This window comes from Abiotrophia defectiva ATCC 49176 (genome assembly GCF_000160075.2).
GTDB classification, from domain to species: Bacteria; Bacillota; Bacilli; order Lactobacillales; family Aerococcaceae; genus Abiotrophia; species Abiotrophia defectiva.
Genome location: NZ_KI535340.1, coordinates 1,195,449 through 1,253,119 on the forward strand (window position 1 = coordinate 1,195,449; position 57,671 = coordinate 1,253,119).

General features: G+C 49.9%; 53 protein-coding genes, 1 tRNA gene and 1 pseudogene (1 of these 55 only partly in view). 44 read left to right on the forward strand and 11 right to left on the reverse strand.

Annotated elements, in window-relative coordinates; genetic code table 11:
* The 8 genes and pseudogenes from GCWU000182_RS10460 to GCWU000182_RS05610 all read right to left on the reverse strand — a co-directional run.
* Window positions 1–158: pseudogene (locus tag GCWU000182_RS10460) on the reverse strand (IS256 family transposase); the annotation flags it as partial.
* Between the two features lie 249 nt (window positions 159–407).
* Window positions 408–1,094: a YjjG family noncanonical pyrimidine nucleotidase gene (locus tag GCWU000182_RS05580; protein ID WP_023391826.1), complete on the reverse strand. Its 687-nt coding sequence runs from the start codon at window positions 1,092–1,094 to the stop codon at window positions 408–410.
* A gap of 16 nt (window positions 1,095–1,110) precedes the next feature.
* A complete protein-coding gene (locus GCWU000182_RS05585; protein ID WP_023391827.1) occupies window positions 1,111–1,917 on the reverse strand; it encodes a GmrSD restriction endonuclease domain-containing protein in 807 nt (268 codons plus the stop codon).
* Window positions 1,918–1,947: 30 nt separating this feature from the next.
* Window positions 1,948–2,433, reverse strand: coding sequence for a glutathione peroxidase (locus GCWU000182_RS05590; protein ID WP_023391828.1), 486 nt, complete (start codon window positions 2,431–2,433; stop codon window positions 1,948–1,950).
* A 73-nt stretch (window positions 2,434–2,506) separates the two neighbouring features.
* Window positions 2,507–4,045: a DUF438 domain-containing protein gene (locus GCWU000182_RS05595; protein ID WP_051372930.1), complete on the reverse strand. Its 1,539-nt coding sequence runs from the start codon at window positions 4,043–4,045 to the stop codon at window positions 2,507–2,509.
* Entirely contained in the window at window positions 4,035–4,280 is a 246-nt protein-coding gene (locus GCWU000182_RS05600) for a DUF1858 domain-containing protein (protein ID WP_023391830.1), read from the reverse strand. Before GCWU000182_RS05600 ends, GCWU000182_RS05595 begins: the two co-directional genes overlap by 11 nt.
* Window positions 4,273–4,755 carry a threonine/serine exporter family protein gene (locus GCWU000182_RS05605; protein WP_023391831.1) on the reverse strand — a complete coding sequence of 161 codons (483 nt, stop codon included), beginning with the start codon at window positions 4,753–4,755 and terminating at the stop codon, window positions 4,273–4,275. The genes GCWU000182_RS05600 and GCWU000182_RS05605 overlap by 8 nt, the downstream gene beginning before the upstream one ends.
* Complete coding sequence (locus GCWU000182_RS05610) at window positions 4,752–5,522, reverse strand: threonine/serine exporter family protein (protein ID WP_023391832.1); 771 nt, start codon at window positions 5,520–5,522, stop codon at window positions 4,752–4,754. Before GCWU000182_RS05610 ends, GCWU000182_RS05605 begins: the two co-directional genes overlap by 4 nt.
* Before the next feature lie 205 nt (window positions 5,523–5,727).
* Here GCWU000182_RS05610 and GCWU000182_RS05615 point away from each other — a divergent pair, with 205 nt between their 5' ends.
* The 22 genes from GCWU000182_RS05615 (at window position 5,728) to GCWU000182_RS05725 (ending at window position 39,631) form a co-directional block, all read left to right on the forward strand.
* The gene (locus tag GCWU000182_RS05615) at window positions 5,728–6,420 is read left to right on the forward strand and encodes a serine dehydratase beta chain (protein WP_035364170.1); all 693 of its coding nucleotides are present in this window, start codon (window positions 5,728–5,730) and stop codon (window positions 6,418–6,420) included.
* Between the two features lie 41 nt (window positions 6,421–6,461).
* The gene (gene sdaAA, locus GCWU000182_RS05620; RefSeq protein ID WP_035364621.1) at window positions 6,462–7,346 is read left to right on the forward strand and encodes an L-serine ammonia-lyase, iron-sulfur-dependent, subunit alpha; all 885 of its coding nucleotides are present in this window, start codon (window positions 6,462–6,464) and stop codon (window positions 7,344–7,346) included.
* 138 nt (window positions 7,347–7,484) lie between these two features.
* On the forward strand, window positions 7,485–7,748 hold the full coding sequence (locus tag GCWU000182_RS05625) for a hypothetical protein (RefSeq protein ID WP_023391835.1): 264 nt from the start codon (window positions 7,485–7,487) through the stop codon (window positions 7,746–7,748).
* Between the two features lie 56 nt (window positions 7,749–7,804).
* On the forward strand, window positions 7,805–8,662 hold the full coding sequence (locus GCWU000182_RS05630; protein WP_023391836.1) for a RecX family transcriptional regulator: 858 nt from the start codon (window positions 7,805–7,807) through the stop codon (window positions 8,660–8,662).
* 84 nt (window positions 8,663–8,746) lie between these two features.
* A complete protein-coding gene (locus GCWU000182_RS05635; protein WP_023391837.1) occupies window positions 8,747–9,100 on the forward strand; it encodes a YlbF family regulator in 354 nt (117 codons plus the stop codon).
* A gap of 138 nt (window positions 9,101–9,238) precedes the next feature.
* Complete coding sequence (locus GCWU000182_RS05640; protein WP_023391838.1) at window positions 9,239–10,519, forward strand: metallophosphoesterase family protein; 1,281 nt, start codon at window positions 9,239–9,241, stop codon at window positions 10,517–10,519.
* Window positions 10,509–13,328: an ATP-binding protein gene (locus tag GCWU000182_RS05645; protein ID WP_023391839.1), complete on the forward strand. Its 2,820-nt coding sequence runs from the start codon at window positions 10,509–10,511 to the stop codon at window positions 13,326–13,328. Before GCWU000182_RS05640 ends, GCWU000182_RS05645 begins: the two co-directional genes overlap by 11 nt.
* Window positions 13,325–14,269, forward strand: coding sequence for a 3'-5' exoribonuclease YhaM family protein (locus GCWU000182_RS05650; protein WP_023391840.1), 945 nt, complete (start codon window positions 13,325–13,327; stop codon window positions 14,267–14,269). The genes GCWU000182_RS05645 and GCWU000182_RS05650 overlap by 4 nt, the downstream gene beginning before the upstream one ends.
* Before the next feature lie 15 nt (window positions 14,270–14,284).
* The gene (locus tag GCWU000182_RS09615) at window positions 14,285–14,941 is read left to right on the forward strand and encodes an SRPBCC domain-containing protein (protein ID WP_051372931.1); all 657 of its coding nucleotides are present in this window, start codon (window positions 14,285–14,287) and stop codon (window positions 14,939–14,941) included.
* Between the two features lie 411 nt (window positions 14,942–15,352).
* The gene (locus GCWU000182_RS10195) at window positions 15,353–28,048 is read left to right on the forward strand and encodes a YSIRK signal domain/LPXTG anchor domain surface protein (RefSeq protein WP_023391844.1); all 12,696 of its coding nucleotides are present in this window, start codon (window positions 15,353–15,355) and stop codon (window positions 28,046–28,048) included.
* Between the two features lie 194 nt (window positions 28,049–28,242).
* Window positions 28,243–28,878: a hypothetical protein gene (locus GCWU000182_RS09625; RefSeq protein WP_023391845.1), complete on the forward strand. Its 636-nt coding sequence runs from the start codon at window positions 28,243–28,245 to the stop codon at window positions 28,876–28,878.
* A 75-nt stretch (window positions 28,879–28,953) separates the two neighbouring features.
* Window positions 28,954–29,619, forward strand: coding sequence for a CpXC domain-containing protein (locus tag GCWU000182_RS09630; protein ID WP_051372932.1), 666 nt, complete (start codon window positions 28,954–28,956; stop codon window positions 29,617–29,619).
* Between the two features lie 74 nt (window positions 29,620–29,693).
* A complete protein-coding gene (locus GCWU000182_RS05680; protein ID WP_023391847.1) occupies window positions 29,694–30,329 on the forward strand; it encodes a PepSY domain-containing protein in 636 nt (211 codons plus the stop codon).
* Window positions 30,330–30,446: 117 nt separating this feature from the next.
* Window positions 30,447–30,710: a type II toxin-antitoxin system Phd/YefM family antitoxin gene (locus tag GCWU000182_RS05685; protein WP_023391848.1), complete on the forward strand. Its 264-nt coding sequence runs from the start codon at window positions 30,447–30,449 to the stop codon at window positions 30,708–30,710.
* Window positions 30,700–31,014, forward strand: coding sequence for a type II toxin-antitoxin system RelE/ParE family toxin (locus GCWU000182_RS05690; protein WP_023391849.1), 315 nt, complete (start codon window positions 30,700–30,702; stop codon window positions 31,012–31,014). Before GCWU000182_RS05685 ends, GCWU000182_RS05690 begins: the two co-directional genes overlap by 11 nt.
* Before the next feature lie 209 nt (window positions 31,015–31,223).
* On the forward strand, window positions 31,224–32,960 hold the full coding sequence (locus GCWU000182_RS05695) for a glycoside hydrolase family 13 protein (RefSeq protein ID WP_035364175.1): 1,737 nt from the start codon (window positions 31,224–31,226) through the stop codon (window positions 32,958–32,960).
* Window positions 32,960–34,255 (forward strand): alpha-amylase family glycosyl hydrolase, encoded by a 1,296-nt coding sequence (locus GCWU000182_RS05700; protein ID WP_023391851.1) that lies wholly within the window; start codon window positions 32,960–32,962, stop codon window positions 34,253–34,255. The genes GCWU000182_RS05695 and GCWU000182_RS05700 overlap by 1 nt, the downstream gene beginning before the upstream one ends.
* Before the next feature lie 379 nt (window positions 34,256–34,634).
* Window positions 34,635–35,885 carry an extracellular solute-binding protein gene (locus tag GCWU000182_RS05705; protein ID WP_023391852.1) on the forward strand — a complete coding sequence of 417 codons (1,251 nt, stop codon included), beginning with the start codon at window positions 34,635–34,637 and terminating at the stop codon, window positions 35,883–35,885.
* A 100-nt stretch (window positions 35,886–35,985) separates the two neighbouring features.
* Entirely contained in the window at window positions 35,986–37,293 is a 1,308-nt protein-coding gene (locus GCWU000182_RS05710) for a sugar ABC transporter permease (RefSeq protein WP_023391853.1), read from the forward strand.
* Window positions 37,294–37,295: 2 nt separating this feature from the next.
* Window positions 37,296–38,147 (forward strand): sugar ABC transporter permease, encoded by an 852-nt coding sequence (locus GCWU000182_RS05715; RefSeq protein WP_023391854.1) that lies wholly within the window; start codon window positions 37,296–37,298, stop codon window positions 38,145–38,147.
* A gap of 146 nt (window positions 38,148–38,293) precedes the next feature.
* Complete coding sequence (locus GCWU000182_RS05720) at window positions 38,294–39,157, forward strand: hypothetical protein (RefSeq protein WP_035364177.1); 864 nt, start codon at window positions 38,294–38,296, stop codon at window positions 39,155–39,157.
* Window positions 39,158–39,631 carry a YaiI/YqxD family protein gene (locus GCWU000182_RS05725; protein WP_023391856.1) on the forward strand — a complete coding sequence of 158 codons (474 nt, stop codon included), beginning with the start codon at window positions 39,158–39,160 and terminating at the stop codon, window positions 39,629–39,631.
* 69 nt (window positions 39,632–39,700) lie between these two features.
* On the opposite strand, the gene GCWU000182_RS05730 is transcribed toward GCWU000182_RS05725, so the two are convergent.
* Window positions 39,701–40,486: a DeoR/GlpR family DNA-binding transcription regulator gene (locus GCWU000182_RS05730; RefSeq protein WP_023391857.1), complete on the reverse strand. Its 786-nt coding sequence runs from the start codon at window positions 40,484–40,486 to the stop codon at window positions 39,701–39,703.
* A gap of 187 nt (window positions 40,487–40,673) precedes the next feature.
* Between GCWU000182_RS05730 and ulaG the strand changes: the two genes are divergently transcribed.
* The 21 genes from ulaG (at window position 40,674) to GCWU000182_RS05835 (ending at window position 55,389) form a co-directional block, all read left to right on the forward strand.
* On the forward strand, window positions 40,674–41,741 hold the full coding sequence (ulaG, locus tag GCWU000182_RS05735) for an L-ascorbate 6-phosphate lactonase (protein ID WP_303887228.1): 1,068 nt from the start codon (window positions 40,674–40,676) through the stop codon (window positions 41,739–41,741).
* Window positions 41,742–41,765: 24 nt separating this feature from the next.
* A complete protein-coding gene (locus GCWU000182_RS05740) occupies window positions 41,766–42,215 on the forward strand; it encodes a PTS sugar transporter subunit IIA (RefSeq protein WP_023391859.1) in 450 nt (149 codons plus the stop codon).
* A gap of 1 nt (window position 42,216) precedes the next feature.
* On the forward strand, window positions 42,217–43,701 hold the full coding sequence (locus GCWU000182_RS05745) for a PTS ascorbate transporter subunit IIC (RefSeq protein WP_023391860.1): 1,485 nt from the start codon (window positions 42,217–42,219) through the stop codon (window positions 43,699–43,701).
* An 89-nt stretch (window positions 43,702–43,790) separates the two neighbouring features.
* On the forward strand, window positions 43,791–44,078 hold the full coding sequence (locus tag GCWU000182_RS05750) for a PTS sugar transporter subunit IIB (RefSeq protein WP_023391861.1): 288 nt from the start codon (window positions 43,791–43,793) through the stop codon (window positions 44,076–44,078).
* An 11-nt stretch (window positions 44,079–44,089) separates the two neighbouring features.
* A complete protein-coding gene (locus GCWU000182_RS05755; RefSeq protein ID WP_023391862.1) occupies window positions 44,090–44,728 on the forward strand; it encodes a 3-keto-L-gulonate-6-phosphate decarboxylase UlaD in 639 nt (212 codons plus the stop codon).
* Between the two features lie 3 nt (window positions 44,729–44,731).
* A complete protein-coding gene (locus GCWU000182_RS05760; RefSeq protein ID WP_023391863.1) occupies window positions 44,732–45,583 on the forward strand; it encodes an L-ribulose-5-phosphate 3-epimerase in 852 nt (283 codons plus the stop codon).
* On the forward strand, window positions 45,583–46,296 hold the full coding sequence (araD, locus tag GCWU000182_RS05765) for an L-ribulose-5-phosphate 4-epimerase AraD (protein ID WP_023391864.1): 714 nt from the start codon (window positions 45,583–45,585) through the stop codon (window positions 46,294–46,296). The genes GCWU000182_RS05760 and araD overlap by 1 nt, the downstream gene beginning before the upstream one ends.
* 109 nt (window positions 46,297–46,405) lie before the next feature.
* A complete protein-coding gene (locus tag GCWU000182_RS05770; RefSeq protein ID WP_023391865.1) occupies window positions 46,406–47,062 on the forward strand; it encodes a hypothetical protein in 657 nt (218 codons plus the stop codon).
* A 128-nt stretch (window positions 47,063–47,190) separates the two neighbouring features.
* Window positions 47,191–47,853, forward strand: coding sequence for a hypothetical protein (locus GCWU000182_RS05775; protein ID WP_023391866.1), 663 nt, complete (start codon window positions 47,191–47,193; stop codon window positions 47,851–47,853).
* A 109-nt stretch (window positions 47,854–47,962) separates the two neighbouring features.
* Window positions 47,963–48,034: transfer RNA gene (locus GCWU000182_RS05780), tRNA-Arg, on the forward strand.
* Between the two features lie 264 nt (window positions 48,035–48,298).
* The gene (locus GCWU000182_RS05785) at window positions 48,299–48,742 is read left to right on the forward strand and encodes an HIT family protein (protein WP_023391867.1); all 444 of its coding nucleotides are present in this window, start codon (window positions 48,299–48,301) and stop codon (window positions 48,740–48,742) included.
* On the forward strand, window positions 48,742–49,092 hold the full coding sequence (locus GCWU000182_RS05790) for a YtxH domain-containing protein (RefSeq protein WP_023391868.1): 351 nt from the start codon (window positions 48,742–48,744) through the stop codon (window positions 49,090–49,092). The genes GCWU000182_RS05785 and GCWU000182_RS05790 overlap by 1 nt, the downstream gene beginning before the upstream one ends.
* A gap of 100 nt (window positions 49,093–49,192) precedes the next feature.
* Window positions 49,193–50,170 (forward strand): peptidylprolyl isomerase, encoded by a 978-nt coding sequence (locus GCWU000182_RS05795; protein ID WP_023391869.1) that lies wholly within the window; start codon window positions 49,193–49,195, stop codon window positions 50,168–50,170.
* A gap of 84 nt (window positions 50,171–50,254) precedes the next feature.
* Window positions 50,255–50,800, forward strand: a complete 546-nt coding sequence (locus GCWU000182_RS05800) for a Gx transporter family protein (protein WP_035364182.1) — start codon at window positions 50,255–50,257, stop codon at window positions 50,798–50,800.
* Between the two features lie 218 nt (window positions 50,801–51,018).
* Window positions 51,019–52,077 carry a competence type IV pilus ATPase ComGA gene (comGA, locus tag GCWU000182_RS05805; RefSeq protein ID WP_023391871.1) on the forward strand — a complete coding sequence of 353 codons (1,059 nt, stop codon included), beginning with the start codon at window positions 51,019–51,021 and terminating at the stop codon, window positions 52,075–52,077.
* The gene (comGB, locus tag GCWU000182_RS05810) at window positions 52,064–53,110 is read left to right on the forward strand and encodes a competence type IV pilus assembly protein ComGB (protein WP_023391872.1); all 1,047 of its coding nucleotides are present in this window, start codon (window positions 52,064–52,066) and stop codon (window positions 53,108–53,110) included. The genes comGA and comGB overlap by 14 nt, the downstream gene beginning before the upstream one ends.
* 30 nt (window positions 53,111–53,140) lie before the next feature.
* A complete protein-coding gene (gene comGC, locus GCWU000182_RS05815) occupies window positions 53,141–53,479 on the forward strand; it encodes a competence type IV pilus major pilin ComGC (protein ID WP_023391873.1) in 339 nt (112 codons plus the stop codon).
* Window positions 53,476–53,922 carry a competence type IV pilus minor pilin ComGD gene (gene comGD / locus GCWU000182_RS05820; RefSeq protein WP_023391874.1) on the forward strand — a complete coding sequence of 149 codons (447 nt, stop codon included), beginning with the start codon at window positions 53,476–53,478 and terminating at the stop codon, window positions 53,920–53,922. Before comGC ends, comGD begins: the two co-directional genes overlap by 4 nt.
* A complete protein-coding gene (locus GCWU000182_RS05825) occupies window positions 53,909–54,241 on the forward strand; it encodes a hypothetical protein (RefSeq protein ID WP_035364187.1) in 333 nt (110 codons plus the stop codon). The genes comGD and GCWU000182_RS05825 overlap by 14 nt, the downstream gene beginning before the upstream one ends.
* Window positions 54,222–54,668, forward strand: a complete 447-nt coding sequence (gene comGF / locus GCWU000182_RS05830; RefSeq protein WP_023391876.1) for a competence type IV pilus minor pilin ComGF — start codon at window positions 54,222–54,224, stop codon at window positions 54,666–54,668. Before GCWU000182_RS05825 ends, comGF begins: the two co-directional genes overlap by 20 nt.
* Window positions 54,607–55,389, forward strand: a complete 783-nt coding sequence (locus GCWU000182_RS05835; RefSeq protein ID WP_156905293.1) for a hypothetical protein — start codon at window positions 54,607–54,609, stop codon at window positions 55,387–55,389. The genes comGF and GCWU000182_RS05835 overlap by 62 nt, the downstream gene beginning before the upstream one ends.
* A 269-nt stretch (window positions 55,390–55,658) precedes the next feature.
* On the opposite strand, the gene gloA is transcribed toward GCWU000182_RS05835, so the two are convergent.
* Together gloA and GCWU000182_RS05845 are read right to left on the reverse strand one after the other, a co-directional pair.
* A complete protein-coding gene (gloA, locus tag GCWU000182_RS05840) occupies window positions 55,659–56,039 on the reverse strand; it encodes a lactoylglutathione lyase (protein WP_023391878.1) in 381 nt (126 codons plus the stop codon).
* Between the two features lie 31 nt (window positions 56,040–56,070).
* The gene (locus GCWU000182_RS05845) at window positions 56,071–56,478 is read right to left on the reverse strand and encodes a cytidine deaminase (protein ID WP_023391879.1); all 408 of its coding nucleotides are present in this window, start codon (window positions 56,476–56,478) and stop codon (window positions 56,071–56,073) included.
* A 263-nt stretch (window positions 56,479–56,741) separates the two neighbouring features.
* Here GCWU000182_RS05845 and GCWU000182_RS05850 point away from each other — a divergent pair, with 263 nt between their 5' ends.
* Window positions 56,742–57,671, forward strand: the 5' portion of a protein-coding gene (locus GCWU000182_RS05850; protein WP_023391880.1) for an alkaline phosphatase family protein. 360 nt of this gene lie beyond the right edge of the window; only the first 930 of its 1,290 coding nucleotides appear in the window; its start codon is at window positions 56,742–56,744; its stop codon lies beyond the right edge, outside the window.

Here is a 57,671-nt window from a genome sequence, read left to right on the forward strand (position 1 = left end):
CGTTCATGGGGTGCGGCTTGGATGAACTGGTGGCGTTCTTCTTCCATGTAGGCATTAAAGACGGTAATGGCCAGCGACTTCATGAGCGTGTTCATGTCACTGTTTAAAACTGCCTCTGTTAATTCTTCAAGTTTTAGGTTAATATTAAGGTAAGTCATGGTAATCTCCTCTTTCAATGTTTTCCGACAACTACATTGTACCAGAGATTACCTGGCTTTTTCTTTTTACACAATTATAGGGACTTAATCAGGAAAAGGCCCAAAACAGGGCAAAAGCTGGGAGCCAGTGGACCACTTTGTCGAGTGGACCACTGGCTAGGCCGAAAACCTGTGAAAAGGCGCAAAACGGGGCAAAAGCTAAGAGCCAGTGGACCACTCCGCCGAGTGGACCACTGGCTCCCCATCTTTTTAAAGTAAAATATCTCTAATTCTGGCATAATCCTGGACTTGATAGGTCAGGGGCAGGTCGGCCGGCGCGGCGGCTTGATGCGGGTTGTACCAGAGGCTGTCGATGCCGGCCTGGTGGGCGCCCAGCATGTCGCTTTGCAGGCGGTCGCCAATCATGAGGTAGGCGCTAGTGTCGTCGGCGCCGGTCATCTTGTAAATGGCCTGATAGAAGCCAGGGTCTGGCTTGCTGTGACCCAGTTCGCCGGAAATAGCCAGGTGGTCAAAGAGGTCTAGCCACTGAACCTGTGCCAGACGCTTGCGCTGGGTGTCGGAGACGCCGTTAGTAGCGGCCACCAGCTGGTAGCCAGCGCTTTTCAAGTCTAGCAAGAGGCGGTCGGCGCCGGGAAAGATTTGGTTGTGGACGACTAAAAGGTCGCGGTACTGGTCATCCAGGCTGCGGCCGTCCAGGTGATCCAGATGGGGCTGGAAAAATTCCTTGAAGCGGCGATCCAGGAGTTGGTCCAGAGTCAGCTGGCCCAATTCCAGCTGGTGCCAGAGTCGGTGGCTGTGGGCGTGGTAGTCGGCCAGGATCTGGTCGTTGTAGTCCAGGTCGTGGGCCTGGCAAAAGGCTTGCAGTGCCAGCGCCTGGCTAGCATCGAAATCCAGCAGGGTGTGGTCTAGGTCGAAGAGGAGGTATTTGTAATTCATTTTATTCTTTTCCTTTTCAAGGGGTAGGAGGGAATGTGGATTGAATCTCGCTTTCAGAATAGCCTAATACGACTCTGAGAAAAACAACTGGAATACCGGTTGCATCTGGTTTGAAAATTCTGTTGAAGTCAAACTTCAAATTGAGCTGACGAGCTAATAGTAGTCTGAAATAATCCTTAGATGGCTTCGCAGACCGGTTCTTAAAAATACGGTTTATATAAAAGTCTTTCTCCTCATAATATTCTTTTTTAGCGGGATTCATTACATCTTTTTCTTTTTTAGGGGAATTCATTACATCTTTCTTCGTTTGAAAATCCGCATTTTTGTACTCCTCTTTTCCATTTAATTCTCTCGATATTAAAGTCAGGTTACATATGGAATTGCAGGTGATTTGTGTAATTAGCTTATTGTTATAAGTGCCCTTTTTGGGACAGGTATTTGTTTTTTTAGGAACTTTAATGATTTCATCGAAGCAATTGGTACCTTTGGATGGAAAGATATGTTCAACTTCCCAAATCCTGTTAAAGTTCCCATTTTTTAGTACTACTTTCTTGTTAAAGGTTATTGATCTACTTTGGGGCCGGAATGCCCTTTCGATACTAATTAAGGCAAACCTAGCAAACCGCCGATTTATTCCTTTTGTGTAAAGATCTCGGTTTGCAATCTTCTTTTTGTACTTATTTAGTTGCTTAATCACATCATGAATCGAATTAAAACTTTTAGTATCTTGTTTCCTTCGGCCGTATACGATAAAGTCATCCCAAATTTCGTCCCCAAATATTTGTGTAAACTTAGTTTTAAAGTCGTCTACAGATATCACCATGGCTAGTAACTCCTTTCAGTTTATGTAGCCTCACTTCTCCCCCAACAATCGCTCAATATCTCGGGCGATGCGCTCAGGCTTGGTGGTGGCAAAGTAGCGTTTGACTACTTGGCCCTGGCGGTTAATCAGGAACTTGGCGAAGTTCCACTCGATGCGCCGGCCCATGCGACCGCGTTTTTGGGACTTGAGCCAGGTGTAGAGTGGGTCGGCTTGGTCGCCGTTAACTTCGATCTTGGCAAAGCGAGGGAAAGTGGTCTGGTAGTTGAGGCTACAGAAGTCATTGATTTCCTGGGCCGTGCCAGGGGTTTGGCCCTTGAATTGGTTGCAGGGAAAGTCCAAGACGGCGAAGCCTTGGTCGCGATAGCGGTCGTAGAGGGCTTGCAGGCCTTGGTATTGGGGCGTGAAGCCGCAACCGGTGGCGGTGTTGACAATTAAGAGCACCTGGCCGCGGTAGGCTTCCAGGGAAAAGGGCTGGCCGTCTTGGGCCATAACGCTGAAGTCCGTTACTTGTGTCATGGGTGAGCTCCTTAAGTTGGTGGTTTGTTTTCATGGGTGGGGTTTCGGGTAGGCCTGTCGTTTCAGGGCAAGTCTAGTCTTTGGCTTGCTCTCCATCCCCCTCCAAAGGCGCCAGGCCCCGTTTGTCTGGACCCAAATCCAGCAGGGGAGCGATGTCGTGGACATATTCCAGCACGCCCATGTATTGGTCCTGGTCATCGAAGACGCCGATATAGGTCACATAGGCGAAGCGGCCGTCCGAGCGGTGGAACCACATGGATTCGCTGGCCCGGCGCTTGTGCTTGAGGTCGTCAATCAGGGTCATGACCATGTCCAGGCTGCGGGGCGGGTGGCACATTTTGACGTGGCGACCGATAGCGCTAGGCACTCGGGGAAAGAGTTTGTTCTCGATAGCCATGGAAGTGTTGAAGTATTTGAAGAGATCGTTCTTGTCGATAAAGGTAATCTCAAAGGGCAGGTGATTGAGGATGAGGTTGGCTTCCTTAAGGCTGAGATAGCCGCCGCCAAAGGGTAGGTCGGCCTCGGGGTTGGGCGCCGGGCTAGTAGCTGAGTCAGCGGCTGAGTTGTCGGCTGGCTTAGCAGTTGGGCCAGCGGTCGAGGTAGAGGATGGATCACTGACTGAGCCAGCGCCTAAGTTGACGGCCGGTTCAGCCGCCGGGCCACTAGCCTGGTTGCTGCCTTGGCCGGCGCCTGCCCAAGAGTCGGCGCCTGGCAGTGGCTGCGTTTGGGCGGGCTGCCCAGCTTGGCCGGGAGCCTGAGCCTCACGTCCAGCTCCAGCCACATCCCCATTTTCCCCTTGCTCCCCAAACTTCACCCGGCTTGGTACCCACTCCTTGTCGGGCTGGATAATGGTATAGCCGAACTCGGGGCTGTCCTTGGCGATGGCCAGCCAGTCGTCCTCGCTGAAGAGGGACAGCAGCAAGGGGATCAGGATGGCTTCTTCCTTGAAGATCATGTCCTTGAATTCTTGGACGAAGGCCTGGTAAGTGGCCAGAACCTGGGCCACGGAGGCGCCTTCAGTCTGGTCAACTAACCCTTTCAATGCCTCCTTAGCCAGGCCAAATAAATCCCGAATCTGGTCGTCCACGCCCCACATAACCTTAGGCGGCGCGTCGTGGCCGTAGGACTCCATGATGGGGAAGAAGAGTTCTTCCTTGCGGCGGTAGTGGCGTTGGAATTGGTCTAGCAGCTGGTACTGGCGGGTCAGGCCACGAAGGAGACCAGGATCTAAGTCCTGGCCCTGGCTTTCCGCAGACTCCAGGGCATCCAGCAGGCGTTGAATCCGGTGGAGACCCGCTTGTAGGGCGAGGTTTTCTTGCTTGAAAATCCAGACGGGATGGCCTTCCTGTTGGCTGTCGGGCACTTCTTTGCCCTGGACGCCGGCGGCCATGACCTTGGCGTGGACGGTACAGAGCTTCATCACGTCTTCGAAGCCCACGCCGTGGTCGCCATTCATGAGTTCGTGTTCCATGAGGGAGACTTCAATAGGCGATACATCGCTAAAATGGGCCTGGAAGTCGGCCTCCACACTGTCGGAGCTGGCCCCATGGTGGAGGCGGAGTAGGATGTCCTTGAGGACTTGAATGCGTTGGTCGCGACTGCTATTGGTCATGATCATCCACTCCTTTGACCAGGTAGCCATTGTGGTGGAGCTCCTGAATGAGGACCTGGAGATCCAGGCCAATCAGGCTGGCGCCCCGTTCCAGGCTGGTCACCGCGCCCACGGTCTTGAGCATGACGGGATTGCCTAGGGGCTTGAAGCCCAGGTCAATGAGAAGTTCTTTGACTTCGGGATGGGCCTTGAGGGTCGTGGCGACCGGCAGGCTGAGGTCGATCCAATTATCCATGAGACTGCTCCTTTCGCTTGGCATTGGCTTGGTTGCGCAGATGGTGGTAGATTTCCAGGCAGGAATCCACCAGGAAAATAGACAGGGCAATGGCCCCAGCAATCAGGGCGGATTGCAGTAGGTAGTGGCTGGCTTGGGCCGGATTGTCGTTGATATAGTAAAAGGCCGTCCGGTAGACGCCAATCCCCGGTACTAAGGGGAAGAAGCCGGGAATGTAGAACATGGTGACTGGCGCCCGGAAGTTGCGGGCGAAGAGTTGGGACAGAATGGCAATGCCGATGCCAGCAACCAGAGTGGCGACGGCCGGTCCGTGGCCGGGCATGACTAAGAGGTAGATCAGATAGCCCAGGGCACCCACCCAACCGCATTTGAAGAGGAGGGAGCGGGGGATTTCCACCATGATGGCAGCCGTAATGGTGGCCACATAGGCCCCGGCTGTTTGGAAGCATAAGGAAAAGAGGGACATCCAGGTCATAGGCTCAACACTCCATTCGATACAAAGAGTCCTAGGGCGACACCCAGCCCTAAGCTAACGGCGATGACCAAGGCTTCCGCAATCTTGGCCAGGCCGGAGACGTAGTCGCCCTTGAGGGTGTCCCGAATCCCGTTGGTGAAGGCCGTGCCGGGGAAGAGGGGCATGAGGGCGGAAATAATGATAATGTCCAGATTATGGGGCTGGGGCACACCCAGCAAGACGAAGGGCATAATGGACCCCAGGAAGAAAGTAGAGACCGTCCCGGTCATGAGGGCATTCATGGCTAGCTTGCCTTGTAGCCAGTAACCAAAAATAACCAGTAGGGCGGCCAGGCCCGACACAGCAATATCCCAGATGGAGCCACCTAGGAGAACAGCGAAGGAAACCACCAGGAAGAAGACGGCCAGGTCGAAGTGGAAGAGGGTGTACTCGGAGACGTCCACCTTTTCTAGGCGAACCCGGGCCTCTTCTAGGCTAATCTCTCCCTTGGTCAGCTGGCGGGAAATATTGTTAACGTGGTGAATCTTACGCAGGTGGGTGCCGCGGTGCTTGATGCGGCGGACGATGGTAATGGGCTCGATGCTGGGGTCGTCTAAGGTGACGAAGAGGCCGGTGGTATTGGCGAAGACTTCAGTGGTCTGGCATTGGCTGGTCTTGAGGATGCGCTCGACCGTGTCTTCAATCCGATAACTCTCGGCCTGACTTTCCAGCATGATGCGGCCGGCCAGGACGGCAACTTCGGCAATTTTCTTATATTCTTGTTTCACGCGTGGTCTCCCTTTCTTGACATGTCTATACCCTATTGATTATACACCAATGTGCCCAGTCCGGCTAGTTGCTGGGGGCCAGTTTTTTGGCGCCAGATTTTCTTAAAAAAAGCCAGAAAAATTGAGTGCTTTTGCTAGAAAAATAGGGGCCTGAGGGTGTATAATAAGGAGATGACAAAGCCATATGGAGAGGAGCGGTGCTAGCATGAGCCAGGAAGCCAAGATTCAAGCCAAAAATACCAGCTATTCTAGCTGTTTTGACGTGATTGGACCTGTCATGGTAGGACCGTCTTCTTCACATACGGCTGGCGCCATTAATATCGGGGCAGCGGCCCAGAAGATTTACCGTGACCGCCCAACCGAGATTATCGTCCGCTACTACGAGTCCTTTGCGGAGACGCATCTGGGACACGGAACGGATTTTGCGACCATCGCTGGCGTTTTGGGCTTTTCTTACGACGACCATCGGGTTCCCAACTCAGTGGACATCGCCCGTAACCAGGGGATGAAGGTGCAATTTATCGAGATGGAGGGGCCAAGTCCTTATAACCATCCCAATACGGCTGACATTACCTTAATCAACGACCACAAGACTTCTCGCCTAGTCGGGGTTTCGGTGGGCGGCGGTAAGGTGGAGTTACGCCTGATTGAGCTGGGGGGCTTCTTGATTGAGCCGACAGGCTATTTGCCGGCCTTGCTCCTAATCAGTGACCGGCCGGAGACGGAGGCTAGCTTCTTGGCGCGCTTTGCGGCCGAAGGCATTGTGGTCACTCAGACCTTGAGCCAGGCAGTCCAAGGACGTTACCTGTCTTATTTCGAGATCCAGCACCACTTTCCACAGAGTCTCTACTATGCCATGGAAGAAATGGACCATGTGGAGTCTTTAATTCTACTCTAGTTGTGTCGACAGCTATCAATTGTTGAGGTAAAGAAATGGGAATTTTTGAATCGATTGAAGCTATTGTGGACTACGCCCAAGAGACGGGCCTGTCCCTGGCTGAGATTATGATTGAACAGGAGATGCGGATTAACCGGACTAGCCGGGAAGCCGTCCTCCATAAGATGTCGGATGCCCTCTTAGCTATGGAAAATGCCTACCAGCGAGGGATTACCGGAGAAGGCGTCTTCTCACCAACCGGTTTAACGGGCGGCAATGCCGTCAAGATGCGCAAGTACCGCCAAGCAGGCAAAACCCTCTCAGGGCAAATGACCCTGGTGGGGGTGGAAGCGGCCTTGGCTACCAACGAGGTCAATGCCGCCATGGGTGTGGTCTGTGCCACCCCCACCGCAGGTGCCAGCGGGACCTTGCCGGGAGTGCTCTTTGCCATCCATGAACAGTACCATCTGTCCAAGGAAGACAAGCTTAACTTCCTCTTTGTGGCAGCCCTCTTCGGCATGGTAACGGCCAACAATGCCTTTATTTCAGGGGCGGCGGGTGGCTGTCAGGCTGAAGTCGGTTCGGCTTCCGCTATGGCGGCGGCCGCGGCTGTGGCCATTATGGGCGGCAGCCCGGCCCAGTCAGCCCATGCCTTTGCTATGGCTTTAGGCAACCTGCTGGGTCTGGTTTGTGACCCGGTGGCCGGTTTGGTGGAAGTGCCTTGCGTTAAGCGAAACACGGTCGGTTCAACCAACGCCTTGATTTGTGCTGATATGGCCCTGGCCGGAATTGAAAATCAAATTCCAGCCGATGAGGTTATTGAAGCCATGTACAAGGTGGGTCGCAATATGCCGCGCGAACTTCGTGAGACAGGGTTAGGGGGATTAGCCGATACCCCGACCGGGAATCGAATTAAGATGCGGATCTTTGGGCGTGAAGTCACCTAGGTTATGAGCCTATGGCTGTCCCCTCTAGTAACCTATAGCCCTCTGGGGCAATGTAAGACCATTTAGCAAGACCATTTGCAAGACCCATCGTCACTCGCTGACTGTATGGCATTCTAAGAATAGGTGAGGGATAAACTCATGAATAATCAAGAAACTGTTTTAACATTTGCACAAGGTAGCTTAATTGCTAAGAACGAGCTGGTCTTTGAACTAAGCCTGGCTGATCAAGCTAGCTACTTCATCTACTGTGAGTCCGCTGAGGCGGCAGAACGCTTTGCCTTTCAAGCTAAACAATTAGTGGAGACCTTGGCGCCAAGCGGCGACCAGGCTGCTAGCTTGTTGGTGTCTTTCGTCAAGGAAAATCCAGCTGGCTTGGCCTATCGCTACACGGTGGGCCAATAGTCAGGCGACTTTAGCCAACCTCAGCCAATACCAGCAACTTGACCAGGAGGTGCCCCATGCGCGTAAGCCGGATTGAAGTACAGAAGAAGGACAAGAGTCGTTACTCGGTCTATCTGGACGACAGCTTCTGGCTGGGCGTGTCAGAGGGGACCTTGATCAAGTTCAACCTGGCCAAGGGCCAGACCCTGACCTCGGAAGAGTGTCAGACCATTCGCGATTATGAGCAGGAAGAGTCCCTCTATCTTAGGGCCATCAAGCACTTGTCGCGGGCCCTTAAGTCCAGTGGTGAGGTCTATGACTATCTCAAGGCCCAGGCCCTCAAGCAAGCGGACCTGGATAGCCTGGAAGCCAAGGAAGATTTTCTAGCGGAATTAGAACCTTATTTGGGTCGGGTCATTGGCCGGCTAGTCAGCCAGGGTTACCTGGATGATGCCCTATACGGGCGTAGCCTGGTCTTGACCGAGGCCCGGGTAGGGCGCAAGGGGCCCCAGCTAATCGGCCGTAAGCTTCAAGACAAGGGCCTGACAGCCAGTCAGATTGCTCATGCCTTGGAAGCCTATGAAGTGGATTTGCTGGAGGAAAATATCCAAACTTTAATTGAAAAGTTCTACAAGTCCCATCGCCGCCTGCCGGCTGGCCAGCTTAAGCGCAAGGTTCAGGAACATCTTCTGACCAAGGGTTACAGCCTGGCCATGATTCAGCCTTACTTGGAAGACTGTCAGCCAGAGGCCGACTTGGACCATGAAGCCGACTTGGTTGACCAAGCGGCTAGCAAGGCCCGTCGCCAACTGAGCCGACGCCATGAGGGCAAGGCCTTAATCCTTAAGATTAAGGAGTCCCTCTACCGCAAGGGCTTTGACCTGGATTTGGTCAATCAGTGGCTGGATGCCCAGGACTGGGAAGAACCGATTTAATTCAATAGTAATAAAGTATTAATAGCCGAGCTTGGCTTGGATGTGATACACTAAGAATGAAGAAATTTGAAGGGAGATAGACGCATGTCTAACCAAAATGTCTACGATACAGCCAATCAATTAGAACGTGAAATTCGTCAGTTGCCAGAAGTGGCCGCTATTCGTCAGGCCCTAGCAGGGATTGAAGCAGATGAAACTTCTAAGACCTTATTTGAGAGCTACAAGCAGCAAGTTCAAGCACTCAGCCTACGTGAGGCTCAAGGCCATCCAATTGGCGAAGAAGAAATGAAGCAGATTGATGAACTGTCCAAGGGCATCATGGCAGATGATCACATTAGAGGCTTGATTGAGGCCGAGCGCCGTATGGATCAAATCATTCGCGACCTCAACAACATCATCACCAAGCCTTTACAAGAAATCTATCAACAACAAGCCTAAGTATAGGCTGGCACCAACTGGAAGCCCCAGCCTCACCTGAGGGTGACGGCTCCCAGTTGTTTTTGTGTCAAGGGGTGGGACTGCCCCGCTTGACCCTGTGATGTTCAGTCCACCTATCCCTAAAGAAAGGAGAATTTGATGAAATTATTACATATTGCAGATTTACATCTCGATAGTCCCTTTACTGGGCTCACCAAGCAATTGCACTCATTACAAAAACACCTTATTCAATCTCCTTACCAGGCCTTCGAGCGTTGTGTCTCGATTGCCATTAACCAAGCGGTCGACCTTATGGTCATTGCCGGTGACATCTATGACACCGAGCAACAGACGGTGACGGCCCAACATTTCTTCCTTAAGCAATTAGAACGTCTTCATATTGCCAAGATTCCTGTGGTCCTCTGCCATGGTAATCACGACTACCTACGCATGGAATGTCAGTCGGTCCCATATCCCGATAATGTTCACCTCTTCAAAGACCAAGAAGTGACCGCCATCGATATCCCCCTTGCTGACGACCAGACCGTGCGTTGCTATGGCTTCTCCTATACCAAACGTTGGGTAGATGCTCGCATGATTGACAGCTATCCGGTCAACCCGCATGAGACCACCTACACCCTTGGGGTCTTGCACGGCCAAGAATCGGGCGACCACTATGCGCCCTTTGACCTGGAAAGCCTGCTGAGCAAGAACTACGACTACTGGGCCCTGGGTCATATTCATCAGGCTCAAGTCCTCAAGGAGCAGCCTCTGATTCAGTATCCTGGGACCATCCAGGGTCGCCACCGCAAGGAATTGGGCGACAAGGGGGCCTTCATCGTGGAACTCAAGCCACAGACGCCGGCCAAGTCCCAGTTTATTTCCTTGGCACCCATTGTCTGGCAGGAAGCCCATCTGGAATGTCGCTCTAACTGGCATGAACTAGACCTAGTCCAAGCCCTGGAAGGCATCCAGCGCAATTATCAAGCCGAGGCAGAAGCTTCTAACCAGTCCCAACTGGTGACCGTGGTCTTGGACCACTATGAGAAGTTGCCAGCTAACTTGGCCAGCCAGGTAGAATCGGGTGAGGTGCTAGCGGCCCTGCAAGCTGATGTGATCAACACGCCATTTGTGGCCCTAGTTAGCTTGCAAACGGTCAGCCAAGTGGCCATCGAGCCTTTCCAATACGATGCTAGCCTCAAGGACAGCTTTGACCAGGCTAGCCAGGCCTTGAAGACCGGTGACCTCTATGGTCGCGTCATGCAGCCGCTCTTCAGCAATGCCACCCTTAGAACCTGGTTGGGCGATCTGACCCAAGACCAGGAGCTCAAGGATTCGGTCATCCACAATGGCCAGCAGCTGGTGGTTCAAGCCGTGGGCTTTGACGCTGACGATGAGGACCTGACATCCGGAGAGGAGGGGACGGCTCATGAAGATTAAGACACTGGAGATTTATGGCTATGGCAAATGGGTCAACCAGAAATTCGAACTGGGCGACCAACTCCAACTCTTCTATGGTAAGAATGAAGCTGGTAAGTCTACCTTACAATCCTTTATCCGCAGCATGCTCTTTGGTTTCCCAAGCCGTCGGCGCCGGGTCAACCAGCAGAACCGTTATGAACCTAAGCAACATGAGACCTATGGGGGCCGCATGCTCCTGACCGAGACCGACTTCGGTGACATTTGGGTGGAGCGGACTAGCAAGACCCTACGGGTAACGCGAACCGACGGGGAAGAGTTGCCAGCTAAGACCTTGGATGAGGTCTTGGGGGGCTTGGACGAGAAGCTCTTCGATAACTTCTATGCCTTCAGCCTGCAGAACCTGCAGGAGCTGGCCAATATCGGGGCCGATCAACTCAATGATTACTTCATGAGTATCGGGACCGTGGGGAGCGACCAATTCCTCAAGATTGCCAAGCAGTATCAGAAGGAGACCGATGACCTCTACCGGCCAAATGGCCAGAGCCGGCCTCTCAATGTGCTCCTAGCCGAGTATGAAGAACTGGCCCAACAAGTGGAAGTGCTCCATCTGCAGATGGGGGCCTATGATGAGCTGACCCGTCGCCGTCAGGAAGAGGAAGAAGCCATTGCCCGCCTCAACCAAGAAATCAAGGACCTGGAGAAGGAAATCCGTGCCCAAGACAAATTAGTGGGCCTCTATGACATCTACCTCAAGGACCGGGCTGCCAAGCGGGAGCTGGAGCAACTGGTCTTCACGCCCCTGTCTGAACAGACCGTGCGGGAGATTTCCGATGCCCTCAAGCTCAACCAGGCCAGCGAAATCCAAATCGTCCAATTGGAAGAACGGATTCGCAACCTCAAGGGTGAGCTAGGCAGCTTGACCAAGCTCAACTGGGCCCGTAACCACGCGGAAGATCGCCAGAAATGGTTAGTCGAGACCGCCAAGGCCAAGGAAACCCAGACCGTCATTGAACAGTTGACCGCCCGCATCCAAGAGCAGGGCGAGCTCATGACCCAGTTGGCCCACCAAGGCCAGTTCTTCCCTGAAAAGGTTGAACAGGGACCTGCCTATGACGCCAAGCTGGAAGAAGGGCTAGCCCTCCAAGCTGACAAGCTAGACTTGCTCAAGCAGGAAGAAGCCCTCAAGGCCGAGCGCAAGGTCTACTTGGAACAACGCAAGGAACAACAAAACTATACAGCCATTGTGCGCCAACAAGTGGTTCACCTAGAGCACCAGCGCATGAATGAAGAAGCCCAACTCATGCAGGCAACCAGCCTCAACCAGTATTTCCCTGGTATTTTGGCCTTTGCCGGCGGGCTCTTCCTGGCCTTCTATCAGAACATGACCAAGGGCGCCAACCTGCTCTTCTGGTTAGGGGTGCTGATCCTGGTGGTCGGGGTCCTCAGTATTGGTTATATCTTCCAATCCAACCGCCGTCGCTACCAGGCCTTCTATAATAGTCCCGTCCTCAACAAGATTCAGGACCTGCGCGAGAAGGAAATTCAATACCTGGAACAAAGCAAGGTCTTGGGTACCCAGATTAACCAACGTGAGGAAGCCATCGAAGCCATTGAAGCCGAGCTTAAGAACTTAGCCAGCAAGCAATCCCGCTGGTTGGCAGCCATGGGCTTCTACCCAACGGCAGATCCTGAGCTCATCCTCAAGGCCAACCCGGTTAAGCAATACTTCGCCGCTGAGAATCAGAAGAAAGATTTGGAAGCTCAGAAGGATAAGCTGACCCAGCAATTAACCGAGTGGCGTAGCCTCTTGCAGCCCCTCTTCGAACGTTTCCCATTGGTGGACGATTCGGTTCGTCAACAAATTCGCCATGTCGAAGACGTAGAAGTCAGCCTGGTGCGGACCATGGAGCGGGGCCAAGTCATTGATGACCGCCTAGATGAAGCGGCCCAACAAATGAAGGCCCAAGAAGATGCCATTGCCGAGCGTCAAGCCATGATTGGTCAAGTCTTCAAGGACACCCATGCCCAAGATGAACTGGACTTCTTCCAAAAGGTCGAAACCAACCAGTTAATCGAAGAATTAACCGCCAAACGGGCCCTTTACGCTGAGCAAATGGAAGGCTATGAAGAAGCCCTAACCCAGGTTCAAAACAAGCAAAGCCTGTTGGAAAACTTCCACCGTCTGGAACACCAGTTGGAGACCCTCAAGGAACGCCTAGTACCGCATCACCGCGAGCGGGCCGACCTGGAAGTGGAAATCCACCACCTGGAACAAGACGGCACCTACCAAGAAAAGGTCCAAGCCTTGGCCAACAAGGAGACCCAAGTTCGGGATATGGTGGCCCTATGGGGTCGCAAGCGGATTGCTATGGAATTGATCTATGCCACCCTACGTCATGGGTTGGACAATCCGCTGCCTGAGATGAACCGCCTAGCTGATGAGCTCTTCGAGACCCTAAGCTACGGCCGTTACACCCAGATTAAGCTCCAAAAAGACGGCATCAAGGTACGTCAGTTCTCTGACATCTACTTTGAACCGCATGAACTATCCCAAGGGACCCTGGAACAACTCTATGTGGCCCTGCGGATTGCCTTCATTGAGAATGTTCGGACCATGGTCAAGATGCCAATCTTGATTGACGATGCCTTCGTCAACTTCGACGAGTATCGCAAGGCCAGCATGTACCAAGTCCTAGGCCAAATTTCGGAACGCATTCAAGTCCTCTTCTTCACCTTTGACCAACAAGCCGTTCATTTCTTCGACGGGGCAAGGGCTGTGAACTTGGACGCCATTCAAGTGACTCAAGCAGAGGAGGAACCGGCATGACCCAATTATTAGACCTCAAACATGGCGAGAGCTTCGCGCTCTTCGTCCTCATTAAATCCGCCGACATCCGGGTAGCCCGCAATGGCAATCCCTTCATCGCCTTCCGCTTCCAAGACCGTTCTGGCAGCATGGATGGCATGTACTGGTCGGCCACCGAGGAAGAGATTGCCCGCTATCAAGCCGGCAAGGTAGTCTTCCTCAAGGGTGAGCGGGACACCTATAATGGAACCCCGCAGATTAAGATTCAGAGCTTGCGCCTAGCTGATGCTGGTGAGCCAGATGATCCCACCCTCTATGTGGAACATATCGGGATTAAGAAGGAGACCCTGGAGGAAGCCCTCAATGAGGCTTTGCTGGAGATTCACGAGTCCCATATTGCCCGCATCGTTCGTAAGATTCTCAACTATGCCAAGGAGGATTTCTTCTCCTATCCGGCAGCTAAGCGCAACCACCACGCCCTAGCGGGTGGGCTCAGCTACCACACCATTTCCATGTTGCAGGTAGGGCGGGCGCTACTCAAGATTTACCCAGAGGTCAATGCCAGCCTGCTCTTAGGCGGTATTATCCTACATGATATGGGTAAAACCATCGAGTTGTCAGGTGCCATTGCCACTGAGTACACCCTCAAGGGTAAGATGATGGGCCATATCGTCATTGTGGACGAGTTGATTGACCGGGCCTGTGCCGAGCTGGGCTTTGACCCAGATTCTGAGCCAGTACTCCTGCTCAAGCACGTAGTCCTAGCCCACCATGGCAAGTTGGAGTATGGTAGCCCGGTGGCGCCTCAGCTGCTAGAAGCCGAGCTCATCCATCACATTGACAATATGGATGCCACTTTTAATATGATTGCGACGGCCTTAGCTAAGGTCGAGCCTGGTAATTTCTCTGAGGCCATCTATCCGCTAGACCGGCGTCAATTCTACAAACCTACGTTTAAATAAAGGAGCTTAAGGCCTATGAGTGAACACGAGCACTGTCAACATCATGACCACGATCATTCCTGTGGTTGCGGCCATGACCATCATCACCACCACGAGCATGCTTGCGGCTGTGGCCATGACCACCATCATGAACACGCTCACGCCCATGACCATGCAGGTTGCGGCTGCGGCTGTGGCCACGATCATGGTCACGAGGAAAACCAAGGCGTTAGCGTCCAATTCAGCGGCGTTTTCAGCCTGCCTAAGGAGCAAGTTTGGTCCCTCTTAACGGAAAATGACAAGCTGCAATCCTGGTATCCAGAGCTAGAATTCCAAGGCCTGGAGACAGGGGCCAGCCTCAAGTTCAACTATAAGACAGGCGGCCATGAAGACATGATGGTTCTGGATGTGGAGCCTAATGCTTACTTGTCCTTTACCTGGGACTTGAACATTGTGACCTTCGAACTGCATGAGTTAGAGCCTGGTAAGACCACCCTGATCTTCACCGAGTGGCTGGCTGAGCTTAACGACCACAGTCCTAAGGACTTGACCAGCTGGATGATTGCCCTGCAGAACATGGCGGAAGTTGCCGAAGGCAAGCCCGTCAGCGACCGTGAGGCCCAATTCCACGAATACTATCCAAAAATTAAAGAAATGCTGACCCAACAGACCGACGTGGTCTTCGAGGACTAGTCAGTAAGAGAGAAGGATGGAAGCTTGCTTCCGTCCTTTTTTTGTTGTGGGGTGGATAGGCCGAAGAGGGGCATCGGAGCGTGGCATAAAATGTTGGCAATTTTTTGTTGGGCTCAGCAATAAAAATAGCGACAAGTTAGGCAGTGCTTGTGAAGCTTCTGATGCCTATAGTAGTGGGGTTTGCCGTCATTCATTCGCAAAGGATGTCATTTTTGAGAAGACAAAAATCTGATAAGTAAAGGCAAGGATGATGAAATTTCATTTTGAATATGAAATTCTATCAAATTGGTGTAGGTTTTCTTATGGATTTGTGCTAATATATAGCTTGTATGATTCTGTCTGAAGGGCACCCCCCGTAAGTGCTTTTCCTTGATAGACAGCCATTATCACGAATGAAAAAAGGAGATAGCTATGTTAGGAAAAAATAATTTTCATTTGCGCCGCTTGCGTGAAGGCGAAAAAGTCACGCACTATGCCATTAAGAAACTTAGTGTAGGGGTTGCTTCTGTAGCCGTAGGGTCCTTCATCCTCTTCGGTTCCAGCAATGCCCAAGCTGCTCAAGTAGTCGCTAGCCAAACTAGCACCTCAGCACCAGAAGCCAGCCAAGGCCCTGAGCAAGCTCAGGCTGCGGAAGTCCAAGCTTCCAGCTCAAGCCAGGAGTCTCTTGAATCCAGCTCTAATGAGCAGGCTTCTTTGGCGACTTCTGAATCCCAATCACAAAGTAGCGAGAGCAGCCAATCCTCAGAGAGCTCCAGCTCGAGTGAAGCTTCAAGCAGTCATTCTAGCCAATCTCAGGAGACCCCTGCTAAGCCAGACGAAACAGGCCAGACTAACCTCAAGCCAAGCCGGGACAATGACAGCCGCCGGACGCCAGGTTATGCCGTCAAGCCAGTTGAAAAACCAGCCACAGCTTCCATGCCACGGCCAAACAACCAAGGCCAACCTATGCCGACTGGTACCAGCCTGCGCGGGATTGGGACCGGTAAATTTACTGACCTAATCGAGCCAAGTGGCGCCAATGCCATCCCCGTAGTGGATCCACAAAACCTATCCAATGATGAGAAACGCCGCCTTAAGGCAGCCTACATCCGCCTCAACCCAGGTCGCGGCCTGACTGAGCGCAATATTGACATCACATCTGATGGCAGAGTCCTTATCACTGGCAAGCGAAGTGGGGATACATACAAATCCTATTTGGATGACGTGACCACTAATTTAGCAAGACCAGCAGCTACTGCAGAGCCGACCGTAAATGGCACATATGAAGACAAACTGTCATCTACTGATGCTACTATTACCGGTACCGGGATTCCAGGGGCGACCATCAAAGTCACCTTGCAAGACAATAGCGTACAAACAACCCGTGTTGATAGACAGGGGAATTGGACCATCAATCTGCTCAAGCCAATGCGCGATAGCCAGTATATTACTGGAAAGGGCAAAGCAATTGAAGTTGTCCAAATTATGAACGGTCAAGAAAGTGCTGTGGTGCGCAAAACTGTGGACCTTGGGACCTTCTTAATTTTAGAAAACAATTTATCTAGCTCTAATCGTTCAGGTTATGGCAAGATGATTGCTGGTCAAAAATATATTGAACTTGCCGTCCCTCACGATGCCCTCTTCATGTCCTTAGAGGCTAACTTAACTCAAGAGGGTAAATTTGGGAGTGATGATAACCGTTCGCAGTTAGCGATTACTCGTGATTCAATCACTTCTGCATGGAAAGTTCATGGCGGGGGGACTTTCTTAAGAAAAGACACCGCCAAGCCTGATTTGATTAAGAAAATTGAAGTGCTACCAGGTGCGCAATTCGGCTATCAACGGATTCGTATCACAACGTCTGATGAGTTCAAGATTAAGGAAGCTGGCGATACAGTTCTTAAATATAAAGGCAAAGATCGCCCCTTGGGTCCTGAAACCGTGCCTGTAGTGGCAGGATTACGGATTGTCCCTCGATACAACTCAGGACAAGTCGTTCCTGAACATCGCATGACCTCAGGGAATGCGACCAACGCTGCTCCAACCATTGCTGTTACAACACCTTCTACAACACTTAATGTTGACCAAGCCATAAGTGACGCGACCATCAAGTCTATGGTGCGTGTGAATGACCTTGAAGACGATGCACGTCAAACCAACGGGACGCCTGTCCAAGCCGACATTGTCTCCTACAGCAAGAATGGACAGACAGTTGCAGCCATCGACCCAAGCGTTGAAGGGGAATACACCGTTACCCTGCGGGCTCGCGACAGTCAGGACAAGCTGTCTAATAACACGGTTCAAGTCAAAGTAGCCTTCACTTTACCTCGTGAAGAGGCTAAGACAGCCGTTAATAATGCGGCCAACGCCAAGAACGCAGCCATCGACAATAACAATAATTTGACCGCTGAAGAAAAGGCGGCCGAAAAAGCCAAGGTAGAAGCAGCTAAGAATGCGGCTTTAGCTGGTATTGACCAGGCTAAGACAACGGCTGCTCGTAATGCAGCCCAAAACAAGGGGACCTCAGACATTAATGCGGTCAACCCTGTGCCGGTGGCTAAACCAGCGGCTAACGATGCCCTAGAACAAGCCGCCGTTAACAAGATCAATGAAATCAGCCAACGACCAGATTTGACTCGTGAAGAGAAGCAAGCCTTCATGGATCAGGTACGGACTGCGCGCGATGCGGCAAAGGCCAAGGTTGCCAGCGCGGCCAACAACCAGGCCGTGACTACCGCCCGCGACCAAGGGCTGAATGCGGTCAATAATTTACCAACGCCAGCAGCCAAGTACCCAGAGGCTTTGGGCCATGTGCGCCAAGCAGCCGATGCTAAGCGTCAGGCTATTCGCGACAATGCCAACCTAACAGCCGAAGAACAAGCCGATGCCCTGCGTCAGGTAGATGCTGCCCAAACAGCGGCTGAAGCTGCCATTAACCAGAACCATACCAACGCGACCTTGGCTAAGGCCGACAGCGATGGGGTTAAGGCTATTAATGCTATTAATCCGCAAGGTACGACCAAGCCAGCTGCCAGCCAAGCTTTGGAACAAGTAGCAGCAGCCAAACGCCAAGCTATCAACAATAATAATCAGTTGACGGATGAAGAGAAGGCGCAAGCCATCCAGCAGGTGGACCAAGCTTTGGCTAATGCCAAGACTCAAGTTCAAGCTGCTAACGACAATAACGGGGTTAACCAGGCTAAGACGGCTGGGACAACCGCTATTAACAACATTAATCCTCAAGGGACCCAGAAGGCGCAAGCCATTGCGGCCATTGAAGCGGCTGAACAAGCCAAACGTCAAGAATTGCAGGGTCGGAATGAATTGACCACCGAAGAGCGCAATAATGCCCTGGCAGACCTAACGGCCAAGGCGCAAGCGGCCAAAGACGCGGTCAACCAAGCACGCAACAATACGGGAGTTGCGGGTGCCAAAGATAATGGTGTGGCTCAAATTCAAGGGATTAATCCTACAGCTGTCGTAAAACCAGACGCTCGGAATGCTATCGACCAAGCGGCTCGTGATAGAGAGGCAGAATTCCAGGCTAATACTAAGTTGACAGATGAAGAGAAGGCAGCGGCCATCAAGAAAGTACAAGATGCCGCGCGTGATGCCAAGGCCGCCATTGATGCAGCTGGCTCTAATGGCGATGTCAACAATGCCGTCAACCAAGGTAAGGCAGCTATCCAAGCCATCAAAGCCCTAGATGACAGCCAGCCAAGTGCTAAAGATACGGCCAAGGCAGCCATCCAAAATGCGGCAGATGCTAAGAAAGCAGCCATTACGGCCAACAATGCTTTGACTCAAGAAGAGAAAGCAGCGGCCATTAAGCAAGTGGAAGATGAAGCAGCCAAGGCTCAAGCAGCGGTGGACGCTTCAAGATCCAAGGCCGACGTAGACCGGGCCAAGGACCAAGGGCTTCAAAAGATTAGCGATGTGCCAGCCGTCCCAACCACCAAGCTCAATGCCATTGCAGCGGTGGATCAGGCAGCGACTGACAAGAAGGCCGTAATCAACAATGATACGACTTTGACCCAGGAAGAGAAGGAAGCTGCTATCCGCAAGGTTGAGGAAGAAGCAGCCAAGGCTCGTCAGGCCATCAATGATGCGACCAGCAATGCGGATGTAGCCGCTAAGCAAGCCCAAGGCACCCAAGCCATTAACAACGTGCCACAAACGCCAGCGGCTAAGAATGCTGCCAAAGCAGCGGTAGAACAAGCCGCAGATGCTAAGAAGCAAGCCATCGAAAACGATCCAAACCTAACTCGTCAAGAAAAAGACGCAGCCATCGCCAAGGTGGATCAAGAAACCAACAAGGCGCGCCAAGCTATTGATGCGGCAAATACTAACGCGGATGTGACGGCTAAGCAAAATGAGGGCACCAAAGCCATCAATGATGTGCCGCAAACGCCAACGGCTAAAACTGATGCCAAGAACGCGGTCACTCAAGCAGCTGAAGACAAGAAGTCAGCCATCGAAAACGATCCAAACTTGACTCGCGAAGAGAAGGATGCAGCCAAAGCTAAGGTAGACGCCGAGGCGACTAAGGCTAAGAATGCCATCGATGCCACGACAAGCAACGATGATGTGACGGCTAAGCAAAATGAAGGTACGCAAGCCATCAATGCAGTACCACAAACGCCGACAGCTAAGACTGATGCCAAGAACGCAGTGACTCAGGCCGCTGAAGACAAGAAGTCAGCCATCGAAAACGATCCAAACTTAACTCGCGAAGAGAAGGATATGGCCAAAGCTAAGGTAGACGCCGAAGCAACTAAGGCTAAGAATGCCATCGATGCCGCGACAAGCAACGATGACGTGACGGCTAAGCAGAACGAAGGTACGCAAGCTATTAATGCAGTGCCACAAACGCCTAAAGCTAAAACTGACGCCAAGAACGCGGTGGATCAAGCAGCTACTGACAAGAAGTCAGCCATCGAAAATGATCCAGCTTTAACTCGTGAAGAGAAGGATGCCGCTAAGGCAAAAGTTGATGCAGAAGCGAAGAAAGCTAAGGATGCCATCGATGCTGCAACCAGCAATGCAGATGTGACAGCTAAGCAGAACGAAGGTACGCAAGCTATCAACGCAGTGCCACAAACGCCTAAAGCTAAAACTGACGCCAAGAACGCGGTGACTCAGGCAGCGGACGCTAAGAAGGATGCTATCGAGAATGATCCAAACTTAACTCGCGAAGAGAAGGATGCAGCTAAGGCGAAAGTAGACGCCGAAGCTACTAAGGCCAAGAATGCCATCGATGCTGCAACAAGTAACGATGACGTGACGGCTAAGCAAAACGAAGGTACACAAGCCATCAATTCAGTACCACAAACGCCAACAGCTAAAACAGACGCCAAGAATGCGGTGACTCAAGCAGCGGACGCTAAGAAGGACGCGATTGAGAAAGACCCTAACTTGACTCGCGAAGAGAAGGATGCTGCTAAAGCTAAGGTAGACGCCGAAGCTAAGAAGGCAAAGGACGCCATTGATGCCGCAACTTCTAATGCAGATGTGACAGCTAAGCAAAACGAAGGTACCAAAGCAATTAATGATGTACCACAAACGCCAACGGCTAAGACAGATGCCAAGAACGCGGTGGATCAAGCAGCTACTGACAAGAAGTCAGCCATCGAGAACGACCCAGCTTTAACTCGTGAAGAGAAAGACGCGGCTAAGGCGAAAGTTGATGCCGAAGCTAAGAAGGCAAAGGACGCCATTGATGCCGCAACTTCTAATGCAGATGTGACAGCTAAGCAAAACGAAGGTACCAAAGCCATCAACGCGGTGCCACAAACACCAACAGCTAAGACAGATGCCAAGAACGCGGTAGATCAAGCAGCAACTGACAAGAAGTCTGCCATCGAAAACGACCCCGCTTTAACTCGCGAAGAGAAAGACGCTGCCAAAGCGAAAGTTGATGCCGAAGCGAAGAAAGCTAAGGACGCCATCGATGCAGCGACAAGCAATGCGGATGTAACAGCCAAGCAAAATGAAGGTACGCAAGCTATCAACGCAGTGCCACAAACACCGACAGCTAAGACTGACGCAAAAAATGCGATTACTCAAGCAGCTGATGCGAAGAAAGATGCGATTGAGAAAGATCCTAACTTGACCCGTCAAGAAAAAGAAGCCGCTAAAGCCAAAGTTGACGCCGAAGCGAAGAAGGCTAAAGATGCCATCGATGCTGCGACAACTAATAACGATGTGACGGCTAAGCAGAATGAGGGTACTCAGGCCATCAATGATGTCCAACAAACCCCAACCGCTAAGACTGATGCCAAGAACGCCATCGATCAAGCTGCTGACGCTAAGAAAGCAGCCATCGAAGCTGATAACACCCTCACTCGTCAAGAGAAGGATGCAGCCAAGTCTAAAGTTGACCAAGAAGTAACCAAGGCCAAAAACGCCATTGACGCGGCAACAAGCGATGAGGACGTAACAGCTCAGAAAGACGCCGGTAAGGACGCGATTAACGCCGTTCCACAAACGCCAACGGCTAAGACCGACGCCAAGAACGCGATAGACCAAGCAGCTAACGACAAGAAAGCAGCAATCGAGGCGGACAACACCCTAACTCGTCAAGAGAAGGACGCAGCCAAAGCTAAAGTGGATGAAGAGGCTAAGAAGGCAAAAGACGCCATCGACGCAGCAACAACCAACGAGGACGTAACAGCTCAGAAAGACGCCGGCAAGGACGCGATTAACGCCGTTCCACAAACGCCAACAGCGAAAACTGATGCCAAGAACGCGATAGACCAAGCTGCAACTGATAAGAAGAATGCGATCGAGAACGACCCAGCTCTAACTCGTCAGGAAAAAGACGCGGCTAAAGCTAAGGTGGACGAAGAAGCCAAGAAAGCTAAGGATGCCATCGATGCAGCGACAACCAACGAGGATGTAACTGCTAAGCAAAACCAGGGTACGCAAGCTATCAACGCAGTTCCACAAACACCAACGGCTAAGACCGACGCCAAGAACGCGATCGACCAAGCTGCAACTGATAAGAAGAATGCGATCGAAAACGATCCAGCTCTAACTCGTCAAGAAAAAGATGCAGCTAAGGCTAAGGTCGACGAAGAAGCCAAGAAAGCTAAGGATGCCATCGATGCAGCGACAACAAATGAAGATGTCACAGCTAAACAAACCGAAGGCACCCAAGCCATCAACGCCGTCCCTCAAACGCCAACAGCGAAGACTGATGCTAAGAACGCAATCGATCAAGCAGCTAACGACAAGAAGGCAGCAATCGAGGCCGACAACACCTTGACTCGCCAAGAAAAGGATGCAGCCAAGGCGAAAGTGGACGAAGAAGCCAAGAAAGCTAAGGATGCCATCGACGCAGCAACCACTAACGAGGACGTGACAGCTCAGAAAGACGCCGGCAAGGACGCGATTAACGCCGTTCCACAAACACCGACCGCGAAAACTGATGCCAAGAACGCAATCGATCAAGCTGCAACTGATAAGAAGAATGCAATCGAGAACGACGCAGCTCTAACTCGTCAGGAAAAAGACGCGGCTAAGGCTAAAGTGGACGAAGAAGCTAAGAAAGCTAAGGATGCCATCGATGCGGCTACGACTAGTGAGGATGTAACGGCTCAGAAAGATGCTGGTAAAGACGCGATTAACGCCGTTCCACAAACGCCGACGGCTAAGACTGACGCTAAGAACGCGATTGATCAAGCAGCTAACGATAAGAAAGCAGCGATCGAAGCCGACAACACCCTGACTCGCCAAGAGAAGGATGCGGCTAAAGCTAAAGTTGATGATGAAGCTAAGAAGGCCAAAGATGCCATCGATGCAGCAACTACTAACGAGGATGTCACTGCTAAGCAAAACGACGGCACTCAAGCGATCAACGCAGTCCCACAAACACCAACAGCGAAGACTGATGCCAAGAACGCGATCGACCAAGCAGCTAACGACAAGAAGAATGCAATCGAAGCCGACAACACTTTAACCCGTCAAGAAAAAGACGCAGCTAAAGCTAAGGTGGATGAAGAAGCGAAGAAAGCTAAGGATGCTATCGACGCAGCGACCACCAACGAGGATGTAACGGCTCAGAAAGATGCTGGTAAGGACGCTATCAACGCCGTTCCACAAACACCAACAGCGAAGACTGACGCCAAGAACGCAGTAGATCAAGCTGCTACTGACAAGAAGAATGCGATTGAGAACGATCCAGCTCTAACTCGTCAGGAAAAAGACGCAGCTAAAGCTAAGGTGGATGACGAAGCCAAGAAAGCTAAGGATGCCATCGATGCAGCGACAACCAACGAAGATGTAACTGCTAAGCAAACCGATGGCACCCAAGCAATCAACGCCGTCCCTCAAACGCCAACAGCGAAGACTGATGCTAAGAACGCAATCGATCAAGCTGCAACTGATAAGAAGAATGCGATCGAAAACGACCCAGCTCTAACTCGTCAGGAAAAAGATGCGGCTAAGGCTAAGGTGGATGAAGAAGCGAAGAAAGCTAAGGACGCTATCGACGCAGCAACCACTAACGAGGACGTGACAGCTCAGAAAGATGCCGGCAAGGACGCGATTAACGCCGTTCCACAAACACCGACCGCGAAAACTGATGCCAAGAACGCAATCGATCAAGCTGCAACTGATAAGAAGAATGCAATCGAGAACGATCCAGCCTTAACTCGTCAGGAGAAAGACGCAGCTAAGTCAAAAGTGGACGAGGAAGCCAAGAAGGCAAAAGATGCCATCGATGCCGCAACCACCAACGAGGACGTAACAGCTCAGAAAGATGCTGGTAAGGATGCGATTAACGCAGTGCCGCAAACGCCAACCGCTAAGACTGATGCCAAGAATGCAGTAGATCAAGCTGCAACTGACAAGAAGAATGCGATTGAAAACGATCCAGCTCTAACTCGTCAGGAAAAAGATGCTGCTAAAGCTAAGGTGGACGAGGAAGCCAAGAAGGCAAAAGATGCCATCGATGCCGCAACCACCAACGAGGACGTAACAGCTCAGAAAGATGCTGGTAAGGACGCGATTAACGCCGTCCCACAAACACCGACAGCGAAAACTGATGCTAAGAATGCCATCGACCAAGCATCTAACGACAAGAAGGCAGCAATCGAGGCGGACAACACCCTAACTCGTCAAGAGAAGGATGCAGCCAAAGCTAAGGTGGATGAGGAAGCTAAGAAGGCCAAAGACGCCATCGATGCAGCGACAACCAACGAGGATGTAACTGCTAAGCAAACCGAGGGCACTCAAGCCATCAACGCCGTTCCACAAACACCAACAGCGAAAACTGATGCCAAGAATGCAATCGATCAAGCAGCTAACGACAAGAAAGCAGCAATCGAGGCGGACAACACTCTAACTCGTCAAGAGAAGGACGCAGCCAAAGCTAAAGTGGATGAAGAAGCTAAAAAAGCTAAGGACGCCATCGACGCAGCGACAACAAACGAAGATGTTACTGCTAAACAAAATGAAGGCTCTCAAGCCATCAACGCCGTACCACAAACGCCAACAGCGAAGACTGACGCTAAGAATGCCATCGACCAAGCAGCTGACGCTAAGAAGGCAGCCATCGAGGCTGATAATGCTTTGACTCGTGAGGAGAAGGATGCAGCCAAGGCCAAGGTGGACGCTGAAGCAACTAAGGCTAAGAATGCCATCGACGCAGCGACAACCAACGAAGACGTCACTGCTAAGCAAACCGAGGGCACGCAAGCCATCAACGATGTGCCACAAACCCCATCGGCCAAGCCAGCAGCTAAACAAGCCATCGAAGATGCAGCGACAGCTAAGAAAAATGCTATCCAATCCAATGACGCTTTGACCGACGAAGAGAAGGCGAATGCCATCGCTCAAGTTGACGCAGCTGCTCAAGCAGCCAAAGACGCCATCGACCAAGCAGCTGATAACGATGCAGTTAAAACTCAAAAGGACAGCAGCGTGGACGCAATCAATGCGGTCAACCCAAGTCCAGTGGCTAAGCCAACAGCTAAGCAAGCCATTCAAGATGCAGCCGACGCTAAGAAGGCAGCCATCCAGGCTGATGACCGTCTAACTCAAGAAGAGAAAGACGCAGCCAAGGCGCAAGTTCAAGCAGCAGCAGATACCGCTAAGAATGCCGTTGATGCCGCAAGCAACAACACTGATGTGACCGCTGAGCAAGGTAAGGGCGTGGACGCAATCAATGCCGTCAACCCAACACCTGTCGCTAAGCCAACAGCCAAAGATGAAATTCAAGCAGCCGCTGATGCTAAGAAACAAGCCATTGAAGACCGTCCTGATTTGACTCGTGAAGAGAAGGACGCAGCTATCAAGCAAGTGGATGACGCCGCACAAGCCGCTAAGGATGCCATCGATGCTGCAAGCAATAACGGCGACGTGACCAACGCCAAAGGCAACGGCCTCGCAGCCATTGCCGCAGTGACCCCAGCTTCAGTTACTAAGACAGATGCTAAGGCCGCTGTCGATGCAGCCGCTGCGCTTAAGAAGGATGCTATCCAAAATCGTCCTGATTTAACCCAGGAAGAAAAAGATGCGGCTATTAAGCAAGTGGATGATGCCGCTAAGGCAGCCAAGGATGCTATTGATGCTGCGACGACTGCTGCCCAAGTTGGTGCAGAGAAAGACGCTGGCGTCAAGGCCATCACAGACGTCAACCCAACACCAAATGCTAAGCCAGCAGCTAAGCAAGCGGTGCAAGATGCAGCTGATGCCAAGAAAGCAGCTATTGAAGCTGACAACACCCTCACTCGTGAAGAGAAGGATGCAGCCATCAAGCAGGTAGATGCCGCAGCTCAAGCAGCTAAGGACGCCATCGATGCTGCAACAACCAACGCGGATGTAGCAACTGAGCAAGGCAAGGGTGAAACAGCGATTAACGCAGTGAACCCAGTAGCCGACGCGAAACCTAAGGCCAAAGCCGAAGTTGATAAAGCAGCCGACGCTAAGAAAGCCGCCATCGAAGCTGACAACACCCTCACACGCGAAGAGAAAGATGCAGCGATTAAGGAAGTTAACGATGCCGCGCAAGCCGCTAAGGATGCGATTGACGCTGCAACCACTAACGCAGATGTAGCGACCGAACAAGGCAAGGGTGAAACAGCGATTAACGCAGTGAACCCAGTAGCGGATGCTAAGCCGAAGGCTAAGGCAGAAGTTGATAAAGCAGCTGATGCTAAGAAGTCAGCTATTGAAGCTGATAACACCTTAACTCGCGAAGAGAAGGATGCAGCCATCAAGCAAGTTAACGATGCAGCTCAAGCCGCTAAGGACGCCATCGACGCCGCAACCACCAACGCGGATGTAGCGACCGAACAAGGCAAGGGCGAAACAGCCATCGCAGCCATCAACCCAGTAGCGGACGCGAAACCTAAGGCTAAGGCCGAAGTCGATAAAGCAGCTGACGCCAAGAAGGCTGCAATCGAAGCCGACAACACCTTAACTCGTGAAGAGAAGGATGCAGCCATCAAGCAAGTAGATGATGCCGCTAAGGCAGCCAAGGAAGCGATTGATGCCGCAACTAACAATGCGGATGTGTCAACTGAACAAGGCAAGGGCGAGACAGCCATTGCAGCTATCAACCCAGTAGCAGACGCTAAGCCAAAAGCTAAGGCAGAAGTTGACAAAGCAGCTGACGCTAAGAAGGCAGCAATCGAAGCTGACAACACCTTAACTCGCGAAGAGAAGGATGCAGCCATCAAGCAAGTTAACGATGCCGCGCAAGCAGCTAAGGATGCCATCGATGCCGCAACCACTAACGCGGATGTGGCAACTGAACAAGGCAAGGGCGAAACAGCCATCAACGCCGTAAACCCAGTAGCGGACGCGAAACCAAAAGCTAAAGCAGAAGTTGATAAAGCAGCTGACGCTAAGAAGGCAGCAATCGAAGCTGACAACACCTTAACTCGCGAAGAGAAGGACGCAGCTATTAAAGAAGTGAACGCCGCCGCTCAAGCAGCCAAGGATGCGATTGACGACGCAACAAACAACGCGGATGTAGCAACTGAGCAAGGCAAGGGTGAAACAGCCATCGTAGCCATCAACCCAACAGCCGACAAGAAGACGACAGCCAAAGCAGCCATTGACGCCGCCCTCAAGGCTAAGTCAGACGCCATCGATGCTCGCACCGACTTGACGCAAGAAGAGAAGGATGCAGCTAAGGCTAAGTTGGCAGAAGCCGCAAGCAAGGCTAAGGATGCTATCGATGCGGCAAGCACCAACGCGGAAGTTGATGCTGCAAGCAAGCTTGGCAATGACACCATTGACAGCTTCAACCCAACAGCCGACAAGAAGACGACGGCCAAGGCAGCCATTGACGCAGCCCTCAAGGCTAAGTCAGACGCTATCGATGCTCGCACCGACTTGACGCAAGAAGAGAAGGATGCAGCTAAGGCTAAGTTGGCGGAAGATGCAAGCAAGGCCAAGGATGCGATTGATGCCGCAACCACCAACGCGGAAGTTGATGCCGCAAGCAAGCTTGGCAATGACACCATTGACAGCTTCAACCCAAGTGCCGACAAGAAGACAAGCGCCAAGGCAGCCATTGACGCAGCCCTCAAGGCTAAGTCAGACGCCATCGATGCTCGCACCGACTTGACGCAAGAAGAGAAGGATGCAGCTAAGGCTAAGTTGGCAGAAGCTGCAAGCAAGGCCAAGGATGCCATCGATGCTGCAACCACCAACGCGGAAGTTGATGCTGCAACCAAACTTGGTTTAGACGGGATGAATGACTTTAACCCAAGTTCTGACACCAAGTCCGATGCCAAGGCAGCTATCGATGCAGCCGCTAAGGCTAAGATTGAGGCCCTCAAGGCTCGCACCGATTTGAATGACGCTGACAAGGCCAAGGCCATTGCGGAGGTCGAGGAACTGGCTCAGAAAGCCAAGGATGCCATCGACCAAGCCACCAGCCAGGCTCAAGTTCAAGCTCTGCTGGAACAAGCCCTAGCTGATATCGCCGCAGTTAACCCTGCGCCAAGCTATGTGCCATGTCCAGATTGTGATGCGAAGAAACAAGGCCTCTTGCCAGCAACTGGGGAAACCAGCAACCAGACCTTCTTCTCTGCAGCAGCGCTTGCTGTATTAGCAGGACTAGGTTTAGTCGCCACCGGTAAACGCAAGGATGAAGAAGAGCCATTGAGCTAAGCGCATCAAGGCCAAACCAAATAAAATCTGTCTACCTGACAGACTGACAAGAGCTTGGGATTTGGTCCCAGGCTCTTGTTTTTGTCATTCATTAAAAATTCATAGTTTATTCTTGCTAAACTCCTTCCGTTTGGCGGAATTTGTGTTAGAATAAGAGAGTAAAGTAGTAAGTCTGTCGAAAAGGGGGAAATACGATGCGGAACAAAAAATCCATAGCGCGTCGTGGCTGGGTCTTGTTGGGCCTACTAGCCGTGTTCCTATTAGGAATGGGGCAGCCAGTCTATGCCAAACCAGACTGGTCCGAGAGTGCTCCCTATATCCATTTCGTCAATTACCACTATGTGGGCAATGGGGTAGAAGGTGGCGCCCGGGATGTCATTATGGAATATTCGCCAGATGCCAACGGGATTTTCCAAATCTCTGTCCTGGAAGGGACCAGCTCTAACTGTTATATCTACCAGATTAGACAGGACGGTCTCTACGAACTCGCGCACTTTGACACCTATAGCGATGTGGAAGACAAACGGACCACAGACGCGGCCAAGGACGACAAGAAGGCTTTGATTTTGCCAGCGGATTTGACGGTGGGCAAGGTCTACTATACCGGCTATGATAAGGCGGTTAAAAACACAGTGGTGGCTAATCCTATGACCTATGTCATCAATGGCAAGCGCTACGAGAACACCATTAAGGTGTCGCGTGAATTGCCAAGTGGCACGATCTACCTCTACTATGCACCAAAAGCAGGCCTCATTGCAGTCGAAGATCAGGCAGGTAACCCTGAGTTTGTTCTGACTGAAACCTACGGCAATGTCGCCAATACCCGTTAAGTCAACTTCAAGATTCAGTTGCGCGCAACTGAATCTTTTGATATATATAGGAAGAAAAAATAAAGGAGTGACCTTATGACCCGACACCATACCTATCCCATGGTTTGTCCTAACTGTAACCATACGCAAGATTTCCTGGCCTATGACAGCATTAATATTAGCGCCAACCCTGAACTCAAGCCCCTAGTCATGTCGACCGATCTCTTGGCTTTCCACTGTGACAACTGTGGCTACGACACCTTCGTCAATTATGGCTATCTCTACCATGACCCTAAGCATGTCTTCATGGTCTACTACGAACCTCAACCTGAAAAGCATGTCCAGATTGCCCATGACTTGCGGACCATTTATTTCCGCGAGGAAGGCTATGTCCAACGTAAGGCGGGCTATCGCTTCCGCATTGTGCCGGAATTGCGTGATTTGTGGGAGAAGATTTTTATTTTCGAGGCGGGCCTGGATGACCGGGTAATCGAGCTCTTGAAATACTACCTTCAGGCCACCTTCCTGGAGCAGTATCCGACTGCCCAGGTGGAGCGGGTCCAGTTCTATGTGGATGGGGAGACAGGGCAGAAGCAATTCATTCTCATGCATGAGGATGACATTGTAGCCTTCATTGCCTTCGATCCGGATCACTATGATTTAATCTTAGAGCGTTGGGGCGACCGCATGACCCAGCACGAGTCCAACCTACAACTCATGGTCAATGCCGAGTGGGTTGAGAAGTTAGTTTCAGAAGAATAATTGGTTTATAGGTTGACATTCTACAATTGTCGTGTTATCATAAAGACAAGTTAAAAGTATAGGAGGTCTTTACTATGACACTGAAGAAAAAATTGACAACAGCCTTGGTGGCCCTCTCCCTAACTGCTAGCCTAGCTCCGAGCGTTTTGGCTCAATCCTCAAGCTCTAGCTCAGATTCTAGCTCAACAGCAGCCAATGCTAGCAGCAATGAGACCACTAAGCAAAATGCGACGACTTATGAGCAAGTCACTAAGACCGCAGAAGAATTCATCAAATTCTACCGTGATGCACATCCTAAGCAAGATTTAACCACTGTTGAATTGAAGTATGATGATGACTTGAAGTTCTATGTGGTAGAATTCGAAGCAGTCGATGACGAAAATGAATACGAACTCAAGATTAACGCTGGCACAGGCGCAGAAGTTGCTAAGTCTGAACAAAGCTTGGTTAAGGCTAAACAAGGGGGCGTAGAACGTCGCGAGGAAGGTCTTAACTTAGAGAAGATGAAGGAATTCAAGGACATCAAAGCTGCTGCCGAAGCGGGGGCCGATGTCAAGGACTTGAAGCTAGATCATTGGGAATTAGACCGTGATGGGGAAGCAACCGTATGGACCCTGACCTACAAGAACGGTGACGTCGACGTTGAAGTCAAGGTAGATGCCCAAACTGGCCAAGTAGTTGCCGTAGAAGACGACCGCAAGGACGACTAATTTTAATCGCATGAGCAAGCAGGGACGCGGTCCCTGCTTTTTCTTTTTTAAAGAATGCGGAAAAACATTGCATCGTTGTATTTATTATGATAAAATTAGGATAAAGGAGTGATAGTTATGATTAACATTCGACCAGTATCTGATTTGCGTAATAAGTATCCTGAAATCGAAGCTATCGTACAAGAATCTCAGGCTCCAGTCTACTTGACTAAGAATGGGTATGGTTCTATGGTCGTCATGAGCATCGAACACTATGCTAGTTTAACTGAATCAGTAGAGTCAGCACTTGATATGGCTGATCAAATGGCTGCCCAAACGGATACCCGACTAGAACACGATGAAGTCTTTTCGGACATAAGAAAACGAATCAATGGAAAATAAGACTTATCATATACAATACCTTCCTATATTTAAGGAAGATCTTTCAGGTATTGTTGACTATATAACACAGGTACTTCATAATCCACGGGCTGCTGAACGCCTAGTGAATGATGTAGAAGTTGCTATATATCATCGACTTAAAGCGCCTCTTGGATATGCCCCTTATCCTACAAATACTAAGAGACCTCATCCCTATTATCGAATTCAGGTCCGTAATTATAGTATATTCTATGTTGTGAAAGATAAGACGATGGAAATCCGGAGAATCATCTACAATAAACGAGATATCAAGCATTTGCTGTAAATAGACTTGTTAATTAACCCGCCTTGAAGGAAAGGTGGGTTTTTGTATATTTAAGAATAGTGAATAGGGAATGAAGTATGCCTCAGTAGTAAATCCTGCACTCTAAAATCCCCCTTGGGGCCAATTTGACTTGATACCGGTAACCGCTTTCTTTATTCTTGTAATCGAACCTCAATTCTGCTAGCATGAGAGTGACAAGGAGTGACTTTATGGAATTAAGCAGTATTTATCATCGTCCTGAGTCAGAGTTTGCCTATCTCTACGACCAGGAACACATTCATCTGCGTTTGCGCAGTAAAAGAGGCGACCTAAGCAAGGTGCGCGTGGTCTTTCAGGATCCCTTCCTGACCGAGCAGGAAGAGACTGAACTGACCTTGGTGGTTGAGACTTCCATCTTTGATTTCTGGCAGGCCCAAGTGACGGTGCCTCATCGCCGTCTTATGTATTACTTTGTCTTGGAAGACAGTCAGGGTCAGACCATGGCCTACGGCGATGATGGCTTCCATGAAATGGGAGCTGACCAGGACCTTAACTTTGATTCCTTCTTCCGTCTGCCTTATCTGCATGAGAGCGAGCGGGCCAAGGTGCCGGAATGGGTCAAGTCTACTGTCTGGTATCAAATCTTCCCGGAACGCTTTAAGAATGGTCGACCTGAACTCAGTCCTGAGCAGACCCAGCCTTGGGATGCTAAGATTAGACCGACCTCTGAGGATTTCTTCGGTGGTGATCTAGAGGGAATCATTCAGGAGCTAGATTATCTGGCAGACTTGGGCATCACGGGCCTCTATCTCTGTCCAATCTTTGAGGCGCCGACCAACCACAAGTATGACACCATCGACTATCTGAGCGTGGACCCGCATTTTGGTGATAAGGAAACCTTCAAACGCCTAGTCCAAGGATGCCATGCTCGTGGCATTCGGGTCATGTTAGACGCCGTCTTCAACCATATCGGGGCCCACTCCAAGCAATGGCAGGATGTCAGAGAGCGGGGGGCGGCTTCGCCTTACACAGACTGGTTCCACATCCACAAATTCCCTGTGGTGGATCCCCTAACACCTAAGGATATCCACCGGGCTCAGGGCTTGAGCTATGAGATGTTCGCCTTTGAAGGCCGCATGCCTAAGCTCAACACCCAGAACCCAGAAGTGCAGCGTTACCTCTTAGACATTGCCAGCTACTGGATTCGCGAGTTCGACATTGACGGTTGGCGCCTGGATGTGGCCAATGAAATTGACCATGACTTCTGGCGGGCCTTTGCCCAGCAAGTGCGAAGCATCAAGCCGGACCTCTATATCCTGGGTGAAATCTGGCATAACTCCCAACCATGGTTGGCGGGTGACCAATTTGATGCGGTCATGAACTACTTGGGCACCACCCAGACCACCCGATATTTCTTAGAACATCGGGGTTCTGCCCAGAAATTAGTGGACGCGGTCTTGAGCCAGCAAATGCTCTACCGCCGTCAGCACAATGAGGTCATGTTCAACCTCTTGGATTCCCATGATACCTGGCGCATTCTCAGTCTAGCCAAGGGCAATAAGGACCGGGTCAAGGCGGCCCTAGCCTTCAACTTCTTGCAGTTGGGCAGTCCCTGCCTCTACTACGGCACCGAATATGGCTTAGATGGCGACCACGATCCTGGCTGCCGCAAGGTTATGCCATGGGATCCGGCCCAACAGGACCAAGACATGTATGCTTTCGTGAAGGCTCTGATTGCCTTACGTCACCGCTACAATGATTGGATTATTCAAGGGCAAATCGACTATGAGGCGCTAGACAATGGGGTCAAGATTAGTTTGACCCACCAAGGCACACGTTTGGTGGCCTACTTCAACCATGAAGGAAGTGTAAAATTCGACCAGCCGGCTAAGCTCTGTCTGGCTAATGGCTACCAAGACAGCTGTCTGGGCCCTGATGGCCTAATCATCTATGAGGAGGAAATATAATGGCACTTGATACAAGCTATGATTTACGTCGCAGCGTCATTTACTGCGTCTATGTTCGCAACTTCAGCCAAGAAGGGACCTTTGCAGGGGTGATTCCCCAACTAGACCGGCTGAAGGCCCTAGGTGTGGACTATATTTGGCTGCTACCTATTCATCCGCTGGGGGTGGAGAAGCGCAAGGGCAAGCTAGGCTCGCCTTATGCCATTCAAGACTACCGGGCAGTCAATCCCGAGTATGGGACTCTGGCTGACTTCGAGGAACTCTGCCAGGCCATCCATGAGCGGGGCATGAAGGTTATGATTGACGTGGTCTACAACCACACCTCACCCGACTCTGTCTTGGTTAAGACCCATCCCGAATGGTTCTACTATAAGCCTGATGGCAAACGGGGCAACCGGGTAGGGGAGTGGACTGACATCGTGGACTTGGACTACCAAGACCGGGCTCTCTGGGACTACCAAATTGAAAGTCTGAAATACTGGGCTCATTACGTGGACGGCTACCGTTGTGATGTGGCCTCCATGGTACCCGTGGACTTTTGGCGGGAAGCCCGCAAGGCCGTGGCTCAAGTCAAGGAGGACTTTGTCTGGTTGGCTGAGTCCGTCCACGCAGAATTTGTGAAGGCCCTGCGCCAGGAAGGGGTAGACGCGGCTAGCGACAGCCAACTCTATGAGGCCTTTGACTTGACTTATGATTATGATATTTGGACGGCCTATGAGCGCTATGTCCGCGGGGAAATTCCGCTGGACTGGTATTTGGAGCGTCTGTCCCTACAGGATATGATTTATCCTGATAACTATGTCAAGTTGCGTAACCTAGAGAACCATGACCAGCCACGCTTTGCTAGCGTCATGCCAGAGGGCGCTTCGCTGCGCCACTGGTTGACCTTTAGCTTGATGCAGCGGGGGGCTAGCCTGATTTATAACGGTCAGGAAATTGGCGCCAGCCATCTGCCTAATCTCTTCGACCGGGATCCCATTGACTGGCAAGGAGGGCAGGAAGACTTAAGCGACTGCCTAAGTCGCCTGATTAACATCAAGAAGTCGGCCCTGCCAGTTCGAGGGGCTTATGACTTATCAGGGGACCGTGACCTAGACTTAGTGCAAATCGCCTACAAGCATCCAGGCTCCCAAGACCTAGCTCTGTTAGCGGCAGTATCGCTTAAAGGCAAGTCAGGCAAGCTAGCGGTTGAGCTGCCAGACGGGGACTATGTCAATGCCTTGACTTCAAGTCCTGTCACCGTCAAGGAGGGCAAGCTGACAGTTGCTGCTGATCCAATTGTGATTATCTTATAATAGGAAAGATTCGAGTTAATAGAATTGACAAGTTACCTCTTTGAGTGTAAATATAATAGTGTAGAATAACAACGAGGTCAGAAAGGCACCTGACGCACCTCCTAGAGGTAACTGAGATGTTGGATACGCCGCCCAACCGTTTGTTATTTGTTTATAATCCGTTGAAGGCACTGATTTATCAGTGCCTTTTCTTTTTTTAGCGGTCTATTAGTGTTAAAAGGGCTAGGAAATAGGAGGATAATAAGGGAATGAGAACGCACGCAACTATTGTTATCGGTAACACCAAACTTTAACTTGAAAGCCGTTTCGTTTTGTTGCATAATAAACTTGTAACGTTTGACGAAAGCGTCAACATACTATCTTTAAGGAGGATTTCGTAATGAAATTTAACTGGAAAAAACTTGCAATCGGGACTATGTCTGCAGCCATGGCTTTAGCAGCATTCCCATTCGGCGCAGTGAAAGTTGCAACTGCCCAAGAAGCTAAATTGGTGATCTCTGGTGGGGGCTTAACTGACTACCTCAAAGCAAACATCAAAGACTTCGAAGAGAAAAACAACGTGAAAGTTGAAATCTCTGACAATACTGACATGTTCGGTATGTTAGATGCTTTAGCTTTAGACGGCCCTGCTGGGAACGGTGCAGACGTTTATATCGCACCTAACGACCGTGTAGGTGCTTTAGCAAAAGCTGGTCACTTATCAGAAGTGAAATTATTAGACGACGCTAAGTACGATGACAAAGACAAACAAGGGGTATCCATCGACGGTAAAGTATACGGTGCACCATCTGTTATCGAATCCATCATCATGTACTACAACAAAGACTTATTGAAAGAAGCACCAAAATCTTTCGATGACTTAATGGCTTTATCTAAAGACGACAAGTACAAGTTCGAAGGTGAAGAAGGTAAGAACGTTGCCTTCCTCGGTCAATTGACTAACTTCTACTACAGCTATGGTGTCTTATCTGGTTACGGCGGTTATGTATTCGGCAAAAACGGTACTGATCCTAAAGACATCGGTTTGAACAACGACAAGTCTGTTGAAGCGATCAACTACATCAGCGACTGGTACAAGAATGTATGGCCAAAAGGCATGTTAGACGTTAAGTCTTCTTACGACTTCTTGAAACAATCCTTCATCGATGGTAAGACTGCTGCAGTCATCGCAGGTCCATGGGAAGCTAAAGCCTTCAAAGATGCTAAAGTGAACTTAGGTGCTGCTAAATTACCTTCATTACCTGGCGGTAACGAGTACAAACCATTTGCCGGCGGTAAAGCATGGGTTATCTCAGAATACTCAGAAAACAAAGAATTGGCTCAAAAATTCTTAGACTGGGCATCTTCTGAAGAACAACAAAACAAATTGTACAAAGGCTTCGGCGAAGTTCCTGCTAACCACGTAGCACGTGAAGCAGCAGCTAAAGACGGTAACGAAATTACCAAAGCGGTAATCGACACCTTCGCTAACGCAGTTCCAATGCCAAACATCCCAGAAATGGCTGAAGTATGGCCAGGTGCTGAAAACTTAATCTTCGACGCAGCTTCAGGTAACAAGTCTGCTAAAGAAGCAGCTGACGCAGCGGTAGAATTGATCAAACAAGCGATCGAACAAAAACACGGCGAATAAGCTGACAACTACTCAAGCTGAATGATCTGGTAGCCTTCGGCTACCAGGTCTTTTTGCAAGAGGAGACCGACTATTAAAATATTGAAATGGAGGTATTATTATGGCAGACACGGTTGCACCGCGTCAAGATGAGCGTAAAGCCATGAGCTTGTCTCTGATTCCAGGTCTGGGACAATTCTATAATGGCCAAGCCCTCAAAGGGATTATCTTCCTGGCTTTGACTGCACTCTTTATCTTTGAAATGTTTACCTTCGGTTATGGCGCCCTCGTGGGCTTTGTGACCTTGGGTTCCGTTCCTAAGCAAGACCACTCCCTCTTCCTCTTAATTCGTGGGAGCTTGCAAATCATCATTACCATTATCTTCTTAGCCTTCTATGGGGCTAACATCCTAGACGCGCGTTCCATCGCTCGTAAAATCAACAAGGGCGAGAAAATCTCTAAGACCTTGAAGGAAATGCTCCACAACATCTATGCGGATGGTTTCCCTTATCTCTTAATTATTCCGTCTTATATCTTTATGGCCATTGCCATTGTCTTCCCAGTATTGGTGACGGTATGTACAGCCTTTATTAACTATGACTTCAAACACACGCCACCTGCTAAACTCTTAAACTGGGTAGGGATTGAGAACTTCTGGAACATCTTCAACCTCTCAACCTTCCGTGATGCCTTCATGGCGGTCTTCACTTGGACCTTGATTTGGACCATCTGTGCGACCACCTTACAAATTGTCATTGGGGTCTTCACTGCCATTGTGGCTCACCAACCATTTATCAAGGGCAAACGTATCTTCGGGGTTATCTTCCTCTTACCTTGGGCGGTACCAGCCTTCATTACCATCATGACCTTCTCTAACATGTTCAATGACTCCATCGGGGCCATTAACACGCAGGTTATTCCATTCTTGAACCACTTGATTCCATTTGTGGATCTGCCAACCTTGGCTTGGAAGACCGATCCAAACTGGACCAAGGTAGCCATTATCATGATTCAAGCTTGGTTAGGTTTCCCTTATGTCTATGTCATGACCACTTCTATCCTGCAATCCATTCCTGAAACCCTCTATGAGGCAGCGAAAATTGACGGGGCAGGGGCTATCAAACGTTTCACCGCCATCACCTTACCGGTTATCTTGTCGGTGGCAGCACCAATCTTCATGACCCAATACACCTTCAACTTCAACAACTTCACCATGATCTACCTCTTCAACGATGGGGGTCCGGGTTCTGTTGGGGGCGGTGCCGGGTCAACCGACATCTTGATTTCTTGGATCTATAAGATTACCACCGGCCAATCACCACAATTCTCCATTGCGGCGGCCTTGACCTTGATCATCTCCTTGATCATCATCTCGGTATCCTTATTCGTCTTCAAGAAGACCAACGCCTTTAACATTGAGGAGGCCTAATCATGAAAAATTTGACTAAATCAGCGAAATTTTCCCGTTATGTAGGCCAATTCCTGACCTACTTCTACATGGTTGTCCTCTCTATCATCATCATTTACCCGCTCTTAATCACCGTGAGTTCGGCCTTTAAGGCAGGGAACGTGACCGCCTTCTCCCTAGACTTGGGGATGCAATGGTCCTTGGACAACTTCACCCGTCTCTTCAACGAGACCAAGTACCTATCTTGGTACCGTAACACCTTGTTCGTCGCAACGACTACCATGGTGGTGCAAGTCTTCGTTGTCACCTTGGCAGGTTATGCTTACAGCCGTTACAACTTCATGGGCCGTAAGAAATCCTTGCTCTTCTTCTTAATCGTGCAAATGGTGCCAACCATGGCTGCCTTGACTGCCTTCTACGTTATGGCTGTCTTGCTCAACGCCCTCAACCAATTCTGGTTTCTCTCTCTGATCTACATCGGTGGTGGGATTCCAATGAACACCTGGTTGATGAAGGGTTACTTCGATACCGTGCCTTACGACTTGGATGAATCTGCTAACCTTGACGGGGCAGGCCACTTCAGGATCTTCTGGCAAATCGTCTTGCCATTGGTTCGCCCAATGATCGCCGTGCAAGCCCTCTGGGCCTTCATGGGACCATTCGGGGACTACCTCTTGGCTAAGTTCTTGCTGCGTAAGGAAGAGTCTTATACTGTCGCAGCCGGTTTGCAAACTCTGATTGCGGACCAACGTAACCAACGGGTTGCGCTTTTCGCGGCCGGTGCTATCTTAATCGCCGTGCCAATCTCAGCCCTCTTCTTCATGTTACAGAAGAACTTCGTGACCGGTTTGGTCAACGGGGGGACCAAGGGCTAATATTAGCACTTTATGGGGCAGGAAGCTTTTCCTGTCCTTTTTGTTTAGCGGGGGAAGTCTTCCCTCATGACCTCTCGGCCTGGTTTTCCAGCGGGTGCCTTTATGGTATACTAGAGAGGTAGAATTCAATGAAAGTAGGAACCCGGATGTCCACAAAAGCATTTCCCCTTAATTACTTTGCCGCCATGGCAGGGCCAGTGTCGGCCTTCAAGGAGCGGCAACCCCTCAAACTCAGACAGACCCTAGCTGTGATTCTCTTGATTATTAGCGTCATGATTCTGCCCATTGCGGTTAAGATTGGCCAGCTCAAGATTGTCAGCCTAGATCAATTTGCTTCCCAGTCTATGGCCCTGCTAGACGACCAAGTAGCGGAGCAACTGTCTCATTATGCGACAAGTCCCCAAGGTCAGCTGGTCATGCCTAGCCAAGACATCAGTCTGCGTGACGATGACCAGGGCCGTGTCATGCTCCTGGCTAAAGATGATAGCCAGCAGCTAGAAGCTAGCCTGGCAGGCAAGGCGGGGGTAGCCTTCACACCTGAACGTTTCGTGGTGACGGCGGCAGGCAATCGCTTCTTGTCCCAGCCTTATGACCCAGAAGCTGACTTTAGACCGGCTACTAGCGCCGACAGTCTCAACCGGCTCCTATCTGGCCAGTGGTTCCAAAATAATCGCCTAGCCGTTATTCTGACCATCTTCATTAATTCCTGGCTCTTGCTAGCGGTCAGCTTCCTGATTATGCTCTTTGGTGTGGCGGGCTTCCTGTCCTTTATGAAATTCACGGATATCTTCTCCATTAAGTCTTATGGCCAGGCCTTCCGGGTCTGCCTCAACTGCTTCGGTTGGCCAACCTTGGTGGCCGTCCTGGTAGGCTTTGTGACGGGCAACCCGGCCCATGTCCTAACTGGATTGGGCATTGCCTTTATGGCCATGATTATGTGGGTTTACTGGGCGACGCATTTCCAAGATGCCTATGTAGAAGCCAAATTGGCGGCCCAGGAGGATAAGTAGATGCGGATTCTGCTGGATGGGGATGCCTGTCCTGTTAAGGCCGAGGCCATTAGCCTAGCCGCCAAATGGGGCTTGACAGTCATCATCGTGGCCTCCTATAACCACGTCAGCAAGACCGATTATCCTGCCCATGTCCAGACGGTTTATGTGGAGCGAGGTGCCGACCAGGCCGACTATAAGATTGTGGCCTTGGTCCAGGCGGGCGATATTGTGGTCACCCAGGACTATGGTCTGGCGACCATTCTCCTTAACAAGGCCATTGTCTTGCATCACATGGGCTGGCGCTACCGGCCAGAAGCCATGGACCAGCTCCTGACCCAACGTTATATGGGCCAGGTCAGCCGACGTAAGACGGGACGCTACGCAGGCAAGGGGCCCAAGCCCTTTGGCCGCCAGGACCGGGAGCGTTTCTCGGCCTCGCTAGAAGCCATCATTAAACAAGCAAAGCAAGAAGAAAAGGGAGCCAGCCAGTGAGCTTGCTCCCTTTTGCTATATAAAAAATCAAGCCCCACTTGCTAGTCTTAAGCAAGTGGGGCTTGGGCATTAGCTGGCTTCATCAATTTGAATGACGGTCACGCCGGCCTCTTCGATTTCCTTGAGGAGGGCAGGGTCGCCATAGGTGTCGGTGATGAGGATGTCGATCTTTTGAATGCCGGCTACCTGGAAGTTGGAGGTGACACCAATCTTGCGGTAGTCAGCCACCACGATGACCAGGCCGTGGGAGTTCTGGACCATGAGTTGGTTGACCTTGGACTCCCGGAAGTCGCCGGTGGTAATGCCGACTTGGGCGTTAATGCCGGAGCAGCCCATAATGCAGATATTGGCATTGATATGGCGCAGAGAATCAGCCGCCAGTTCGCCGACCAGGGCCGCCTTAGGAAAATGAATCTCGCCCCCTGACAGGATAATGGTTGAACTTGGGTGCATTTCCTGTTCGCTCATGCGCAGGTTGTTAGTGACCACCGTGACTGGCGTCTCCTTGAGATAGTCCATGACGTGCATGGCGGTGGTGGAGGTGTTCATATAAATGGTCATCTTTTCTTCTATATAAGTAGCGGCTTTTTCAGCGATGGCCTGCTTGATTTGTTCGATATGGGGATTTTGGGTATCACCTTCAAAAAAGGGCACCTCATTGAGGATGGCATAACCATGGTGGCGTTCGATAATACCCATCTTAGCCAGCAGGTTCAAGTCGCGCCGCACCGTCATAGTAGACACCTTGGCCAATTGGGCTAGGCTTTCGACGGTTAGACTCTTGCTGGGTGATTGGTTGAGGGCCTGAATCATCAAATCACGCCGTTGACGAACATCTTGGACGGAACGTTTCATGGTGGACACTTCTTTCTAGTAATTTCTAACCATATCTTACCACAAAACAAGCATAAAACAAACATTGAACACACTAAAAGCACATTAAATGTTAAAACGAACATAAAATTAGCTTGTAAGCGGTCTCTGATTACGTTATCATAGACATGTAAACATCGCTAGACACAAGTTAATGGAGGTAATAATGATGAGAACAATCCAAGATGTAACAAAGGATACTTGGTTGCGCGAGACCTTCCCAGAGTGGGGAACTTGGCTCAACGAAGAAATTCGTGACAAACAAGTAGAGCCAAATTCTTTCGCTATGTGGTGGTTAGGCTGTACCGGGATTTGGATCAAATCCGATCAAGGCACCAACATCCTTTGCGACCTCTGGACCGGTACAGGTAAACGCAGTCACGGGGCCGGCAACATGAAGAAAGGCCACCAAATGATGCGTATGTCCGGGGTAGAAAAACTCCAACCAAACTTACGTAACCAACCATTCGTCCTAGATCCATTCGAAATCGAAGGCGTGGACGCTTTAGTGGTCACTCACATCCACTCTGACCACTTAGACATTAACACCGCCGCTGCTGTGGCTAAGAACTGCCCAGAGGCTAAATTCGTGGGTCCTAAAGCCGTGGTCGATACCTGGCTCAAATGGGGTGTCCCGGCAGAACGTACTGTGGTAGTACGTCCTAACGAATCGGTTAAGATCAAAGACATCGAAGTGGTCGCTTTAGAAGCCTTCGACCGGACCGCCTTAGTGACTTGGGATGGTGACCCTGAATATGAACTCAAGGGTAAAATGCCACAAGACATGGACCTAATCGCCGTTAACTACCTCTTCAAAACTTCAGGTGGTAACATCTACCATGCCGGCGACTCTCACTTCTCTAACATGTTCGCTAAACACGGTAATGAACACAAGATTGATGTCTGCTTAGGGGCCTTCGGGGAAAACCCGCGTGGGATTACCGATAAGATGACCTCTGTAGATATCTTGCGTATGGCTGAGTGCTTGAATGCCCGCGTAGTCATCCCAGTTCACCACGACATCTGGACTAACTTCATGGCGGACACCGATGAAATCTTAGCCCTCTGGAACATGAAGAAAGATCGCCTGCAATATGACTTCCAACCATTTATCTGGCAAGTAGGGGGTCAATACAACTACCCACAAGACTTGAACAAGTTGGAATTCAACTTCTACCGTGGCTTCGACGATGCCTTCAGCAAGGAAAACGACGTGCCATTCCCATCCTTCTTATAAGACTGAACTAGAGGAGACTGACTAATGTTAAGAGAAATTATTGACGGTAATCGTTTCAGCTTCCAGGCTGGCTACGATTCCTGGGAAGATGCCATTCGCGCTGCCTGTGAGCCCCTAGTGGCTCAGGGCGTGATTGAGCCAGAATATCCAGGCTATATCATTGCCAACGTCCACGAATTTGGACCTTACATCGTGATTGCGCCGGACATCTGCATTCCCCATGCCCAAGAGGGAAGAGGGGTGAATGAAACCGCCGTTGCCTTTATGAATACAGACAAGCCAGTGGACTTCGGTCCTGGCGCTGATTTCCAACCTCGTCTTTTCTTCGTCTTAGCATCTACAGACAATGACAAGCACTTGGAAAACCTCTCTGAACTCGTGACCTTGCTCGATTCAGAAGAAGTGGTTGAGGCCTTTGTTAAGGCCCGCAGCAAGGAAGACTTACAATCTATTTTAGAGGGATTAGGTGAATAATATGGAATTTTTATTCGGTTTCTGGCAATTTTTCTATGCCAACATCTTTACCAAGCCTGAATACTTTGTCGGGCTGATTGTCTTAGTTGGTTATTTACTCTTGGGCCGCAAATGGTATGATGCCTTAGCTGGTTTCATCAAAGCCGTGGTCGGTTATATGATCTTGAACGTGGCAGCCGGTGGTTTGGTTTCTAACTTCCGTCCAATCTTGGTCGCTTTGGCTGACCGTTTCCAATTACAAGCAGCGGTTATCGACCCTTACTTCGGGCAAGCTGCGGCTGAAGCAGCCTTGAAAGAAGCAGGTCACGCCACTGGTTTGACCGTGCAAGTGCTCTTAGTGGCCTTCTTGGCTAACTTAGCCTTAGTTATCTTCCGTCGTATCACCAAGGTGCGTACCGTCTTCATTACCGGTCACATCATGGTTCAACAATCAGCAACTGCTACCTGGCTCTTAGCCTTGGCTTTGGGCAATGACGTTAACCAATTACAATTCGTGGTAGTGTTAGGGATTGTGCTTGGGGTTTACTGGGCAGTGGCTTCTAACCTTACCGTGGAACCTACCCAAGAACTCACTCAAGGTGGGGGCTTCGCTATCGGTCACCAACAAATGTTTGGTGTTTGGTTAACTGACAAATTGGCTCCAAAACTCTCTGGTAAGAACGACCGTAAGATCGAAGATTTGGAATTGCCTGGTTTCTTATCTATCTTCAAGGAATCCATCGTGGCAACTTCTATCTTGATGATTGTCTTCTTCGGTGCCATCCTCTTAATCTTAGGTAAAGACTACTTAGTCAGCGTCAACGGGCAAGAAATTCTCAAGCTCAAGATGACCACTCTCAAAGAAACAGACGACTTCTTCTTCTACATCATGAAGGTAGCCTTGACCTTCACCGTTTACATCCAAGTCTTGCAACTTGGGGTGCGCATGTTCGTTGCTGAATTGTCTGAAGCCTTCCAAGGGATCTCTAACAAACTCTTGCCAGGTTCTATGCCAGCGGTTGACTGTGCGGCTGTCTACGGTTTTGGTTCACCAAACGCCGTGACCATCGGTTTCCTCTTCGGGGTATTAGGTCAATTAGTGGCTATCATCGGTTTGATTGTCTTCAAGAGCCCTGTCTTCATCATCACTGGGTTCGTACCTGTCTTCTTCGACAACGCGACCTTCGCTGTCTATGCTAACCACAAGGGTGGCTTACGCGCCGCTTCTATCTTAACCTTCGCTTCTGGGGTCATCCAAGTATTGGGTGGGGCCTTGGCAGCAGGTGCCTTCGGCTTAGCTAAATTCGGCGGTTGGCACGGTAACTTCGACTGGGACACTGTCTGGGTTGGGTTCGGTTTCTTAATGCAAAACTTACACTATGTAGGTTTAGGCGTCGTATTGGTGATCCTCTTGGCAATTCCTCAATTGCAATACCTCAAGAACAAGGAACACTACTTCACGATCGCAGAAGATTACGAAGCCTATTTAGAAGCAAAAGAAGCTTAATCGTAGTATAATAAAAACGTGGATGGCTTGACTGCGCTTACACCGGTCAAGCCATACCAATTTAAGAATGAAAAAGGAGCGAATAAAAAATGAAAGTATTAGCAGCATGTGGTTCAGGGATGGGTTCAAGCCAAATTATTAAGATGAAGATTACCAACGTCTTCCGCAAAATCGGAGTGCCTTTGGAAATTCATCACTGTGCGATTGCCGAAGCAAAATCCTTGGCTAAGGGCTATGATGTGGTTATCTGCTCCAAAGCCTTAATCGATGTCTTCGATGGCTTAGACTTACCAAACACCAAAGTTATTGGCTTACAAAACCTCTTATCTGAAAAAGAAATCACTGAGAAATTAGCTGAAAACGGCATTGGTGCCTAAGGAGGTTAACCATGGGAATTCCTAATTTACAAGTTGCCTTAGACCATTCTAATCGTCCTGATGCCGTAGCGGCTGCTGTATCGGTTGGCCATGAAGTTGACATTATCGAAGCGGGGACTGTTCTCTTACTGGAAGTAGGGGGCGAAGTGGTTCAAACCCTACGTAACATCTTCCCTGACAAAATCATTGTCGCTGACACCAAGTGTGCCGATGCGGGTGGGACGGTCGCTAAGAACGTGGCTAAGTACGGGGCTGACTGGATGACCTGTATCTGTTGCGCCACCATTCCAACCATGAAGGCCGCAGCCAAAGAAGTCAAAGAAATCCAAGTCGAACTTTACGGTGACTGGACTTATGAGCAGGCTCAACAATGGCTAGACGCTGGTATCAGCCAAGCCATCTACCACCAAAGTCGTGATGCCCTCCTAGCAGGTGAAACCTGGGGTGAGCGCGACCTAAGCAAGGTTAAGAAATTAATCGAAATGGGCTTCCGGGTTTCTGTAACCGGCGGGCTTAACGTGGATACCTTGGAACTCTTCCGTGGCGTTGATGTCTACACCTTCATCGCCGGTCGTGGCATTACGGAAGCAGCAGATCCTGCTGCCGCAGCCCGCGAGTTCAAGGACAAGATTCGCGAGATTTGGGGTTAGGCTATGACAACATTTGGTATTTATGAGAAGGCCCTACCTAAGGGCATTTCCTGGCAAGAGCGGCTAGAGCTAGCGGCTTCTCTGGGCTTTGACTTCGTTGAAATGTCCATTGACGAGACCGACGAGCGTCTGGCTCGCCTGCAATGGACCGACCAAGAGATTGAAGCCGTCAACCAAGCTCAACGCTCAACAGGCGTCCGCATCTATTCCATCTGCTTATCCGGCCATCGCCGCTATCCATTTGGGTCGGCTGATCCTGCTAAGCGCCAAAAGGCCTTGGACATGATGCAGGAATGTGTGGACCTAGCTGTTAAGTTAGGCGTCCGCAATATCCAACTGGCCGGCTATGATGTCTACTATGAAGACAAGACTGTGCTGTCGCGTGAGCTCTTTATCGAGAACCTAGACAAGGCAGTTAAGATGGCGGCTGCCAAACAAGTCATGCTGTCAATCGAGATTATGGATGATCCCTTCATCAACTCCCTGTCTAAATTCATGGAAATTAAGCAACAAATCAAGTCACCATGGCTGCAAGCCTATCCTGACCTGGGTAACTTGTCTGCTTGGCCAGAAAACAATCCAGGTTACGAACTAGAGAAGGGCATTGACCACATTGTAGCTGTCCATGTCAAGGACACCAAGAATGTGACCCCGGACTTCCCAGGCCAATTCAAGTGTGTGCCATGGGGTGAGGGTGATGTCGACTTCTTAGGCTGCCTTAAGACCCTTAAGCGCTTAGGCTATGAAGGCACCTTCCTCTTCGAAATGTGGAGTGAGACCGACGACCAGCCAGCTGAACGTATCAAGGAAGCACAAGCCTTCTTGAAACCAATCTTTGAGGAGGCAGGATACTAATGAATCGTGAAGAAATCATTGCTAAAATGAAAGAACGCGTCTTCAATGCCAACTTGCAATTGCCTGAATGGGGCTTGGTCCAATTAACTTGGGGTAATGCCTCTGAAGTTAACCGCGACTTAGGCGTCATAGTCATCAAGCCAAGTGGTGTTGACTACAAGCAGATGACACCTGACCAAATGGTTGTGACTGACTTAGACGGCAAGCCACTGGAGGCCGATAGCTATCGCCCATCCTCTGACCTGCCAACCCATGTGGTGCTTTATAAGGCCTTTCCTGGCGTCAATGCCGTGGTTCATACCCACAGCAAGTACGCGGTTTGTTGGGCTCAAGCTGGGCGCGATTTGCCTTGCTACGGGACCACACATGCTGATACCTTCTATGGGCCAGTGCCCTTAACCCGGCATTTGACTGAGACAGAAGTGGCGGAAGCCTACGAAGTCAATACTGGGGTGGTCATTGCGGACACCTTCAAGGAAGGCAACTTGGATCCATTGGCAGTACCAGGTGTCTTGGTTCAAGGACATGGACCTTTCACTTGGGGGCCAAGTATTCAAAAGGCCATCGAGAACAGCTTGGTATTGGATGAGGTCTGCCATATGGCCCTGGAAACAGAAGCCATTAACCCAGATATTCAACCTCTACCACAATATGTGCTGGATAAACATTATTTCCGTAAACACGGGGCTAATGCCTACTACGGACAAAAATAAGCAAAACAAGGCTAGGACAAGGGTCCTAGCCTTTTCTATGAATCTCATCTTGTATTATGATTCTCAATAAGATATAATTAAATTATCAATATGTAAAGGTGGTCATTGAATGAAAAAAGTTCTCCTATCTGCAGCTTTTGCCTTAAGCTTAGTTGGCGCCCTAGCTCCAACCGTCTTGGTAACAGCAGAAAGTTCATCAAGTTCCTCCAGCGCTTCTAGCGAGGCTGCTTCCTCTAGCTCAGCAGAAGCTTCAAGCAAGAAAAAATCTCATTCAGAAGCGGACAAGGCTAACTGGGGTAAGCGCAGCACACCAGTTCCTTTAGGTGAAGAAAAGGAAGTTCAATATAAAGACTATATTGGAGGTAAAAAGGTTGATGTAAAGGCTAAGCTTTCCGTCTTAGAAGTTCTCAAGGGCAAAGAAGCTGAAGCTAAACTATTAGAGTTTGAAAGCTATAACAAAGAAGCCATCAAAAAATTGGATAGTAATTATGAGTTAAACTTGATTAAACTCAAATTTGTTTATGAGAAGGGCGACGAAGATGAGCCTTTAAAAACGCCTTACCGACCAAAAGTATTTGATGCCAAAGGTAAGGAAGTTAAGGTGGATTTCTATGCGGATGTGCCAAACGAGAAGAAGTTCTCCGATATTGAACTCTATCCAGGTAGTGACCATGAAGGGTATGTGGTAGTAGCTGTTCCTAAAGGTGGCGACTATTCAATTTCCTATGACTTAGGCAAGCCTGTTTTCTTCAGCACGACTAAGTAATAGACGCAGACAAGTCCGGCTAGGGCAAGAGCCTGAGCCGGGCTTTCTGATTGACAGTCAAGACTTTATTGTCAGGCAATTGGCAAGAAGCTATCATCAATTTATTAAGATGTAAAGGTGGTTATGGAATGAAAAAACGACTCCTATCAGCAGTTTTGGCCTTAAGCCTAGTAGGTGCTGTGGCCCCAACATTCTCGGTGGCAGCTGAAAGCTCTTCAAGTTCTTCTAGCACTTCTAGCGAAGCTGCTTCCTCTGGCTCAACAGAATCTTCCAGCCAGAAGAAAACTCATTCAGAAGCCGATAAAGACAAGTGGGGCAAGCTTGACAGCCCTGTTCCTCTAGGACAAGAAAAGGCAATGACTTACAAGGAATTTTTTGGTGACCAAAGGAAGACAATCACCGTTAAACTTACAGTTCTAGAAGTTCTTAAGGGTAAAGAAGCACAAGATAAATTACTAGAATTTGATGATTCAAATCAAGCTGACATTGACAAGTTGGATAGTAAGTATGAATATCATCTAATTAAGGTCAAGTTAGTCTATGAAAAAGGCGACGAAGATTATCCTTTAGACACTATCGAAATGTTTCCAAGAGTTTTTGATCTTAAGGGTAAGGAAATTAAGCAAGAGGTCTTTCCAAGCATTCCAAAAGAGCGCATGTTTTTAGATTATAGTCTCTTTCCTGGTGCTGAACATGAAGGCTATATCGCGATTATGGTCCCAAAAGACAGTGATTATAGGGTCTCCTTCGACCTTAGCGACCCTGTTTTCTTCAGCACAACTAAGGAGTAAGATGATTCAGTCCGGATGGGGCCAAGCCTCGTCCGGGCTCTTCTTATGCCAAAATTCCAGGGAAAGACCTTGCCAAAAACCACCTTCTGTGGTAAGATAATCAAGTACTGTCGCCGTAGTGTAAAGGATATCACACAAGATTCCGGTTCTTGTAATGGGGGTTCGATTCCCTCCGGCGATGTATGGATACGATTATACGTGATTATACGTAATCAAAAAGCCCGATTTTACGGGCTTTTCGTTTATACGTGATTGTACGTGTGTAATTCATCTTACACAAAAATTACACAGTCAGCTAATTAAAAAGCTCCGCTAGTCGTAATGGTTGGCGGAGTTCTTTTTTGTAGCTCCCTCACCAGAGACAAATCTCTCCCAATCCTTTTCCATACACTTTCACCTATATTTATGGTAGACTAGCATCATAGAATGTGAGGAGGCGACTGCCATGACAGATTGTATTTTTTGCAAGATAATTGAAGGCCAGATTCCCAGTGCCAAGGTCTATGAAGATGAGGATGTCTACGCCTTTTTAGATATTACCCAGGTGACGCCGGGCCATACCCTGGTGATTCCTAAGACTCATGTGGCTAATATTTTTGAATATGATGAGGACTTGGCGACTAAGGTCATGACCAAGCTGCCTAAGATTAGCCGGGCAGTCCGCCGTGCCTTTCCTGATATGTTGGGGCTTAATATCCTCAATAACAATGGTCAGGCGGCTGGCCAGACTGTTTTCCACTCTCATATTCACCTGATTCCTCGCTATCAAGGGGACAGCGATGGCTTTGGCTGGTCCTTCGCCGACAACAGCAAGTCTTACACATCAGAAGAATTTAGCGCTCGGGCGGCTGCCATTGCCAGCGCCTTAGCACAAGAGGAGGAAGCATAATGGGTAAATTTACACGCGGGTTCGTCTTAGGCGCCTTGGCGGCTGGGGCTTGGACGCTATTTAATGTCAAACAAGATGGGGCGACTACTCGCCGCCAGCTTAAGTCTTATGTCAATGATTTCTGTCAGGATAGCCAACAATTGGGGCAAGATACTTGCCGTATTCGCCGGGCCTTGCACGATGTCACTGACAAGGGCTTGCCACTCTTACAGTCAACGGTAGGGGAAGTACAGACTCTCTTCCGTCGTTTTCAGGAATCCAATGGGCCCCGCATCCGTCGCACCCAAGAAAAAGTTGAAAAACTTAACTCGGATTTAGAAGAAGCCCAGGAAAATGTGAAAAATTCATAATCTTTTCATGGATTTTCGACTTCTTCATACTCATTTCATGGTAAATGTGGTATAGTAGTACAGTAATCAAAAATTTAAAGTTATATAGGGGATTGATTAAATGAAAAAAACAACTCTTAACCGCATGATGGCTTTTGCCTCAGTATTGGTTTTATCAGGTGCTGTTGCCAATACAGCAACTGTTGCTTATGCGCAAGACAACATTGCCACTGTAGGTGACCAAACTATTACCAAGGAAGATCTCTACAACCAAATGAAAAAAGACGCGGGTTTAGTTACCTTGCGTTCTATGATCTTACAAAAGGTATTGGAAATGAACGCCTCTAACGCTGCTGACCTCAAGAAGCAAGCCGAAGATGAAGTCGCTAAGCAAATTGATAAAGTGGGTGGCGAAGAGAAGTTCCAAGAACTCTTAACCTACCAAAAATTAGGTTCAGTTGAAGACTTCAAGAACCAAATCTACATCCGCAACCTCTTCAACGAAGTGGTTTCTAAGCAAATCGACCAATCCGATGCAACCATCGAAGACTACTACAACAACACTTACCAACCTAAGATGGAAGCTCAACACATCTTGGTTGACACTGAAGAAGAAGCAAAAGACATCATCTCTAAATTAGATGCTGGCGAAAACTTCGACGAATTAGCAAAGACCTACTCTAAAGACGGGTCTGCGCAACAAGGGGGTCTCTTATCACCTTTCACTTCAGGTCAAATGGTTAAGGAATTTGAAGATGGGGTTAAGGGTCAAGCTAATGGCGAATACACCAAGACACCAGTTAAAAGTAAGTTCGGTTACCACATCATCAAGACCATCAACAATGGGGAGAAGAAACCATTTGCTGACATCAAAGACGATGTGAAGAAAGAATACCTTGACAGCAAGCTTAAAGACCAAAAATTCTCTTACAAGATTATTGGGAAATTAATCGAAGCAGCTAAGGTTCAAATCGACGACGCTGACTTGAAGGATGCAGTCAAAGAGTTAGTAGACTTAGCTAACCAACCAGATGACGTAAGCAGCCAAGATGCGCCATCAACCACTCCGGATGCTTCAAGCGAGTCTTCAAGCAACTAATTGGCTCTTTAATTGACTTTTGCGCCTTAGGCTGACTAGGGCGCAATTTTTCTATTTAATCTCGGCTTAGAAAGGAGGGTGCCCATGCAGCGCCACGGCCATCGAATGTTGGTCTATCTCTCGCTTTTGGTCGCCCAAGGGGTGGTCATTAGCATATTTGAACGTATGTTGCCGTCGCCTTTTGTCTTTGCGCCGGGGGCCAAACTAGGTTTGGCCAATATTGTGACGCTCTTGGCCCTTTTCACCTTGACGCCACGCCAGAGTTTTCAGGTAGTTAGCCTGCGACTCCTAGTCACCCTCCTGGTAGGGGGGACCTTCTCCATGTTCTTCTATTCCTTGGTGGGTTCCTACCTGTCCTTCGGGGCCATGCTCTTAGTTAAGCAGCTGGGGCCTAAGCGGGTTTCGGTCATCGGCCTTTCCATACTGGGGGGCATGCTCTTCAATGTAGGCCAGTTGTCAGTAGCCGCCTGGTTCGCCCGCTCTTGGACCCTCTTCAACTATCTGCCCTGGCTCAGCCTAGGGGGCTGCCTGGCCGGGCTAGCCGTCGGGGTCTTGGGCTACTATCTCTTGGAAAATAATCACACCTTACAATACTACCAGCAGGTCAGCCAACAGGAGACCTGGTTTTAGCAGGATGGGACTTAGGTCCCGTCCTTTTTTATTGCATATATAATATTTGTATATTACTTAAATAAGAAAAATAAAATATTCTTTGGTTTTAGATTCTAGGAATTCCGCTAAAATTCAGCTGTCCCATCCTCATATTGCCAAACAATATTCCGAACCCCCTAAATTTTTTCGGATAAAAGTGCCCCTTTTTGGGTATTTATAAGTGAGGGGGAAATTCTATGTCCTTAGCAATTGAAGAACAAGCCCATGATCTCATTGTTAAAGCCGTCTCCCAAGGTGTATCCGACATCCACTTGATGCCCAAGCCTGACCACTATGTCCTTTACTTTCGTCTCAATGGTCTCTTGCATGAAGAGGGCCGTCAGGACCTGGACTGGGGCAAGCGGCTCATCAATTACTTCAAGTATCGGGCGGATATGGATGTGGGGGAGAAGCGCAAGCCCCAGTCGGGCGCATGCCATCTAGAACTAGAAGGACAGGCTGTGGAATTGCGTTTTTCAACTATCGGGGATGTCCACCTGCAAGAGTCTTTGGTCATTCGGGTCATCCAGTCACAAGCGCATCAAGGCGGGCCCTTGCTGACTTATTTTCCCAAGGACCTAGACATTCTAAGGCGCTTAATCCGACGCAAGTCGGGTCTCATCCTCTTCTCGGGTCCAGTGGGTTCGGGCAAGACGACCACCATCTATCACCTGCTTAGAGAACGACTGGATCAGGAGTCTATTCAGGTGATTACCATGGAAGATCCGGTGGAAATCTTCGAGCCCCGTTTTCTACAGACCCAGATAAATGAAGCGGCTGGTATCTCTTATGATGTCATGATTAAGGCTAGCCTCCGTCATCATCCGGATGTCTTAATGATTGGCGAAATCCGGGACGAGGAGACGGCCCGCATGGTCATCCGGGGTGCCTTGACCGGGCACTTGATGATTGCGACCGTCCATGCCAAGGATAGCTTGGGCGTCATGGCGCGTTTGGCTGAGCTTAGTATTAGTCAGGCTCAGCTGACCCAGACCTTGATTGGCATTGTCAGTCAACGACTGATTCCGCGCTATTGCAGCCTCTGCCAAGCCAGTTGTCAGTTAGCCTGCCAACATCACCCAGTTGGGGCTAAGCGCTTGGCCTTGCTAGAGATTCTGTCAGGACCGGCCTTGCGCCAACATCTGACCCAGGAACTGGCAGCGCCTGCCTATCAGACCCTGAATGACAAGTTGAGAAAGGCGTGGTCCTATGGCTTCATCGATGGGAAGGCCTACCTGCAATTTGAAGTGGTTTGAGCGGCTCAACCAACCCAAGAAGCTGCCCCTAGTCCAACAAGCCTATGTCTTGTCGGTTCTGGCGGATTTGTTGGGTCAGGGCTTTGCCTTAAGTACGGCCCTGCAATTCCTGGCCCTCTTAATGCCTAAGTATCAGGCTTTGCTTCTGAAGGTGGATGCGGCCTTAGTAGAAGGGCAGAGTTTAGAAAAGTCCCTGGCCCAATTAGGCTTTGGGACCAAAATCGTGGCTCAACTCTTCTATGCCAGTCGTCAGAATCGCCTGCAGCAAGCCTTAGTTCAAGCAGCTCAGCGCCTAGATCAGGCCCGGCTCTTCCGTAAGGAAATGGCCAAGCAATTGGCCTATCCGGGTATGATGGGACTCTGTCTGGTGGGTATGCTTTTCGGCATGCGGACCTTTATCTTGCCCCAGGTCACCAGCTTTATTAGCCAGGAGGTTTATGAGCGGGAATGGCTAGTCCGCTTCTTAATTGGCTTTTTCACCTATTTGCCCCAACTGTCCTTGGTCTTACTGGCAGTGGGCTTGCTAGGTCTGGGAGTAGGGGGACTACTCCTGCAAAAAGCCTCTTACCTCAAGCGCTATGCCTGGTTGAGACCCTTGCCGCTTCTAGGCAAGTGGTTGTCCTGGCAGCTAACCCAGCAGGTGGCCTACGAGTTAGGCTACTTCCTGGCAGGCGGTCTGTCCCTCCAACAAATGTTGCAGGTCTGGATGGACTATCCAGTCGATCCTTTTCTGGCTGAACTAGCCCATTATCTGATGACCGGCTGTCTGGAGGGAAGGCCTCTAACCCAACAGATGAGCCAGCTAGGTCTCTTCACTCGCCAATTCCCTCTCATTATTGAGCAGGGTGAATTGACCAGCCAACTATCAGCCAAATGCCTAGTCTATGCGGACAAATTGGGTCGGGATTTGCAGGAAGATATGACCAAGAAAATCCACTTTATCCAGCCTATTCTCTTTATCTTTATCGGCTTGCTGGTGGTGGCCATGTACTTGGTTATGATGCTGCCTATGTTGACTATTCAGGGCTTGTAGTTTTGCGCAAGGACAAAAGGAGGTCATAACATGAAAGCAAGGGTGCTGAAGGGTCGGCGGAAGAATGCCTTCACGTTGATCGAAATGTTGATCGTCCTTATTATCGTAGCCCTTCTCATGGCCATTATTATTCCAAACGTGGCCGGTCAGAAGGAAAGAATTGAAAAGCAAGCGCGTCAGAATATGGCGCAAATCATTGAAACCCAAGTCAATACCTATAAATTGGCAGAAAATGATAGCGAGGTAACTGTCAAAGAACTCAAGACTGCAGGCTACTTGACTGATAAGCAGGTAGAGGAAGCCAAGAAGCTCTTGCAGTTGGATGAGAATACGACCATTACCCTGCCAATTAATATTCCTCAACCATGATAGCAAGTCGACCAGATCGCCAGGCTGGCTTTAGCCTCTGGGAGTCGCTCTTGGTCATGGTCATTCTCAGCCTAGTCTTGTGGTGCTTTTCCAGTCTGCCCATGGGCAATTTTCTGGCAGAATGGCGCTGCCGTCTATTCTGCGACCAATTAGCCCAGGCCTTACTGGTCAGCCAGACCCAGGCCATTAGTCGCCACCAGACCTATCGGGTGGTCTTCGAGACGGGTGGCAATCAAGTGTTGATTGAGCCCTTGGGTCAGGCCCAGGCGCGACAAGCCTATGCCTTGCCCCAAGATTGGCAACTGGTTACTTTCTTGCAATTTCATTATTTTGGTGATGGACGCACCGAGAAGTTCAAGACCGTGACCTTGGTCAATCGGGTAACAGGCCAAAGGCACCATATTCGTTTTCAGTTGGGGAGTGGACGCTTTGAAATGGATTAGTGGTCACCGCCATCCTAAGGGGAGCAGGGGACATGTTGCCCTGGAAGCTTTGGTGGGCTTCCTCCTCTTGGGGGCCATGATGGCCCTCTACCTTCCAGCCCTGCATCAGGCTTACCAGCGACTTGAGGACAGTCAAGTGGCTAGTCAGGAGTGGCGGCTCTTTGCCCTGATGGTGGAAGGTTGGATGCGACAAGACCAAGACTGGCTAATCCAGGCCAGACAATCCCATCCCCAAATGGTTGATTTTGCTTGTCAGGACAAAGACTGTTGGATTGAGTTTGAGCGGGGGAGTCATTACCATGTTCAAGCGACGGACTAGGCAAGGCTTTACCTTAGTGGAATGTCTCTTTAGCCTCTTAATTTTGGCCTTGCTCTTTGAGGCGGCCGTCCTAACCCTGCAGTCTTACCAGCGTTGGATTAAGGCTGCCGAGACCGACCATGGCCTAGAGTGGCAAAACTTCGTCATGGTCTTCGAGGCCGAGCTCAATCACTTTCAAGTCCAGCAAGTGGGTCTGGACTATCTGGACCTGGTGGACAGGCAAGATGACAAGAAGACTTATCGCATTGTTTTGAACAAGCAACGCCTCTATAAGCAACCTGGCTACCAGCCCTATCTCTATCAAGTAGCGGAGTGGCGGCTGGCACAATTTGGAGAAAGTTTGCGAGTGGAGGTTCGCTTCACCAATGGACAAGTCTACCAAACTTACTTTTGGCTCAGGCCAAGGCAAGATGAAAGTGGGCCCTAGAGGCTTTACCTTTCCCTTGGTCTTAGCCTTTATGCTGATTAGTCAGCTGACCCTAATGGGCGTCCTGTGGCTTTTGGCTGGCCACACTGCCCATTTACATGAAGTTAGTCGTTACTATCAGGCCAATATTCAATGGTCTATGGTCAAATCCCAACTTAGACGTGACAGAGAACAGCAAGCCAAGGGCTTGCTGGTGCAAATCCAAGACCAGGTGCCCTTCCTCCTGGGACAGGTCTTGGGTCTAAGTGAGACGGGGACCATGCGTCAAATTGATGGGGCGCATTATCTAGTTGATTTGACGCAGGGCCCCCACAAAGGGGAAAGAATTTTGGTCCGGGTACGACTGGATCTATCACCCCAGTTAGCAGCCGGCTTAGATAAAAAAGCCTGGCAAGCCTTGGCGGTCTATGAGCCAGGTCCTATGGAGAGGGACTGGCAAAGTGACCTAGCTGCCTTAAAAGAAGTGGCGGCTCAGGCAGACCCCAGCTTAAGTCAGGACAATTTTATCAAGGCAGACCAGCAAAGGAGGCAGGGCCACTGGGCGCCGCAGGAGATGGGCGGCCAAGAGTGGCAGTTTGCGGATGGTCAAATTGAGCTTGGGCCAGACGGCAAGACCTACCTCAATCGTGTGGGTGATGATTATGAACGACAGGAGACCTTTGACCCCTGTCAAGGAGACTATGTGTTGCTGTATGAGTTCCTTCACTATGAGTTAAAATAAAAAAAGACCGCAGTTTAGGCTAGGCCTAGACTGCGGTCTTTTGGGTGTCAGAACTAGCTTAGCTAGCCAAGGCCACTGTTCACAGCAGGGACCTTCCTATCCACCATCCGGGTGTGGCCTCACAGGGAGACCTATGATAGGCTGACGATGGCAACCTACCAGGTTGCACATCGGCTCATCGAGCTCTAAGTATAACATAGGGGAGGGGCTAGCGCAAGGCCAAGTCCCAAAGAAAAAGGCCAGGACAAGTCCTAGCCTTACTCACTCTATTAGTTGTTACGCATAACTTCCAAACGGTAGCCATCTGGGTCTGTCACGAAGAAGTAGCGTGGTGGTTTGCCAGGCAAGCCCTTCATTTCAGTTGTGGCATAACCTGAAGCCAAGCAACGTTCATGGACAGCTTCCAAGTCATCAACGCCCAAGGCCAAGTGGCTGAAGCCATCGCCGACTGTATAGGGACCGTGGTCGTAGTTATAGGTCAATTCCAATTCGAAGTCGCTGCCTGGAACCGTTAAGTAAACCAAGTCGAAGCCGTGATCAGGATAGCGGCTCTCGCGACTAAGGGTGAAGTCGAAGAGTTGAGTATAGAATTTAAGGGTTGCTTCCAAGTCTTGGACGCGGATGCAAGCATGGAGTAAAGTTTGTGCCATGGGGTACCTCCTAAGTATTGATACTTATAGTTTACATTTTTAAGGACTCGAAAGCGAGCGGAACGATTTGGCTGACCGTGGTCTCGTAAATTTGGCCGTCGCGACGGGTCAGATAGACGGGCACATCAGGACGGCAGAATTCCACTAGGACCTGGCGGCAAATGCAGCAAGGTGGTAAGAAATCCTCTGTATCTCCGGCAACGGCGATAGCCTGGATGGATTTAGGACCATAACCTTGGGTGACAGCCGTGAAGATGGCAGTCCGCTCCGCGCAGTTAGTGGCGCCGAAGGAAACATTCTCGACATTGACCCCTTCAATAATTTGGCCATCATCCATTAAAAGGACCGCCCCAACCGGAAAATGAGAATAGGGCGCATAAGCCTTGGGCAGGAGTTGGCGAGCCCGTTCAATCAAGCTTTCTTTGCTATATGTTGCCATGTAAAGTCACCTACTTTTCTTGTGTCTTTCTATTTTACACTAAAAGATAAAAAATTGAAACGCTTTACACTATTTTTTCTTGTTTGGGTGTATAATAAGAATGAGTGCAGCTTAGCTTTTTCATAAAAAAGACGAATGATTACACAAAAATGATGGTGTAACTTATGGCTTTTTGTGGAAAAAGCTAGGGAAGTCTGATAAAATTTAAGTAAATTTAGACTAGGCACAGGATAATCGAAAGACTAGGAACTGGAGCTGGTTATATGGCAAAACGAAAAGTATATTTAATCTCTTTTGACGCATTTGGCTATGAGGATGTTGCCTTTGCGAGTAAATTACCTAACTTTAAGCGTCTCTTAGATAAGGGGACTTGGGTTAAGAAGGTCCAATCGACCTATCCTTCATTGACTTATGTGGCTCACACCAGTATTATGACAGGTTTGTTGCCTCTGCATCACCAAATTGTCAATAATACCAAGATTCAGCCAGAGCGTCATAGTCCTGACTGGCACTGGTATGCTAAGGAAGTCCAAGGGGAAACCCTCTACGATGTTTTCAAGCGGGCCGGCTATAAGACGGCTTCCTTGCTCTGGCCGGTCATGGGGCGTAACAAGTCCATCGACTATAATTTAGCGGAAATTATTCCCAACCGACCTTGGCAGAATCAGGCAATGGTGTCACTAGTTGCTTCCAGCATTCCTTTCTTACTCAAAATGGAAGCCCGCCATGGTCACAAACGGGACGGCATTCAGCAACCGGCTCTGGATTATTTCCTAGAAGGAGTCTTGCTGGATACCATTCGTGATTACAATCCCGATTTCGTGACGGCGCACTTCCTGCAGCTGGATAGCATGCGCCACTACTACGGAGTTAATTCGGAGCAAGCCAAGCAAGCCATTATCGACTTCGACGGGCGCTTGGGACGAATTATTCAACTCTTAGAAGACATGGGCCAATGGGAAGACTGCCTCTTCGTCTTGGTGGGGGACCACTACCAACTCAACACTCATACCGTGGTGCGGCCTAACCACCTGCTTAGTCGCCAACCTGGTTGGCAAACCCTAGGTCGTGACGGCACCATCAAGTCTTGGCAAGTTTATTGCAAGGGCGCGGATGGCTGTGCTTATATCTATCGCAAGCCGGGCGCTAAGATTACGGTCAAAGAAATTTTAGACACTTTACGGCCCATGATG

Coding starts and splice junctions, on each gene's coding strand:
- GCWU000182_RS05785 (WP_023391867.1), top strand. CDS start 48,299: ATGACAGATTGTATTTTTTGCAAGATAATTGAAGGCCAGATTCCCAGT.
- ulaG (WP_303887228.1), top strand. CDS start 40,674: ATGAGAACAATCCAAGATGTAACAAAGGATACTTGGTTGCGCGAGACC.
- GCWU000182_RS05725 (WP_023391856.1), top strand. CDS start 39,158: ATGCGGATTCTGCTGGATGGGGATGCCTGTCCTGTTAAGGCCGAGGCC.
- GCWU000182_RS10195 (WP_023391844.1), top strand. CDS start 15,353: ATGTTAGGAAAAAATAATTTTCATTTGCGCCGCTTGCGTGAAGGCGAA.
- GCWU000182_RS05635 (WP_023391837.1), top strand. CDS start 8,747: ATGTCTAACCAAAATGTCTACGATACAGCCAATCAATTAGAACGTGAA.
- GCWU000182_RS05625 (WP_023391835.1), top strand. CDS start 7,485: ATGAATAATCAAGAAACTGTTTTAACATTTGCACAAGGTAGCTTAATT.
- GCWU000182_RS05580 (WP_023391826.1), bottom strand. CDS start 1,094: ATGAATTACAAATACCTCCTCTTCGACCTAGACCACACCCTGCTGGAT.
- GCWU000182_RS05730 (WP_023391857.1), bottom strand. CDS start 40,486: ATGAAACGTTCCGTCCAAGATGTTCGTCAACGGCGTGATTTGATGATT.
- GCWU000182_RS05790 (WP_023391868.1), top strand. CDS start 48,742: ATGGGTAAATTTACACGCGGGTTCGTCTTAGGCGCCTTGGCGGCTGGG.
- GCWU000182_RS05705 (WP_023391852.1), top strand. CDS start 34,635: ATGAAATTTAACTGGAAAAAACTTGCAATCGGGACTATGTCTGCAGCC.
- GCWU000182_RS05695 (WP_035364175.1), top strand. CDS start 31,224: ATGGAATTAAGCAGTATTTATCATCGTCCTGAGTCAGAGTTTGCCTAT.
- GCWU000182_RS05600 (WP_023391830.1), bottom strand. CDS start 4,280: ATGGATAATTGGATCGACCTCAGCCTGCCGGTCGCCACGACCCTCAAG.
- GCWU000182_RS09630 (WP_051372932.1), top strand. CDS start 28,954: ATGACCCGACACCATACCTATCCCATGGTTTGTCCTAACTGTAACCAT.
- GCWU000182_RS05640 (WP_023391838.1), top strand. CDS start 9,239: ATGAAATTATTACATATTGCAGATTTACATCTCGATAGTCCCTTTACT.
- GCWU000182_RS05615 (WP_035364170.1), top strand. CDS start 5,728: ATGAGCCAGGAAGCCAAGATTCAAGCCAAAAATACCAGCTATTCTAGC.
- GCWU000182_RS05680 (WP_023391847.1), top strand. CDS start 29,694: ATGACACTGAAGAAAAAATTGACAACAGCCTTGGTGGCCCTCTCCCTA.
- araD (WP_023391864.1), top strand. CDS start 45,583: ATGAATCGTGAAGAAATCATTGCTAAAATGAAAGAACGCGTCTTCAAT.
- GCWU000182_RS05720 (WP_035364177.1), top strand. CDS start 38,294: ATGTCCACAAAAGCATTTCCCCTTAATTACTTTGCCGCCATGGCAGGG.
- comGF (WP_023391876.1), top strand. CDS start 54,222: ATGTTCAAGCGACGGACTAGGCAAGGCTTTACCTTAGTGGAATGTCTC.
- GCWU000182_RS05630 (WP_023391836.1), top strand. CDS start 7,805: ATGCGCGTAAGCCGGATTGAAGTACAGAAGAAGGACAAGAGTCGTTAC.
- comGD (WP_023391874.1), top strand. CDS start 53,476: ATGATAGCAAGTCGACCAGATCGCCAGGCTGGCTTTAGCCTCTGGGAG.
- gloA (WP_023391878.1), bottom strand. CDS start 56,039: ATGGCACAAACTTTACTCCATGCTTGCATCCGCGTCCAAGACTTGGAA.
- GCWU000182_RS05645 (WP_023391839.1), top strand. CDS start 10,509: ATGAAGATTAAGACACTGGAGATTTATGGCTATGGCAAATGGGTCAAC.
- GCWU000182_RS05650 (WP_023391840.1), top strand. CDS start 13,325: ATGACCCAATTATTAGACCTCAAACATGGCGAGAGCTTCGCGCTCTTC.
- GCWU000182_RS09615 (WP_051372931.1), top strand. CDS start 14,285: ATGAGTGAACACGAGCACTGTCAACATCATGACCACGATCATTCCTGT.
- GCWU000182_RS05685 (WP_023391848.1), top strand. CDS start 30,447: ATGATTAACATTCGACCAGTATCTGATTTGCGTAATAAGTATCCTGAA.
- GCWU000182_RS05585 (WP_023391827.1), bottom strand. CDS start 1,917: ATGGTGATATCTGTAGACGACTTTAAAACTAAGTTTACACAAATATTT.
- GCWU000182_RS05595 (WP_051372930.1), bottom strand. CDS start 4,045: ATGACCAATAGCAGTCGCGACCAACGCATTCAAGTCCTCAAGGACATC.
- GCWU000182_RS05590 (WP_023391828.1), bottom strand. CDS start 2,433: ATGACACAAGTAACGGACTTCAGCGTTATGGCCCAAGACGGCCAGCCC.
- GCWU000182_RS05710 (WP_023391853.1), top strand. CDS start 35,986: ATGGCAGACACGGTTGCACCGCGTCAAGATGAGCGTAAAGCCATGAGC.
- GCWU000182_RS05750 (WP_023391861.1), top strand. CDS start 43,791: ATGAAAGTATTAGCAGCATGTGGTTCAGGGATGGGTTCAAGCCAAATT.
- GCWU000182_RS05760 (WP_023391863.1), top strand. CDS start 44,732: ATGACAACATTTGGTATTTATGAGAAGGCCCTACCTAAGGGCATTTCC.
- GCWU000182_RS05845 (WP_023391879.1), bottom strand. CDS start 56,478: ATGGCAACATATAGCAAAGAAAGCTTGATTGAACGGGCTCGCCAACTC.
- GCWU000182_RS05715 (WP_023391854.1), top strand. CDS start 37,296: ATGAAAAATTTGACTAAATCAGCGAAATTTTCCCGTTATGTAGGCCAA.
- GCWU000182_RS09625 (WP_023391845.1), top strand. CDS start 28,243: ATGCGGAACAAAAAATCCATAGCGCGTCGTGGCTGGGTCTTGTTGGGC.
- GCWU000182_RS05740 (WP_023391859.1), top strand. CDS start 41,766: ATGTTAAGAGAAATTATTGACGGTAATCGTTTCAGCTTCCAGGCTGGC.
- GCWU000182_RS05795 (WP_023391869.1), top strand. CDS start 49,193: ATGAAAAAAACAACTCTTAACCGCATGATGGCTTTTGCCTCAGTATTG.
- GCWU000182_RS05800 (WP_035364182.1), top strand. CDS start 50,255: ATGCAGCGCCACGGCCATCGAATGTTGGTCTATCTCTCGCTTTTGGTC.
- GCWU000182_RS05700 (WP_023391851.1), top strand. CDS start 32,960: ATGGCACTTGATACAAGCTATGATTTACGTCGCAGCGTCATTTACTGC.
- GCWU000182_RS05770 (WP_023391865.1), top strand. CDS start 46,406: ATGAAAAAAGTTCTCCTATCTGCAGCTTTTGCCTTAAGCTTAGTTGGC.
- comGA (WP_023391871.1), top strand. CDS start 51,019: ATGTCCTTAGCAATTGAAGAACAAGCCCATGATCTCATTGTTAAAGCC.
- GCWU000182_RS05755 (WP_023391862.1), top strand. CDS start 44,090: ATGGGAATTCCTAATTTACAAGTTGCCTTAGACCATTCTAATCGTCCT.
- GCWU000182_RS05835 (WP_156905293.1), top strand. CDS start 54,607: ATGGACAAGTCTACCAAACTTACTTTTGGCTCAGGCCAAGGCAAGATG.
- GCWU000182_RS05775 (WP_023391866.1), top strand. CDS start 47,191: ATGAAAAAACGACTCCTATCAGCAGTTTTGGCCTTAAGCCTAGTAGGT.
- GCWU000182_RS05745 (WP_023391860.1), top strand. CDS start 42,217: ATGGAATTTTTATTCGGTTTCTGGCAATTTTTCTATGCCAACATCTTT.
- GCWU000182_RS05690 (WP_023391849.1), top strand. CDS start 30,700: ATGGAAAATAAGACTTATCATATACAATACCTTCCTATATTTAAGGAA.
- comGC (WP_023391873.1), top strand. CDS start 53,141: ATGAAAGCAAGGGTGCTGAAGGGTCGGCGGAAGAATGCCTTCACGTTG.
- GCWU000182_RS05605 (WP_023391831.1), bottom strand. CDS start 4,755: ATGACCTGGATGTCCCTCTTTTCCTTATGCTTCCAAACAGCCGGGGCC.